Origin of the sequence: Streptomyces muensis (assembly GCF_021474425.1) — a bacterium.
Classification (GTDB): Bacteria; Actinomycetota; Actinomycetes; order Streptomycetales; family Streptomycetaceae; genus Streptomyces; species Streptomyces muensis.
This window is the reverse complement of the sequence record NZ_JAKEIP010000002.1, coordinates 1-56,230: the sequence shown is the minus strand read 5'-3', so window position 1 is coordinate 56,230 and position 56,230 is coordinate 1. Positions and strand designations below refer to the sequence as shown.

General features: G+C 70.8%; 49 protein-coding genes and 6 pseudogenes. 24 read left to right on the top strand and 31 right to left on the bottom strand.

Annotated elements, in window-relative coordinates:
* Nucleotides 1–126 precede the first annotated feature (126 nt).
* From L0P92_RS00875 to L0P92_RS00860, 4 genes are read left to right on the top strand one after another with little or no spacing between them, the layout of a single operon-like run.
* Entirely contained in the window at nt 127–1,473 is a 1,347-nt protein-coding gene (locus L0P92_RS00875; protein ID WP_234760415.1) for an MFS transporter, read from the top strand.
* Between the two features lie 16 nt (nt 1,474–1,489).
* Complete coding sequence (locus tag L0P92_RS00870) at nt 1,490–2,173, top strand: response regulator transcription factor (protein WP_234760414.1); 684 nt, start codon at nt 1,490–1,492, stop codon at nt 2,171–2,173.
* A gap of 18 nt (nt 2,174–2,191) precedes the next feature.
* Nucleotides 2,192–3,610: a sensor histidine kinase gene (locus L0P92_RS00865; protein WP_234760413.1), complete on the top strand. Its 1,419-nt coding sequence runs from the start codon at nt 2,192–2,194 to the stop codon at nt 3,608–3,610.
* Entirely contained in the window at nt 3,607–4,599 is a 993-nt protein-coding gene (locus tag L0P92_RS00860; RefSeq protein WP_234760412.1) for a TAXI family TRAP transporter solute-binding subunit, read from the top strand. Before L0P92_RS00865 ends, L0P92_RS00860 begins: the two co-directional genes overlap by 4 nt.
* Before the next feature lie 2 nt (nt 4,600–4,601).
* On the opposite strand, the gene L0P92_RS00855 is transcribed toward L0P92_RS00860, so the two are convergent.
* The 5 genes from L0P92_RS00855 to L0P92_RS00835 all read right to left on the bottom strand — a co-directional run bounded on the left by L0P92_RS00855 (nt 4,602) and on the right by L0P92_RS00835 (nt 10,045).
* Nucleotides 4,602–5,822, bottom strand: coding sequence for an MFS transporter (locus L0P92_RS00855; RefSeq protein ID WP_234760411.1), 1,221 nt, complete (start codon nt 5,820–5,822; stop codon nt 4,602–4,604).
* A 164-nt stretch (nt 5,823–5,986) separates the two neighbouring features.
* Nucleotides 5,987–7,345 carry an ABC transporter substrate-binding protein gene (locus L0P92_RS00850; RefSeq protein WP_234760410.1) on the bottom strand — a complete coding sequence of 453 codons (1,359 nt, stop codon included), beginning with the start codon at nt 7,343–7,345 and terminating at the stop codon, nt 5,987–5,989.
* A gap of 17 nt (nt 7,346–7,362) precedes the next feature.
* Nucleotides 7,363–8,316 carry a bestrophin-like domain gene (locus L0P92_RS00845; protein ID WP_443732570.1) on the bottom strand — a complete coding sequence of 318 codons (954 nt, stop codon included), beginning with the start codon at nt 8,314–8,316 and terminating at the stop codon, nt 7,363–7,365.
* 119 nt (nt 8,317–8,435) lie between these two features.
* Complete coding sequence (locus L0P92_RS00840) at nt 8,436–9,362, bottom strand: carbohydrate kinase family protein (RefSeq protein WP_234760408.1); 927 nt, start codon at nt 9,360–9,362, stop codon at nt 8,436–8,438.
* Nucleotides 9,359–10,045 carry a class II aldolase/adducin family protein gene (locus L0P92_RS00835; RefSeq protein WP_234760407.1) on the bottom strand — a complete coding sequence of 229 codons (687 nt, stop codon included), beginning with the start codon at nt 10,043–10,045 and terminating at the stop codon, nt 9,359–9,361. The genes L0P92_RS00840 and L0P92_RS00835 overlap by 4 nt, the downstream gene beginning before the upstream one ends.
* A 57-nt stretch (nt 10,046–10,102) precedes the next feature.
* On the opposite strand from L0P92_RS00835, the gene L0P92_RS00830 reads away from it, so the two are divergent.
* From L0P92_RS00830 to L0P92_RS00820, 3 genes are all read left to right on the top strand, one after another.
* A complete protein-coding gene (locus tag L0P92_RS00830; RefSeq protein ID WP_234760406.1) occupies nt 10,103–10,768 on the top strand; it encodes a TetR/AcrR family transcriptional regulator in 666 nt (221 codons plus the stop codon).
* 52 nt (nt 10,769–10,820) lie between these two features.
* Nucleotides 10,821–11,534 (top strand): YqjF family protein, encoded by a 714-nt coding sequence (locus L0P92_RS00825; protein ID WP_237695100.1) that lies wholly within the window; start codon nt 10,821–10,823, stop codon nt 11,532–11,534.
* 115 nt (nt 11,535–11,649) lie between these two features.
* On the top strand, nt 11,650–12,399 hold the full coding sequence (locus L0P92_RS00820) for an SDR family NAD(P)-dependent oxidoreductase (RefSeq protein WP_234760404.1): 750 nt from the start codon (nt 11,650–11,652) through the stop codon (nt 12,397–12,399).
* A gap of 71 nt (nt 12,400–12,470) precedes the next feature.
* Here L0P92_RS00820 and L0P92_RS00815 read toward each other — a convergent pair whose 3' ends face one another.
* The 3 genes from L0P92_RS00815 to L0P92_RS00805 form a co-directional block, all read right to left on the bottom strand.
* Entirely contained in the window at nt 12,471–14,501 is a 2,031-nt protein-coding gene (locus L0P92_RS00815) for a DUF1996 domain-containing protein (RefSeq protein WP_234760403.1), read from the bottom strand.
* Between the two features lie 156 nt (nt 14,502–14,657).
* Nucleotides 14,658–15,110: a flavodoxin family protein gene (locus L0P92_RS00810; RefSeq protein WP_234760402.1), complete on the bottom strand. Its 453-nt coding sequence runs from the start codon at nt 15,108–15,110 to the stop codon at nt 14,658–14,660.
* A gap of 59 nt (nt 15,111–15,169) precedes the next feature.
* Nucleotides 15,170–15,838, bottom strand: a complete 669-nt coding sequence (locus L0P92_RS00805) for an ANTAR domain-containing protein (protein WP_234760401.1) — start codon at nt 15,836–15,838, stop codon at nt 15,170–15,172.
* 133 nt (nt 15,839–15,971) lie between these two features.
* On the opposite strand from L0P92_RS00805, the gene L0P92_RS00800 reads away from it, so the two are divergent.
* A complete protein-coding gene (locus L0P92_RS00800) occupies nt 15,972–16,295 on the top strand; it encodes a helix-turn-helix transcriptional regulator (protein WP_234760400.1) in 324 nt (107 codons plus the stop codon).
* A 42-nt stretch (nt 16,296–16,337) separates the two neighbouring features.
* On the opposite strand, the gene L0P92_RS00795 is transcribed toward L0P92_RS00800, so the two are convergent.
* Both L0P92_RS00795 and L0P92_RS00790 read right to left on the bottom strand, forming a co-directional pair.
* A complete protein-coding gene (locus L0P92_RS00795; protein ID WP_234760399.1) occupies nt 16,338–17,219 on the bottom strand; it encodes a YegS/Rv2252/BmrU family lipid kinase in 882 nt (293 codons plus the stop codon).
* 30 nt (nt 17,220–17,249) lie between these two features.
* Complete coding sequence (locus L0P92_RS00790) at nt 17,250–18,842, bottom strand: FAD-binding oxidoreductase (protein WP_234760398.1); 1,593 nt, start codon at nt 18,840–18,842, stop codon at nt 17,250–17,252.
* Between the two features lie 73 nt (nt 18,843–18,915).
* Between L0P92_RS00790 and L0P92_RS00785 the strand changes: the two genes are divergently transcribed.
* Both L0P92_RS00785 and L0P92_RS00780 read left to right on the top strand, forming a co-directional pair.
* Entirely contained in the window at nt 18,916–19,515 is a 600-nt protein-coding gene (locus L0P92_RS00785) for a TetR/AcrR family transcriptional regulator (RefSeq protein WP_234760397.1), read from the top strand.
* Nucleotides 19,512–21,125 (top strand): glycerol-3-phosphate dehydrogenase/oxidase, encoded by a 1,614-nt coding sequence (locus tag L0P92_RS00780; RefSeq protein ID WP_234760396.1) that lies wholly within the window; start codon nt 19,512–19,514, stop codon nt 21,123–21,125. The genes L0P92_RS00785 and L0P92_RS00780 overlap by 4 nt, the downstream gene beginning before the upstream one ends.
* 18 nt (nt 21,126–21,143) lie before the next feature.
* Here the strand turns inward: L0P92_RS00780 and L0P92_RS00775 are convergent, their stop codons facing one another.
* Nucleotides 21,144–21,785: a class I SAM-dependent methyltransferase gene (locus L0P92_RS00775; protein WP_234760395.1), complete on the bottom strand. Its 642-nt coding sequence runs from the start codon at nt 21,783–21,785 to the stop codon at nt 21,144–21,146.
* Between the two features lie 206 nt (nt 21,786–21,991).
* Here L0P92_RS00775 and L0P92_RS00770 point away from each other — a divergent pair, with 206 nt between their 5' ends.
* On the top strand, nt 21,992–22,618 hold the full coding sequence (locus L0P92_RS00770) for an NADPH-dependent F420 reductase (RefSeq protein ID WP_234760394.1): 627 nt from the start codon (nt 21,992–21,994) through the stop codon (nt 22,616–22,618).
* 1 nt (nt 22,619) lies between these two features.
* On the opposite strand, the gene L0P92_RS00765 is transcribed toward L0P92_RS00770, so the two are convergent.
* The gene (locus L0P92_RS00765) at nt 22,620–23,411 is read right to left on the bottom strand and encodes a maleylpyruvate isomerase family mycothiol-dependent enzyme (RefSeq protein WP_234760393.1); all 792 of its coding nucleotides are present in this window, start codon (nt 23,409–23,411) and stop codon (nt 22,620–22,622) included.
* 127 nt (nt 23,412–23,538) lie between these two features.
* Here L0P92_RS00765 and L0P92_RS00760 point away from each other — a divergent pair, with 127 nt between their 5' ends.
* A complete protein-coding gene (locus L0P92_RS00760) occupies nt 23,539–24,273 on the top strand; it encodes a lipoprotein (RefSeq protein WP_234760392.1) in 735 nt (244 codons plus the stop codon).
* A 72-nt stretch (nt 24,274–24,345) separates the two neighbouring features.
* Here L0P92_RS00760 and L0P92_RS00755 read toward each other — a convergent pair whose 3' ends face one another.
* Nucleotides 24,346–24,564, bottom strand: a complete 219-nt coding sequence (locus L0P92_RS00755) for a cellulose binding domain-containing protein (protein ID WP_308289587.1) — start codon at nt 24,562–24,564, stop codon at nt 24,346–24,348.
* Nucleotides 24,565–24,864: 300 nt separating this feature from the next.
* Complete coding sequence (locus L0P92_RS00750; protein WP_234760391.1) at nt 24,865–25,695, bottom strand: hypothetical protein; 831 nt, start codon at nt 25,693–25,695, stop codon at nt 24,865–24,867.
* 192 nt (nt 25,696–25,887) lie between these two features.
* Between L0P92_RS00750 and L0P92_RS00745 the strand changes: the two are divergent.
* Nucleotides 25,888–26,331: pseudogene (locus L0P92_RS00745) on the top strand (transposase); the annotation flags it as partial.
* A 51-nt stretch (nt 26,332–26,382) separates the two neighbouring features.
* Here the strand turns inward: L0P92_RS00745 and L0P92_RS00740 are convergent.
* A pseudogene (locus L0P92_RS00740) lies at nt 26,383–26,534 on the bottom strand (IS5-like element IS4811 family transposase); the annotation flags it as partial.
* An 87-nt stretch (nt 26,535–26,621) separates the two neighbouring features.
* Here L0P92_RS00740 and L0P92_RS00735 point away from each other — a divergent pair.
* Nucleotides 26,622–26,957, top strand: a complete 336-nt coding sequence (locus L0P92_RS00735; protein ID WP_234760470.1) for a dienelactone hydrolase family protein — start codon at nt 26,622–26,624, stop codon at nt 26,955–26,957.
* Here L0P92_RS00735 and L0P92_RS45595 read toward each other — a convergent pair.
* Nucleotides 26,940–27,623, bottom strand: coding sequence for an aldo/keto reductase (locus tag L0P92_RS45595; protein WP_372497188.1), 684 nt, complete (start codon nt 27,621–27,623; stop codon nt 26,940–26,942). The genes L0P92_RS00735 and L0P92_RS45595 overlap by 18 nt on opposite strands.
* Nucleotides 27,611–27,964: pseudogene (locus L0P92_RS45590) on the bottom strand (aldo/keto reductase); the annotation flags it as partial. The pseudogene L0P92_RS45590 and the gene L0P92_RS45595, both read right to left, overlap by 13 nt.
* A 278-nt stretch (nt 27,965–28,242) precedes the next feature.
* Here L0P92_RS45590 and L0P92_RS00725 point away from each other — a divergent pair.
* Nucleotides 28,243–28,536 (top strand): annotated as a pseudogene (locus L0P92_RS00725) (DEAD/DEAH box helicase family protein); the annotation flags it as partial.
* A 339-nt stretch (nt 28,537–28,875) separates the two neighbouring features.
* Here the strand turns inward: L0P92_RS00725 and L0P92_RS00720 are convergent.
* The 10 genes from L0P92_RS00720 to L0P92_RS00675 form a co-directional block, all read right to left on the bottom strand.
* A complete protein-coding gene (locus L0P92_RS00720; protein WP_234760390.1) occupies nt 28,876–30,414 on the bottom strand; it encodes a sensor histidine kinase in 1,539 nt (512 codons plus the stop codon).
* Nucleotides 30,411–31,154: a response regulator transcription factor gene (locus tag L0P92_RS00715; protein WP_234760389.1), complete on the bottom strand. Its 744-nt coding sequence runs from the start codon at nt 31,152–31,154 to the stop codon at nt 30,411–30,413. The genes L0P92_RS00720 and L0P92_RS00715 overlap by 4 nt, the downstream gene beginning before the upstream one ends.
* Before the next feature lie 51 nt (nt 31,155–31,205).
* A complete protein-coding gene (locus L0P92_RS00710; protein WP_234760388.1) occupies nt 31,206–33,464 on the bottom strand; it encodes an ArnT family glycosyltransferase in 2,259 nt (752 codons plus the stop codon).
* Between the two features lie 17 nt (nt 33,465–33,481).
* Nucleotides 33,482–34,771: a bifunctional glycosyltransferase family 2/GtrA family protein gene (locus tag L0P92_RS00705; protein WP_234760387.1), complete on the bottom strand. Its 1,290-nt coding sequence runs from the start codon at nt 34,769–34,771 to the stop codon at nt 33,482–33,484.
* 152 nt (nt 34,772–34,923) lie between these two features.
* On the bottom strand, nt 34,924–35,760 hold the full coding sequence (locus L0P92_RS00700; protein WP_234760386.1) for a fumarylacetoacetate hydrolase family protein: 837 nt from the start codon (nt 35,758–35,760) through the stop codon (nt 34,924–34,926).
* 31 nt (nt 35,761–35,791) lie between these two features.
* On the bottom strand, nt 35,792–37,351 hold the full coding sequence (locus tag L0P92_RS00695) for a sensor histidine kinase (protein ID WP_234760385.1): 1,560 nt from the start codon (nt 37,349–37,351) through the stop codon (nt 35,792–35,794).
* Between the two features lie 8 nt (nt 37,352–37,359).
* The gene (locus tag L0P92_RS00690; RefSeq protein ID WP_234760384.1) at nt 37,360–38,106 is read right to left on the bottom strand and encodes a response regulator transcription factor; all 747 of its coding nucleotides are present in this window, start codon (nt 38,104–38,106) and stop codon (nt 37,360–37,362) included.
* 86 nt (nt 38,107–38,192) lie between these two features.
* On the bottom strand, nt 38,193–39,962 hold the full coding sequence (locus tag L0P92_RS00685) for a CotH kinase family protein (protein WP_234760383.1): 1,770 nt from the start codon (nt 39,960–39,962) through the stop codon (nt 38,193–38,195).
* Nucleotides 39,962–40,639 (bottom strand): DUF4956 domain-containing protein, encoded by a 678-nt coding sequence (locus L0P92_RS00680; protein ID WP_234760382.1) that lies wholly within the window; start codon nt 40,637–40,639, stop codon nt 39,962–39,964. Before L0P92_RS00680 ends, L0P92_RS00685 begins: the two co-directional genes overlap by 1 nt.
* A complete protein-coding gene (locus L0P92_RS00675; protein WP_234760467.1) occupies nt 40,636–41,457 on the bottom strand; it encodes a polyphosphate polymerase domain-containing protein in 822 nt (273 codons plus the stop codon). The genes L0P92_RS00680 and L0P92_RS00675 overlap by 4 nt, the downstream gene beginning before the upstream one ends.
* Nucleotides 41,458–41,906: 449 nt before the next feature.
* On the opposite strand from L0P92_RS00675, the pseudogene L0P92_RS45585 reads away from it, so the two are divergent.
* The 3 genes and pseudogenes from L0P92_RS45585 to L0P92_RS00665 all read left to right on the top strand — a co-directional run.
* Nucleotides 41,907–42,254 (top strand): annotated as a pseudogene (locus tag L0P92_RS45585) (transposase); the annotation flags it as partial.
* A 13-nt stretch (nt 42,255–42,267) separates the two neighbouring features.
* Nucleotides 42,268–42,657, top strand: coding sequence for a hypothetical protein (locus L0P92_RS00670; protein ID WP_234760381.1), 390 nt, complete (start codon nt 42,268–42,270; stop codon nt 42,655–42,657).
* A gap of 147 nt (nt 42,658–42,804) precedes the next feature.
* Entirely contained in the window at nt 42,805–43,200 is a 396-nt protein-coding gene (locus L0P92_RS00665; RefSeq protein WP_234760380.1) for a molybdopterin cofactor-binding domain-containing protein, read from the top strand.
* Nucleotides 43,201–43,490: 290 nt separating this feature from the next.
* Here L0P92_RS00665 and L0P92_RS00660 read toward each other — a convergent pair whose 3' ends face one another.
* Nucleotides 43,491–45,689 carry an MMPL family transporter gene (locus tag L0P92_RS00660; RefSeq protein WP_234760379.1) on the bottom strand — a complete coding sequence of 733 codons (2,199 nt, stop codon included), beginning with the start codon at nt 45,687–45,689 and terminating at the stop codon, nt 43,491–43,493.
* Between the two features lie 357 nt (nt 45,690–46,046).
* Here L0P92_RS00660 and L0P92_RS00655 point away from each other — a divergent pair, with 357 nt between their 5' ends.
* The 3 genes from L0P92_RS00655 to L0P92_RS00645 all read left to right on the top strand — a co-directional run bounded on the left by L0P92_RS00655 (nt 46,047) and on the right by L0P92_RS00645 (nt 48,710).
* The gene (locus L0P92_RS00655) at nt 46,047–47,459 is read left to right on the top strand and encodes a flavin monoamine oxidase family protein (RefSeq protein WP_234760378.1); all 1,413 of its coding nucleotides are present in this window, start codon (nt 46,047–46,049) and stop codon (nt 47,457–47,459) included.
* Nucleotides 47,460–47,494: 35 nt separating this feature from the next.
* Nucleotides 47,495–47,980 (top strand): SRPBCC family protein, encoded by a 486-nt coding sequence (locus L0P92_RS00650; protein ID WP_234760377.1) that lies wholly within the window; start codon nt 47,495–47,497, stop codon nt 47,978–47,980.
* A 142-nt stretch (nt 47,981–48,122) separates the two neighbouring features.
* Nucleotides 48,123–48,710 carry a TetR/AcrR family transcriptional regulator gene (locus L0P92_RS00645; RefSeq protein ID WP_234760376.1) on the top strand — a complete coding sequence of 196 codons (588 nt, stop codon included), beginning with the start codon at nt 48,123–48,125 and terminating at the stop codon, nt 48,708–48,710.
* A gap of 86 nt (nt 48,711–48,796) precedes the next feature.
* Here the strand turns inward: L0P92_RS00645 and L0P92_RS00640 are convergent, their stop codons facing one another.
* Genes L0P92_RS00640 through L0P92_RS00630 form a run of 3 tightly spaced genes read right to left on the bottom strand, consistent with a single transcriptional unit; the run spans nt 48,797 to nt 53,513 of the window.
* A complete protein-coding gene (locus L0P92_RS00640) occupies nt 48,797–50,317 on the bottom strand; it encodes a carotenoid oxygenase family protein (protein WP_234760375.1) in 1,521 nt (506 codons plus the stop codon).
* 34 nt (nt 50,318–50,351) lie between these two features.
* Nucleotides 50,352–51,815, bottom strand: a complete 1,464-nt coding sequence (locus L0P92_RS00635) for a benzaldehyde dehydrogenase (protein ID WP_234760374.1) — start codon at nt 51,813–51,815, stop codon at nt 50,352–50,354.
* 54 nt (nt 51,816–51,869) lie between these two features.
* Nucleotides 51,870–53,513, bottom strand: a complete 1,644-nt coding sequence (locus tag L0P92_RS00630) for an MFS transporter (RefSeq protein WP_234760373.1) — start codon at nt 53,511–53,513, stop codon at nt 51,870–51,872.
* 220 nt (nt 53,514–53,733) lie between these two features.
* On the opposite strand from L0P92_RS00630, the gene L0P92_RS00625 reads away from it, so the two are divergent.
* The 3 genes and pseudogenes from L0P92_RS00625 to L0P92_RS00615 all read left to right on the top strand — a co-directional run.
* The gene (locus tag L0P92_RS00625; protein ID WP_031480864.1) at nt 53,734–54,228 is read left to right on the top strand and encodes a VOC family protein; all 495 of its coding nucleotides are present in this window, start codon (nt 53,734–53,736) and stop codon (nt 54,226–54,228) included.
* A 5-nt stretch (nt 54,229–54,233) separates the two neighbouring features.
* Entirely contained in the window at nt 54,234–55,910 is a 1,677-nt protein-coding gene (locus L0P92_RS00620) for a bifunctional 3-(3-hydroxy-phenyl)propionate/3-hydroxycinnamic acid hydroxylase (RefSeq protein ID WP_234760372.1), read from the top strand.
* Nucleotides 55,907–56,230, top strand: a pseudogene (locus L0P92_RS00615) (fumarylacetoacetate hydrolase family protein); the annotation flags it as partial. The gene L0P92_RS00620 and the pseudogene L0P92_RS00615, both read left to right, overlap by 4 nt.

The window sequence follows — 56,230 nt, the reverse complement described above, 5'->3', positions numbered from 1 at the left end:
CTCCCCCGCCTGCGCCCCGCCGTGTGTCAGTCCTAAGGGACTGTTAGGACTTCGTTCGCCCTGTTGAACGGCCCTGTCGTGCCGTCGACTCTGTGTGCTCCCGGGCCGCAGACAAGGGAGTTCTCGATGGCCACACAGACCACGCCCGCGAGCGCGCAGCAGTCGCGCCGCGGTGAGCGCAGGGTCGTCAGCAATATCGTGCGCGGATCGATCGGCAACTTGATCGAGTGGTACGACTGGTACGCGTACACCGCGTTCAGCGTGTACTTCGCCGCCGCGTTCTTTCCGTCCGGCGACCAGACCGCCCAGCTGCTGAACACCGCCGCGGTGTTCGCCGTCGGCTTCCTGATGCGGCCGATCGGCGGCTGGGTGCTCGGCCGCTACGCCGACCGCCGAGGGCGGCGTGCGGCGCTGACGCTGTCGGTGACGCTCATGGCGGCGGGTTCGCTGATCGTGGCGCTGACCCCGTCGTACGGGGCGATCGGGGTGGCGGCGCCGGTCCTGCTGGTGACGGCGCGGCTGTTGCAGGGCCTGTCGGTCGGCGGTGAGTACTCGACGTCGGCCACCTATATGTCGGAGGTGGCCTCGCCCGGCCGGCGCGGTTACTACTCCAGTTTCCAGTACGTCACGCTCATCGCCGGCCAGCTGACCGCGCTCGGTCTGCAGATCGTGCTCCAGCAGGTGCTCAGCGCGGCGCAGATGGAGGCGTGGGGCTGGCGGGTCGCGTTCGTCGTGGGGGCGGCGGGTGCGATCGTCGTGCTGTGGCTGCGGCGCGGCATGGACGAGTCGGAGAGCTTCGAGCGCGCGGCGGCCGAGGGGGGCGACGGCAAGGACGGCGGGCCCGCGCGCGGCAGCCTGCGGATGCTGCTGTCGTATCCGCGGCAGTGCCTGGTCGTGGTCGGGCTGACCATGGGCGGCACGCTGTTCTTCTACACGTACACCACGTATCTGCAGAAGTTCATGGTCAACACCAGCGGCATCGCCAAGCCGACGGCGGCCTGGATCAACTTCTTCGCGCTGCTGGTGTTCGTGGTGCTCCAGCCGGTGATGGGGCTGCTGTCCGATCGGGTGGGCCGGCGTCCGATGCTGATCGCGTTCGGCGTGCTGGGCGCCGTGGTCGTGGTGCCGTCGCTGACGCTGCTGTCGCACACCAGCGATCCCGTGTACGCCTTCCTCCTCATGGTCGGGCCGCTGGCGGTCAGCTCCCTGTACACCTCGATCAGCGCGGTGGTGAAGGCGGAGCTGTTCCCGACGTCGATCCGGGCGCTGGGTGTCGGTCTGCCGTACGCGCTGACGGTGGCCGTGTTCGGCGGGACGGCCGAGTACGTGGCCCTGTGGTTCAAGAACGCCGGGCACGAGAGCTGGTACTTCTACTACGTCACCGCCTGTGTCCTGATTTCGCTGCTCGTCTACATTCGGATGCGCGAGACGTCCGACGGATCGCCGCTGGAGACCGAGTCCCGCGATCACTGACGGAAGGGAGGCGACCGTGCGTGTGCTGCTGGCCGAGGACGACGACGGGGTGGCCGACGCCCTCACCGAGGCCCTGTACGAGCACGGTCATCTGCCCGCCCGGGTGCGGCGTGGCGAGGAGGTCCTCGTCCGCCACCGGCAGGCCGATCTGCTGCTGCTCGACCTGGGCCTGCCCGATCTCGACGGCCTGGAGGTGCTGCGCAAGCTGCGTGCCGTGAGCGGTCTTCCGGTGGTGGTGCTCACGGCGCGGGGCGACGAGCGGTCGGTGGTGCGCGGCCTGCGGCTGGGCGCCGACGACTACCTGGTCAAGCCGGTACGGCTGGCCGAGTTGCTGGCCCGGATCGAGGCCGTCACCCGCCGCGCCAAGTCGGCCGCCACGACCGCCGCCGCGGCAGCCGGCGCCCCGGCGCCGCGTACGGTCCGGGCGGAGGACGTCGAGGTCGACCTCGACGCGCGCCGGGTGACGGTCGGCGGGGCCGAGGTGCGGCTGACGACCAAGGAGTTCGCGGTGCTCGCCGCGCTGGCGGCCAGGGCCGGTACGGCGGTCAGCCGCCAGCAGCTGATGGACGAGGTGTGGGGCGACGCCTACCTGGCGGTGTCCCGTTCGCTCGACGTCCATCTCACCCAGCTGCGGGCCAAGATCGGCCGCCCCGAGGTGCTGACCACGATCCGCGGCTTCGGCTACCGGTTCGGCGGCTGAGCAGGCCGGGGCCCTCGCATGCGTACCCGGGTACTGACCGTCGTCCTGGCCTTCGCCGTGCTCGCGGTGGCCGGCTTCGCCGTCCCGCTGCTCGGCGTCACCGCCACCCAGCGCACCGAGCAGCTCGTCGCGGCCCGCACCGCCGACCTCGACCGCTTCGCGGGGCTGGCCGAGCAGGCCGCCGTCAGCGGCGACACCGGCGCGCTGACCGCCGAGGTCACCCGGTACACCGAGCTGTACGGCGAGGCGGTCGTGGTCGTCGACGCCCGCCGTGCCCCGGTGGCGCAGACCGGCGGCATGCGCGCCGCCGACCCGGCCGTCGCGCGCCTGCTGGACGCGGCGCTGCGCAACCAGCGCGTCTCGCCCGGCGGCACGCTGCGCCCCTGGTCGCGCGACGCCAAGCTGCTCGCCCGCCCGGTGGGTACCGGCACACGGGTGTCCGGTGCCGTGGTGCTGCGGGCGTCGGTGCGGGCCGCGGCCGACGACATCACCCTGCGCTGGGCGCTGGTCCTGGCCGGCGCGAGTCTGTTCGCCGTGGCCTGTCTGCTGCTGGCCCGCGCCGCCACACGGTGGGTCGTACGGCCCTTGCACCGCCTGGACCACGCCGTCGGGGCGCTCGCGGCCGGGCTGCCGGCCGAGCACGCCCGGGAGGGCGGTCCGCCCGAGCTGCGCAAGCTCGCCACCGGCTTCAACCGCATGGCCGACGCCGTGTCCACCGCGCTGGAGCAGCAGCGCCGCCTGGTCGCCGACACCTCGCACCAGCTGCGCAACCCGCTCGCCGCCCTGCGCCTGCGCATCGACTCGCTCCAGCCCCGCCTGCCCGAGGCCGCCACCCGCACCTACACCGGAGTGACCGCCGAACTCGAACGCATGGAGCACCTCCTGGACGACCTGCTCGCCCTCGCCCACGCCGAACACCGCGCCGGCGAACTCGCCGTGACGGACGAGCGGGAGCCGTGGTGCGACGCGACGGCGGTCGCCGAGACCCAGACCCGGCTGTGGCACCCCGTGGCCGAACAGGCCGGAATCCACCTGGAGTTCTCCCCCGGCCCCGCCGTCCGCACGATCTGCACGGAGGGCGAGCTGGCCCAGCTGGCCGACATCCTGCTCGACAACGCGATCAAGTACGCCGGGAGCGGCGCCCACGTCCGCACGCGCTGTTTCGCCGAGGGTACGGAGGCGGTGTTCGAGGTGCGGGACGACGGGCCGGGCCTCGCCGAGGGGGAACTTCCGCAGGCGGGTGTCCGTTTCTGGCGTTCGGAGCGCCACCGCGAGGTGCGGGGCAGCGGGCTCGGTCTGGCCATCGCCGAGCAGCTGGTGGCCGGCCGGGGCGGCCGTGTCGAGTTCGCGGCGGCCGAGCCGCACGGGCTGCGGGTCCGGGTCCTGCTTCCGCGTGCCGAGCACGGGGCGCCCGCGTCCAAGGGGCGTACGACGTGACCGGCCCCGCCCGCCGCACCGCGCTGCGCGCCGCCCTCGGCACGGCGTGCGCCACCCTGCTCGCCGGAGCCGGGACGGCCGACGCCCGGCACACGGACCGTGGCCCCGAGGGGACGCTGCGGATCGCGACCGGCGAGTCCGACGGCTTCTACGCGGCCTTCGGTCAACTCCTCGCCGACCAGGTGACGCAGGTCTACCCCCGGCTGTCCTGCGAGGTGCTGCGCAGCGAGGGCAGCGTGGCCAACGTACGGCTGGTCGAGGAGCGTCGGGCCGACGTGGCGCTGGCCCTGGCCGACATCGCGTGGGCGGCGTACGCCGGTTCCGCGCCGTTCGGCCGACGGGTCCCGTTGCGTGCGATCGGCCGGGTCTACGAGAACTACGTCCAGCTGGCCGTCCGCGCCGACGCGCCGATCCGTGCCGTCTCCGACCTGGCGGGGCGCACCGTGTCGCTGGGGGCGCCCGCGTCCGGCGGTGCCGTGCTCGGCGACCGTCTGCTGCGGGCGGCAGGTCTGACGCCGGGCACCGATGTCCGCGTCCGGCATCTGCTGATGCCCCAGGCAGCGCGGGCGGTGGCGGACGGCTCCGTCGACGCCCTGCTGGTCGCGGGCGGCGTACCGCTGCCGGTGCTGTCCGGCCTCGACGTCCGGCCCGGCATCCGGCTGCTGCCGCTGGCCGGCCTGCTGCCCCGGCTGCGTGCCGGTACGGAACGCTCGGGATCGGGGCTGGAGGCGGTGACGGTGCCGGCCGCGGCGTACCGGGGCACGCCCGAGGTGGCCACCATCGGTGTCGCCAATCTGCTCCTGTGCCGCCCCGACCTGCCCGCACCGGTCGCCGCCGCGCTCACCCACGTGCTGGTACGCCGGGCCGGCCGCCTCGTCCCCACCACGGCTCTCGGCACACAGTTCCTCGACGCCCGCAGCCTGATCTCCACGGGGGTGGTGCCTCTGCACTCCGGGGCGGTCGCCGCCTACCGCGAGCTGCACGGTTAGTGTCAGCGCCGCGACGCCTCGGGCGCCGGAACGCTGTCGATGATCCAGACCTCGCGGCCTCGATCGGCCAGGGCGGCCGCGACCGCCAGGAGCAGCGCACCGGCCGCGCCGGCGAGCGCGACCAGCAGGGCGCCGTACGTCCCATGGGCATCCGCCAGAGCTCCGGACACGCCCTGCCCGGCCGCCACCCCTAGAGGGCCGCCGCCGCACAGGACGGTCATGGCGACCGCGGCGCGCTCGGGTGGCGCGAGGCGTTCGGTCAGGGCGTAGAGGTTGATCATGTACGGCGCGACGGTGCAGCCGGCCACCCCGACGGCGGCGGGCAGGGAGACCAGCTGTGCGCCGGCGAACAGCACCAGCGTGCCGACGAAGAGCAGCGCGGCGAACGTGACGTAGCGGGCGCGCAGCGAGAACCGCGTCGGCAGCCAGACGCAGGCGGCTCCGGCCAGGGCGCTGCCGATCCCGAACTCGGCGTACACGAGCCCGGACGCGCCGGGCTGCCCGATGCGGTCGGCGTACACGGTGACGGCCGTCTGGACCGCGCCGAAGACCACGCCCATCGCCGTCATGGCCAGGAACATGACGGCCAGGGGGCGCCGGGGCAGATGCGGCCCGCGGTGGTCCGGCGTGGGCTGTCGGGGAAGGTCGTGGTCGCCGCAGAGCAGGGCGAAGGGCAGGGTGGCAGCCGCGATCACGACCATCGTCAGCAGGGCGGGTGCGACGGGGTCGGCCGCGGCCAACAGCCCGACGACGGCCGGTCCGGCGACGAAGCTCACCTCGTCGGCGGACGACTCGTAGGACAGGGCGGCGGACAGCAGATGCCGTTCGTCGCGCGCGCGGACGAGGCGTGACCAGTGCACGCGCACGAGCGGGCCGACCTGCGGCTGGGTGAGTCCCACCGCGGTGGCCGCGAGCAGCATGCCCGGCCGGGGACCGTGGCTCGCCGCCAGCAGTGCCGCCCAGGCGGTGAAGTTGGCGACGGCGGCGAGGACGCCGACGGTCCGGTGGCCGTGGCGGTCGGCCAGGGCTCCGACCACGGGGCCGCCCACGGCGATGGCGATGCTCTGCGCGGCACTGGCGAGGCCGGCGAAGGCGTAGCTGTGGGTCGCCGCCTGAAGCAGGATCAGTGTGGAGAGGGCGGAGGACGCGTAGGGCAGGCGGGCCAGGAATCCCAGCGGGAAGAAGCCGGCGCCTGCGACGCGCAGCAGGGAGCGGTAGGACACTCGGTCTCCATCGGGCATGTCGAGGAGACGCGCTACCCAGCCACCAGCGCGCTGACGGACCCGATTCTGGCCGCAAGGTTATGCACGCGGCGGAACGCTGTACAGAGGCTGTCGCCCCAACGCCCGGTCGCCGGGCGGCGGCCACTCAGGTCCCGCGGAGCGTCCTACTCCCGGTATCCGCCGCCGTCGACGACGTCCCGGGCGAAGATCTGGGACTTGGCCAGCGCGTCGTCGACGGACTGGCGGCCGGCGATGGCCGCGGAGATCTCGGCGGACACGCGGTTTCCGAGGCCCGCGTACTCCGGGATGCCGACGTAGGACATGCCGACCCAGGGCTGTTCGTGCAGGCCGGGGTGGATCAGGTCCACGGCGTCGAGCGCGTCGAGTACCGGTCGGACGAACGCCTTGGTGGCCTTCTGGTACTGGGGCAGTTCGTACGTGGACAGCCGGCCGCCGGGTGGCACTCGGACCCAGCCGAGTCTCTGTCCGTACAGCTTCGGATAGCTCTTGGACGTCGCCCAGGAGACGAACTCCCAGGCCGCCCGGGGGTTCTTCGCGGTGACCGGGATCGCCAGGGACCAGGCCCACAGCCACCCCGAGCTGGCGGTGTTGACCACCGGGGCGGGTGCGTAGCCGAGTTCGCCGGCGACCTCGCTGCTGTGGGGGTCCTCCAGGCTGCCGGCGAGGGCTGTGCTGTCGTACCACATCGCCGCCTCGCCCCGCCGCATCGTCGTCAGGCACTCGGCGGGCCCGGACTCGGCGGCCCGGGGCTGGCCGTACCTGCGGACCAGGTCGACGTAGAAACGCACCGCCGCCTTGGTCTCGGGGGAGGTGAGCCGAGGGTTCCAGTGCTCGTCGTACCAGCGGCCTCCGAAGGTCAGGATCACCGTGTTCAGCGGCATCAGGAGGTTGCCCCAGCCGGGGCCGCCGCGCAGGCAGATTCCGACGACGCCGTGCTCGGGGTCGTGCAGCCGCGCCGCCAGTTCGGCGACCTCCGGCCAGGTCGGTCGCTTCGGCATGGTGAGGCCGGCCTTCGTGAAGAGGTCCTTGCGGTACATCAGGAAGGACGACTCGCCGTAGTAGGGCACCGCGTACTGGCCGCCGTTGTACGACAGCGACTCGCGTACGGTGGGGATGAAGTCCCGCATGTCGTAGTCGCCCTGGCGGGCGTAGCCGTCGAGGCGGGTCAGCCATCCCCGCGACGCCCAGATCGGTGCCTCGTAGGGGCCGATGGCGACGACGTCGTAGTGGCCGGCCTCGGAGGCGATGTCCTTCGGCACCCTGTCCCGCAGTGTGTTCTCGGGCAGGAACACGAAGTTGACGTGGGTGTCGGGGTGTTCCCGCTCGAAGTCGTCGACGAGTTCGTCGACGTCGCGCATGAAGTCGACCGCCGCCACCGTGACCGTCGTGCGTTCCTGGTCCGTGGACCTGTCCGCGCAGCCGGCCGGACCGAGGGCGAGGAGAGCGAGCAGGGACGCCGACACGGCGGTACGGGTCGGTCGTGCACGGCGTTCGCCCGGCATCGGGGGTTCCGGATTCCTCACTCGGGGAGTTGCTCGGAGCTCGCGAACGAGACGTAGTCGGAGACGTTCAGCAGGCAGCCCGGGACGCGGTCGGCCGTCGACGCGCCGAAGTAGGTGCCGACCTGCTTCTCGCCGTCGGCGGGGACGCCCATTCCCTTGGTGAGGGCGACCGTCCAGGGTTTGGGCGGGATCGAGTTGCTGTCCTGGAGGGGGAAGTCCAGCGCGACGATCAGGGACAGGAAGACGCCGATGAAGAGGGACAGCAGGCCGGTGATGGCCAAGTGGTCGACCAGTCTGACGCCGACGAGCGCCCAGGTCGCCGCGATGGTCACGGTCGCGCCGAGGAACAGCACCACGTACAGCACGGGGAGCAGCCCGATCTCCACTTCTCCCTGCCGTTCACGGCGGAGGTTGTTGTAGTCGTTGAAGGCTTCGAGGGTGACCGACTGGGCATTGGACTCCTGGGCATTGCGCGGCTCGTAGAACATGAGCGACTCGAACACGGCGTCCAGCCTTCCCTGGTCCTCCTCGATCTCGCCCTGCTTCTGCTTCGGCCAGACGTCGTCGATGACGTTCTCGGCGTAATTGCGCATCTGCGACTGGAGCCTGCATCGGCGGCTGTTGGGAAAGGACTGCGCGGCGCGATAGACGGTGGTGAGCTGTGACGCCTCCTGGTTCACCAGCCGTTTCACCTCGACGTAGTGGTCGTAGGCACCGACCGCGACCAGTCCCACCAGCAACGCGTAGAAGACCCCCACGACCTCCACCAGAAAGGTGACACGGTCGTTGTGTTCGGGATCGTCCTCGAATCTCCGGCGAATCCAGGGCCGTGCGAGCAGACCGCTCACCCCGAATGCGAGAAATCCTCCGGCCAATGCCACGGCCTGGGCCCAGGTCGGTACATGCAAGAATCCCGATGCCACGACACAGAGATGCCCTGGCTCCGCTGCGGCTACGCCGGAACGCCCCATGTCGACGGGTACGGCGGCGGCCGGCCCCGGCCCGGACGCCGAATTCCACGAACGGATTCACGAGACCCGAACGGCGACGCTGACGGATCAGCGGCGCGCACGAGCGCGGCTCGTCATCGTCAGCGAGGTTTGTGGGCCGCGGCGAAGGTGTCGGCGGTGGTGAGGTCGAAGTCGCCGTGGTCGCTGCCGAGGCCCTGGGCCACCAGGGCCGCCGCGGCGGAGCCGAGGACGGCGGCTTCGTACGGGGTGCGGCCCAGGCCCATGCCGCGGACGAAGCCGGCCGAGAACGCGTCGCCGCAGCCGGTGGTGTCGACGACGTCGATCGCGAAGGCGGGGACCTTCTCGGTGCCTTCCGGGGTGACGAGCAGGGCGCCGTCGGCGCCACGGGTGACCGCGGCGAGGCCGGCTCCGGCGGCGAGGAGTTTCCGCGCGCCCTTGAGCAGGTCGTCCTCGCCGGTGAAGCCGAGGACCTGGTCCTCGTTGGGCAGCATGTGGTCGACGAACGGCAGCAGGGACTCGATCTGCTCGAAGCTGCCGAGCGCGCCGGGCGCGAGAAGGTCCACCGAGGTGGTCGTGCCGTGTTCCTTGGCGTACGACAGGATGCGCGTGGCGGTGTCGGCGCCGATCAGTTCGGGGCCGCCGAGGTGGAGGTGGGTCGCTTCGGCGAGCGCGTCCCAGGGGACGTCGTCGGGGCCGTAGGTGATGTTGGCGCCGAGGAGGTGGAGTGAGGGCCGGTCGCCGTTCGGGCGGATGGGGAGGACGCTCGCGGAGGTGGGCGTGTCCGTGCGGCGGACGAGGAAGCGGGTGTCGATGCCGGCCGCGCCCAGGAGCTGGACCAGCATGTCGCCGGTCGGGTCGGATCCGATCGCGCCGGCGCTGCTGACGGAGGCGCCGAGTTTGGCGAGGGTGAGGGCGGTGCCGCCGGCCGTCCCGGCGGCGGTCATCCTGATGTCCTCGACCAGGGTGGCGCCCTGGCCCTCGGGTATGGCCTCGACCGGCCGCACCAGCACGTCCAGCACATGCACGCCCAGCGTGACGACCTTCATCGGTTTCCCTCCTGCACGGGTGGTACGGGGTGGGTGGTGCCGTAGTTCCGGGCAAGCGCGGCCTCGATCACCGCGAGTTGCTGCTTCTCGTCGAGGACGCGGGGCTCTCCGAGTGCGGCCGCGTGCCGGTACACCCGGCAGGCCCATTCCAGGAGCAGTGCGTGCTCGACGGCCTTGTCCAGCGTCGGGGCGTGGGTGAGGGCGCCGTGGTTGGCCATCAGCGCGGCGCTGCGGCCCTCCAGCGCGGTCAGTACGGACTCGGCGAGCGCCGGGGTGCCGAACGTGGCGTACGGCGCGACGCGCACCGAGCCGCCCAGGGTGAGCAACTGGTAATGGATGCAGGGAAGTTCGTCGAGGACGCAGGACAGTGCGGTCGCCATCGGCGCGTGGGTGTGGACGACCGCGCCGGAGCCGTAACGGCGGTAGACGCCGAGGTGCAGGTCGAGTTCCGAGGTGGGTTCGAGCGTCCCGGCGACGACGTTTCCGTCGAGGTCCACGACGGTCACCTGGTCGGCCGTCAGTTCGGCGAGGACCGCGCCGGTCGCCGTGATCGCGACCCGGTCGTCGACCCGCACGCTGACGTTGCCGGCCGTGCCGATGAGCAGCCCCTCGGCCCCGAGTCGACGGCTCGCCGCGGCCACGGCGGCGCGTTCCTGACCCAGCGCCGAGCTTGAGTCGGTCATGTACGCGACGGTAACGTAAACCTGAAACAAAGTCACGTTCAGGTTCGGAGGCCGCACATGGGCGATCCCGCCGCACGGTCCGGCGGCGGTGCCTGGCAGGTTCCCCTGCGTCGCACGCCCCAGCAGGCGCGCAGCAAGGCACGGCTGGCCCGTGTCCTGGAGGCCGCCGAGCGTGTCCTGGTCGGCGAGGGCGTCCAGGCACTGACGACGACGCGGATCGCGGCGGAGGCGCAGGTCTCGGTCGGTTCGCTGTACCAGTACCTGCCCGACCGGGACGCGATCGTCGACGCCCTCGCGGCCGGCTACTTCGCCCGGCTGGAGTCCGCCATGGACGACCTGGTCGACGCGGCGTCGGCCGAGCGGTGGGAGGACCCGGTCGGTGTGCTCATCGACGCGTACGCCGCGATCTACCGCACCGAACACGGCTTCAGGGCCCTGTGGTTCGGCAGCGGCCTGACCGAGCAGACCCGCGCCGCCGACCGTGCGCACAAGCGCCGTATGGCGGACGGCGTCCGGCGCGTCCTGCTCGCCCTCGGTCTCGCCCGGGACGACGAGGCCCTGGCCCGCGCCTGCCGTGCCGCGGTCCTCGCCGCCGACGCGCTCTCCCAGGAGGCGTTCCGTCGGGATCCCGAGGGCGATCCGGGCCTGCTCGACGAGGCCAAGCTCATGCTGCGCGGCTATCTGACCGGGGTCGCCGCCCGCTATCCGGGGCTGCCATCCTGACGTGGTGCCGAATCCCGCTCCCGTCACCCCTGACGCCCCCGCCGCCATACGCATGCCCCTGCTGACCCAGCAGTGGCTCGACCTCGCCTTCATCCACTGGGCCGTCGAACCGGGGGTCGTGGCGGGGCTGTTGCCGAGGGGCACCGTTCCGGACACGCACGACGGGGTCACCTACGTCGGGCTGGTCGCGTTCCGGATGCATCGGGTCGGGTGGCTGCGGCTGCCCGGGGTGCCGTATCTCGGGACGTTTCCCGAGACCAACGTGCGCCTGTACTCGGTGGACGCGCACGGGCGGCGGGGCGTGGTGTTCCGGTCGATGGACGCCTCGCGGCTGATCCCGGTGGTGATGGGGCGGGTCGGCTTCCGGCTGCCGTACCTGTGGTCCCGGATGGCCGTCCGCACCGACGGCGACACCGTCACGTACACGAGCTCGCGGCGCTGGCCCGGTCCGCGCGGCGCCGGCAGCCGCGTCACCGTGCGCACCGGTGAACGCATCGAGGAACCCACCGAGTTGGAGCACTTCCTCACCGCCCGCTGGGGCATGCACAACGCCTTCTTCGGCGGACCCGAGCCGCTCGCCTACCTGCCCAACCACCACCCTCGCTGGCCACTGCACCGCGCCGAGCTGGTCACCTGCGAGGAGACCCTCGTGACGGCGGCCGGGCTGCCCGCCCCGAGCGACGCCCCCGTCAGCGTCCTGTACTCCCCCGGCGTCCCGGTCCGCCTCGGCCGCCCGGCCCGCCCGGCGGGCATCCTCACACCGTGATCCGCTGATTCGGTGGCGCGTGTCGAATTCCGGAGTTCGGCGCCGACGTATCCGATGAGAGCCGGGCCGCGCGGCGGTACGGCCGGCGGACAGGCCATCGGAACGGAGACCGATCATGTTGCTGCAGGACAAGGTCGCAGTGGTGTACGGCGCGGGCGGCGCCATCGGCGGGGCGGCGGCGCGCGCCTTCGCGGGTGAGGGGGCGCGGGTCTTCCTCGCCGGGCGCACCGCGGCGCCGCTCGACGAACTCGCCGAGGACGTCCGCGCCGCGGGCGGCGCGGCGGAGACCGCCGTGGTCGACGCGCTGGACGAGGCGGCCGTGGACGCCTTCGTCGACGAGGTCGTCGCACGGGCGGGGCGTGTCGACGTCTCGTTCAACGCCATCGGGTACGGGGACGTCCAGCAGCCGCTGATGGAGATCTCGGCGGGGGACTTTCTGCAGCCCATCGCGACGGCGATGCGCTCGCAGTTCCTGACCACCCGGGCGGCCGCCCGGCACATGACCGCGCGCGGTTCCGGAGTGATCCTGGCCTTCGGCGGGGGTGGCCCGCAGACGCTGCCCGGCCTCGGCGGCTTCAAGATCGCGCTGGACGCGCTGGAGGGGCTGCGCCGCCAGTGGGCCCTCGAACTGGGCCCGCACGGCATCCGCGTCGTGACCCTGAAGTCCGGCGGCGTCCCGGAGAGCATCCCCGACGGCTTCCCGGGCAAGAAGGCGATCAGCGACAGCCTGGTCGAGGCCACCCAGCTCGGCCGTACCGCGACCCTCGGGGACGTCGGCCACGTCGCCGCCTTCGTCGCCTCGGACCTGGCCCGAACGCTCACGGCGACGGACGTGAACATCTCCTGTGGCGCCATCGTGGACTAGGGCCTCCGCGACGCCGGCGTGATCCCGCCGGACCGGCCCGGGAGCCGGTCCGGCGGGTCTCCGCTCTCCGGTCAGCCGGCGCGGCGCCTCGTCCGCATCAGCAGCAGGAAGCCGGCCATGAGAAGCACGGCTCCGGCTGCCGCCGGCCACAGGGTGGTGCCGGTCTCGGCGAGGTCGCCGACCGCCTGCGGCTCCGTGCCCGAACCGCCGCCGGACTGCTCGCCGCCCGCGGCGGGCTGCGTCTGCGCGGGAGTGCTGCCCGCGTCGGCGCCGTCGTCCTTCGAGCCGTCCTGTGCGTCGGCGTCCGCGGTGGCCGACGGGGTGCCGTAGGCCTTGGGCGCCACCGTGCTCGACACGGTGGGCTTGTCGTCCTTCGCCGGGTCGGTCGCGGGTGTCCCGGCCTCGGGCTCGTCGGCCTTGGGGTCCTCGGCCGCGGGCGCCTCGGTGGCGGGGTCCTGCGTGGCGGGCGTTTCGGTCGCCGGGGCCTCGGTCGGCTTGTCGCCTCCGTCGCCGGGCTCCGGGTCGTCGTTGCCGGCCGGCGGGGTGGTGGGCGCCTCGGTCGGCGGCTGGGTCGGCTCCTCCTGGCCCGGGTCACCGCCGTCGTCGGCGCCGACACCGCACTTGCGGCCCTCGTTGATGCAGTCGACCATCTCGCCCATCAGGTCCTCGTCGAAGACGTTGATGAAGTCGCCGTGGTCGGTGACCGGCTTGTGCAGGTTCTCGGGGAAGGAGTCCACCGCGAACAGCGGGGTGGTCCGGCCGCCGTCCTTCAGGCTCGGCGCGTCGATGTCGTACACGATCCGCTGCACCAGCTGCGGAATGGCCTCGAAGCCGCTCGGGCAGCTGCCGTCGGCCGCCGCGAACGCCACGTGGGTGCGGTGGTTGGCGCTGTCGATGTTCTGGCCGTCCCAGCAGCTCTGGAACTTGAAGGTGCGCACCACGTCGCTGCCCTGCGGGCACAGCGGGTACTTGTCCTTCAGCTGCCGGTCCTCGAAGCCGGTGCAGCTCCAGGACGCGTTGGCGTTGGCGGTGCCGTTGACGAACGCCTTGGCGTCGCCGGTGATGATGCGCAGCAGCCGCGGCATCTCGGTGACCTTGCCGCGCGGGTTGCCGACGAAGGTCAGCGTCACTTCCTTCGGGGTGACGATCTCGCCGGCGTTGCCCTCGATGCCGCCGCCGGGCGAGTTGGCGTCCTGTTCCTGGGTGCCGTTCTGCAGCCGGATCACGGGCCAGTAGTACGTCGACTTGTCGCCCTGGTCGACGCAGGTCGTCTTGGCGTTGGCGAGGTCCTCGTCGCTGGCGAAGGCGGTGTTGGACTGGTTGCCGATGTAGTCGTGGAAGTGGTGGGCGCCGTTGGAGACACCGGGGGCGGCGATGATGTTGTCGGAGTTGAACAGGCCGTTCTCGTTGACTCCGCAGCTCGTGGCGAAGGTGCCGCGGGAGGCGCCCTTCTGGAGGGCCGGGGCTGCCGCGTTCGGCTGTACGGACTTGATGTCCGCGTAGTCCGCGGCGACCGGGCCGTTGCCCGCCTGTCCGCCGTTGCCGGGCTGTTGCCCGCCCTGGTCGGCGCCGTCGCCGTCGCCCTGCTGGTTGTCGCCGCCGTCCTGGCCGTCGCCGTTGCCGTCCTCACCGCCGCCGTCGTCGGCGGCGCGCAGGGTGCACGGGGCGAGGGCCTCCAGGCCCTGCGGCCGGTCTCCGGCACGGTCGACGGAGATGGCGATCCGCTCGATCGTCGCGGCGCGCTTCTCCTTGAGCGGATTCATGATCGCGTTGTCGGCGAAGCCGGCGTCCTGCTGGATGGCCTGGGCCGACTCCTGCAGGCGCTGGTAGGCGTCGGCGATCTGCTGGTCCAGGAGCGCGAGTTCCTTGGCGACGTCCTCCTTCGCCGTGTCGGGTACGGCCGTCAGTTCGCTGCCCACGTCGGGGCAGTCGATCGTGCCGGCCGGTGTGGACAGCGTCCGGGCCGGGTCCGTGCCGCCGTCTTCGGTCGCCGAGGCGTAGACGTTGGCCGCAACCAGGCCGCCGCCGCCCAACATCAGCGCGACCGCTGCAAAGGTCGCGCGCCGTGCGCCCGTGGGGCGTCTTCGCGTGCTGCGTCCCAAGGAAGTACTCCTACGCCTCGTGGTCGGTCAGGGCATGAAAATCCCCCGGCCTTATACGGAGACGGCCCGCACGGTGTTCAAACGCCTCACGGATTCACAGAAATTTCTCACAGGGTCGGTAAACACGCTGGTGGGGAGGGGGTGTTGCGTCCCAGGTCAGTCCATCAGGCCGGCGGCGAGCGTCGCTCCCAGCTCCCAGCACGCCTCGGTGTCGGTCTTGGCGGGCTCGCCCGTGACGGTCACCGGTTTCGCCGTACGGCGCCAGCCGAGGCCCGTCGTGATCGAGTCGATCGCCCGTACCGCGCCGGTGACGTCGCTGCCGCCGTGCACGTAGTAGCCGAAGGGCCGGCCCTGTGTGGCGTCCAGGCAGGGGTAGTAGACCTGGTCGAAGAAATGCTTGAGGGCTCCGGAGATGTAGCCGAGGTTCGCCGGAGTGCCGAGGAGGTAGGCGTCGGCGGCGAGGACGTCGGAGGCCGTGGCCGACAGCGCCGGCCGCCGGACGACCTCGACGTTCTCGATCTCCGGCGCCGTCGCACCGGAGATGACGGCTTCGAGCAGGGCCTGGCAGTTGGGTGACGGCGTGTGATGCACGATCAGCAAGGTGGGCACATCCGAACCCTGCCGGTGTGCCGCCGCGCGACGCAACCCTGCCGTCCGGGGTGTCGCGCTCACTGCCCGGGGGCCGCGGAGCCGATCCTGGCGACCGCGGCCGACAGGTGTTCCTGCACCTCGTCGGGCAGGGCGTCGCCCTTGACCGCGGTGACCAGGTCGTCGGCGAGGGAGTGCAGTTTGGTGTTGGTGTTCTGGGAGGCCGTGACCAGGACCGTCCAGGCCTCCTCGGAGCTGAGGCTGAAGGAGGCCATGAGGATGCCGCGGGCCAGGTCGATGGTCGGGCGGGTCTGCATGGCCCGGCGCAGCTGGGCGACTTCGATCCGCAGGTCGTGCTGGGCGTCCTCGGAGGTCTCGTCCGGGGCCGTGGTGCCGAACAGCGGGCCGGTGCCGGTCAGGGTGAGCAGGCGGTCGACCGCCGCGCCGGCGGAGTCGATGACGACTGTCTTGGAGCTCTCCAGGGCACGGTGGCGCAGGTGGAGCAGGATGTTGAGGGCGGAGCAGTCGCAGAAGGAGACGCCCTCCAGATCCAGGTCGACGCCGCGGACCGAGCGGTTGAGGGCTTCACGCAGGACGCCTCGCAGGCGCTCGCTGGCGTCCAGGTCGAGTTCCCCGGAGATCGTCACCCGCACCCTGTCACCGTCCGCGCGTACGGTGGCGGCCGACGCGTACGGCGGGCTCACCGCCGGCGTGCCTTCGGTGTTCTCGGAGGACGCGAGCTCCGGCATGACCGCCTCTCCCTCAGGTGCTGCTCCCCGTCGTCCGTACCAGAGTGAACCCGAACAGCCGAACACGTCAACCGATACATGAAATGCAGTGCGTGTTTTTGTATACGTGAACGCTCAGTCGTAGGGTTGGTCCATGGACGGAGTCCCTGAGCCGCACACCGGATGGACGTTCCTCACCAACCATGCCCGGGTGTTGGCCGCCATCGCCGACAACCCGAACGTGCGCATCCGGAATATCGCGGCGCACTGCCGCCTCACGGAGCGCGCGGTTCAGAAGATCATTTCCGATCTGGAGCGGGACGGCTATCTCTCGCACACCCGTGAGGGGCGCACCAACACCTACCGGATCGACCCTGCCAAGGTGCTGCGGCACCCCGCCGAGGCCCGGCTGAAGGTGGCGGAGCTGCTCTCCCTCCTCGTCCAGGCCGAGGCCGATCGCAGCACCGCCGCCCCATAGCGGCCGGGAGGCGGTGACCGCCCAGTCACCTGGTGGCCGGGGTCAGCACAGGACGCGCAGTGCTCCCGGCAGGACCCTGACCGTGACCGGGAGGGTCGCCTCGACCTCGCCGTCCGCGCCGTAGGGCACCGCGCGGTCGGCCGCGATACGGATCTCCTTGCCGCGCAGGATCCGGACCTGGGGGCGGTGGACGTGGGCGCCCGTCTTGAGGTCGTTCATCAGGGCGAAGAACAGCCGGCGCGGCGCCTCACGGATCAGCACGATGTCGAGCAGACCGTCGTCCACGCGGGCGTCGGGGGCGATGTGGCGACCGGAGCCGTAGTAGCCGGAGTTGGCGGCCACGACCGTGTAGCCGGTGTGCAGGTGTTCCTGGCCGTCGACGGTGACCCGGTAGCGGGCGGCGCGCCAGGTGGTGACGGCGCGCAGGCCGCCCGCGTAGTAGGAGGCGGCGCCGCGCAGCAGGGTGGCGTTGTTGGCGTGGCGGTTGGCCAGGGCGTCGACGCCGGCGTAGACGCTGCCGAGGACCACCGTGCGGTGGTGGACGGCCGATTCGACCTCGATGGTGTCGACCCGACGGGGTTCGTGGTGGAGCAGCACCTGTGCGAGGGCCGCCGGGTCGGTGGGCAGGTCCAGCGCCCGGGCGAAGTCGTTGCCGCGGCCGGCCGGGACGAGACCGAGCAGGGCGTCCGTGCCGCTGAGGGCGCCGCCGATGCCGCCGGCGATGCCGTCGCCGCCGACGGCGAGCACCACCCGGCCGCGCTGTCCGGCGTCCCGGGCGAGTTCCCTGGCGTGTTCCAGGCTGCGGCTGTACTCGGTCTCCAGGTCGGCCCCGGCCTCCCGCAGCGGCCGGGCCACGTGCAGCAGTGCGGCAGCTGAGGCGGATCCCCCGGCCGTGGGGTTGACGATGGCGGTGAACTGTCGCATCGATGTGCCTTTCGGGCCCGTGGGGTGGGGTCAGTCGAGGGGCAGCAGGACGCCGGGGTTGAGCACGCCCGCCGGGTCCAGCCGTCGTTTCACGGCAGCCAGCGCCTCGATGCCCAGGGGGCCCGCCTCGCGGACGTACCAGTCGCGGTGGTCGGTGCCCACGCCGTGGTGGTGGGTGATCGTGCCGCCCGCGCCGAGGATGGCCTCGTTGGCGGCGTGCTTGGCCCGCTCCCAGTGCGCCACCGGCTTCTCGCCCTGCGCCGAGACCACCGTGAAGTACAGCGAGGCGCCGTTCTCGTAGACGTGGGAGATGTGGCACATGATCAGCGGCGGGGTGCCGGCCTCGGTGAGCGTGGTGGTGAGGGCGTCGCGGACGGACGCGTACAGCTCGGGGACGCGTGACCAGAACGTCGCCGTCTCCAGTGTCTCCGCGAAAGCCCCCGCGTCCAACAGGGCGTCCCGGAGGTAGGGCGCCGAGTAACGGCCGTGCGCCCAGCGCTGTCCCGGTTCCTCGCCGAGCGGGGTGCCGCCGCAGTCGCGCAGGACGGCCGCGGCGCGTTCCCTCCGGTACGAGGTGTCCTCGTCCGTGCCTTCGTACCCGGTGATCGCCATGCATCCGGCCGCGGACTCCAGGCCGGCGCCGATCGCGTCGGGCTGGGCGAGGCCTACGAGGGTCTCGGTCTCGTCGGACAGCCGCAGCACCGTGGGGCGTGGGCCGTCCTGGGCGAGGCGGCGCAGTGCGGCGGCGCCCTCCTCGAAGGAGGCGAAGCGCCAGCCCTCATACACGCGGGTCTGCGGGACCGGGCGGATCCGGACCGTGACGGACGTGATGACCCCGAACGCCCCTTCGGAGCCGAGCAGGAGCTGGCGCAGGTCGGGTCCGGCCGCCGAGCGCGGGGCGCGGCCGGTGTCGAGGGTGCCCTCAGGGGTGGCGAGGGTCAGGCCGAGGACCATCTCGTCGAAGCGGCCGTAGCCGGCGGAGGCCTGGCCGCTGGAGCGGGTGGCGGCGAATCCGCCGATGCTGGCCCACTCGTAGGACTGGGGGAAGTGGCCGAGGGTGAAGCCGTGTTCGGCCAGCAGCGCCTCGGCCTCGGGGGCGCGCAGTCCGGGTGCCAGGGTGGCGGTGCGTGAGACCGGGTCGAGGGCGAGCAGTTGGTTCATGCGCCGCAGGTCCAGTGCGACGAAGGGGGTACGGCGGCCGGGGGCGAGACCGCCGACGACGGAGGTGCCGCCGCCGAACGGGACCACGGGCAGGCCGTGTTCGGCGCAGGCGCGCAGTACGGCGAGCACCTCGTCGTGGTCGGCGGGCAGGACGACGGCGGCGGGGAGGTCGTCGACCTCGCCGTCGCGGATCCGCAGCAGGTCGGGGGTGGACTTGCCGCGCGTGTGCCGGATGCGGGTCTCCGCGTCGGTAAGGACGTGCTCCTCGCCGCCGACGGCGGTGAACAGGGCCTGGCGGGCGGCGGGTTCGAGCCGCGGCTCGGGCACGGCGATGTCCTCGAGGGCGATCGGCGCGGCGGTGCGCGGCTTGACGCCGAGCAGGTCGCGCAGCAGCCCGGTCACGGTCTCGGGCAGCGGCGCCGCCTCGGCCGGATCGCCCCAGCCGCTCCACAGCATGTCCATGGCTCTCGTCCTCACCCGTCGATTCGAGCGATGCCGTGTCCCGGACGGCCTCGCAGGCGTTACACTGTGACACATGACGCCTATTCGTCACAACCACTCGGACAGCGACGCGGTGCTCGACGCGGTGCGGGACTGCGTCCTGGCCGTCGGAGTCCGCCGTACGACGCTGACCGACGTGGCCCGCCGCGCCGGGGTCTCCCGGATGACGCTGTACCGCCGGTGGCCCGATGTGCGCTCCCTGGTGGGTGACCTGATGACCCGGGAATGGGTCGCGGTGGCCACCGGGGCCATGCCCGAGCGGCGGCCGGGGGCGGAGGCGCGCGAACTGATCGTCGACGGCCTTGTGGCCGGGGTGGCGGCCTTCCGCGCCCATCCGCTCTTCCGGAAGATCGTCGACGTCGACCCGGAGCTGCTCCTTCCGTACGTCCTCGACCGCCGCGGCGCGAGCCAGGAGGCGCTCATCGCGCTGCTCGCCGACGCCGTGCGCGAGGGCCATGCCGACGGTTCGGTGCGCGCCGGCCATGCCGAGCGGCAGGCGCGGGCCCTGCTGCTGATCGTCCAGTCCTTCACGCTGTCGCTGCGGACCATGACCGACGAGGACGACGCCGACCTGAGCAGCGAGGCCTTCCTGGCGGAGCTGCGCAGCATCCTGGAAAGGACCCTCACGCCATGAGCCCCGCCACTCCCCTGGTTCCCGGACCGACTCCTGGACCGCTTCCCGGTTCGTCGCTCTCCGCCGCCCGGCGCTCGCGTGAACTCGGCGAGACCATCGGCGGTCCCGTCGTGGACGTCCTGGTCGTCGGGCTGGGCGCGACCGGCGCCGGGGTCGCGCTGGACGCCGCGGCCCGTGGGCTGACGGTGGCCGCCGTGGACGCCCACGACCTGGCTTTCGGCACCTCACGGTTCAGCAGCAAGCTCATCCACGGCGGGCTGCGCTATCTCGCCTCGGCCCAGCTCGACGTGGCGCACGAGAGTGCGGTCGAGCGGGGCGTGCTGATGGAGCGCACGGCACCGCATCTGGTCCGCGCCCAGCCCTTCGTGCTGCCGCTGACTCCCCTGGTCTCGCGCGGCCAGTCGGCGCTGGCCTGGGCCGGGTTCCGGGCCGGTGACACCCTGCGTCTGGCGGCTCGCACGGCCCGTGCCACCCTGCCCGCCCCGCGCCGGCTCTCCGCCGTGGAGACCCGGCACCTAGCCCCCGCCCTGCGCGCCCCGGGTCTGCGCGGGGGCCTGCTGTCCTGGGACGGCCGGCTCACCGACGACGCCCGCCTGGTGACCGCCGTCGCCCGCACCGCGGCCGCCCACGGCGCGCGGATCCTGACCCGGCTCAGGGCGCTGGAGCTCACCGCCTCCGGCGCCCGTGTGCGGGACGAACTCACCGGCGAGGAGGGCGAGATCAGGGCCCGCGCGGTGATCAACGCGTCCGGTGTCTGGGCGGGCGACCTGGTCGAGGGCATCCGGATCCGCCCCTCCCGCGGCACCCACCTCGTCCTGCGCTCCGACCGTCTCGGTCCGCTGCCTGCGGGCCTGCACGTGCCGGTCCCCGGCGAGACCAACCGCTTCGTCCTCGTGCTGCCCCAGGGCGACGGCCGGGTCTACGTCGGGCTCACCGACGAGCCCGTAGAGGGCGACATCCCCGACGTTCCCGAAGCACCCGAGTCGGACATCGGTTTCCTCCTCGACGTCCTGGGCTCCGTCCTGGACATTCCGGTCCAACGCGAGGACGTCGTAGGCGCGTTCGCCGGCCTGCGCCCCCTGCTCGACACCGCCCCGGAGGCACGCTCCGGCGGTGCCCCGCGCACCTCCGACATCTCCCGTCGGCACGCGGTCCTCACCTCGCCGGGCGGTGTGATCACCGTGGTCGGCGGCAAGCTCACCACCTACCGGCGCATGGCCGAGGACGCCGTCGACGCCGCCGTCACCACCCGTCGGCTCACCGCCGGGCCCTCCCCGACCGCCACTCTCCCGCTCGTCGGCGCCGCGTCCCCCGCCACGCTCGGCTCTCTCCGGGCGCCGCGCCGCCTGGTCCAGCGCTACGGCACCGAAGCACCGGCCGTCCACGCCCTCGGCGCGCGCGATCCCCGGCTGGGCCGACCCGTACTGCCCGGGCATCCCGTCACCGGCGCCGAACTGCTGTGGGCCGTACGCCACGAAGGCGCGCTGGACGAGGCCGATCTGCTGGACCGACGGACCCGGATCGGACTGGTGCCGGCCGATCGCGGCTCAGCGCTGGACGCCGTACGCGAGGTGCTGGGCGAGGTGTCGGCGCAGGTGGGCGAAGGGTAGGCGCGGAGGCGGGGTGCGTCAGGCGTCGCCGCCGCGCCTGATGCGCCACACGTGGTTGTCGCGGAAGCCCTCCACGCCCTCGGGCGACACGCTCGCACTGCGCACCGTGTCCAGTGTCTCCAAGGTCCAGTGGGTCTGCGGCAGGGCGAGTTCGTCGAGGACGCCGCGCAGTGTGGGGAACTCGGCCTCGAAGGGCGGTTCGGTCTGCCAGGACGGCCAGTTGGCGTGCATGACGAGCAGCAGGGTGCCGCCCGCTGTGACGGCCTCGGCGGCCTGACGCAGGATCAGCCGCTGGTCGAGAGCGACCGGCGACTGGAGGAACTGGGCGTTGACCAGGTCGAAGGATCCCTTCGGGAACGTCTCTCCCAACTCGTGGCGTTCCCAGGCCGTACGGTCGCTCACACCGGCCTCGGCGGCGTGCCCGGCGGCGCGCTCCAGCGCGGTGTGCGAGATGTCGACGCCGGTGACCTGCCAGCCGCGCGAGGCGAGCCACACCGCGTCGGCGCCTTCGCCGCAGCCGAGGTCGAGTGCGGTGCCCGGCACGAGGTCGGAGGCCTCGCGGACGAGAAGCGCGTTGGGGCGGCCGCTCCAGAGCCGGCCGCCGTCGCGGTAGCGGGCCTCCCAGAACTCGGCGGCCTTCAGGGCAGGGGTCTCGGTCATGGCGTCTCCCGGTGCGCAGGTGTGGTGGTGTTCACGCTGAAGAAGCCTGCGGCAGGCTCCGGGCGACGACAAACAGCCTTGCCGGTTCGGCAAAACCGGCGCCGGACCGGGACCTGCCCGGGGCCACAGGACTACGACCTTGGTGCCGGCCCCTCTGAGCCCGCGGCCCGATTCGCCGGAGCCGTCGCCCCGCCTAGCGTCGAGCCATGCGTATAGGACTATTCGGCACCGGCAACGTCGCACGAGCGCTCGCGCAGGGCTGGCGAGCCGCAGGACACGACGCCCTGCTCGGTTCCCGTTCACCGAAGGAACGAACGGATCTGGGTCTCCCCGTGGCTGACCTGAGCGAGACGACGGCGCACGCCGAGGTACTCGTGAACGCGACCCCGGGGAACGTGTCCGTGGACCTGCTGCGCTCCATCGGGGCGTCGGCCCTGGCCGACAAGGTGCTCATCGACGTCGGCGTCGGCCTCACCGACGACTACACCGAGCTCTCGCACCCCAACAGCAGCCTGGCGGAACAGATCCAGCGGGCTTTCCCGCTGACACCCGTCGTCAAGACGCTGTGCACGATGGACTCGACCGCGATGATCGCCCCGGACAGTCTCGAAGGGCCGAGCACCGTCTTCCTCTCGGGCGACGACGCCGCGGCCAAACAGCTCACCGGCCGGCTGCTCACCGACCTGGGCTGGCCGCCGTCGTCCCAGCTGGACATCGGGGGCATCACCAGCGCACGCGGGCAGGAGCACTTCGCGTTGCTGTTCATGGGCATCGCGGGCGGGCTGGGCGCCCATACGTTCAACATCAAGGTGGTGCCCCGGGCCGTCGGCTAGGTCAGTCCTGCGGCGCCTCCAGCCAGAAGCCGGAGCGGGTGCGCCAGAGGTCGAGAAGGGCGGTGTCGCCCTTGGTCTCGACGGCGCTCGTCGGCCGCTTGTAGAAGTACAGGAGGAGCTCGGTCACCGGGCCCCGCGCGACAGCGGTGGCGCCGTCCGCGCCCGGCCGCCAGCGGGGGCGCTCGCCGGTGAGGTCGACGAGCCACTCCCCGGCGTCGGTCGCGCCGAAGTGGAGCGTGCGGTCCGGGCCGAGGAGGTCGGGCAGGTCCGGCCGGGGCTCGAACGCCTCGGGGAAGGTCGAGAACTCCAGCCATTCCTGGACCGCGTCGACGGCGAGGTCGCCGTCCAGCGCGAAGTCCGATCCGGCCGTGAGGGCCGCGTCGGCGCGGTGCACGGCGGTCTCGTAGGTCATGCGACGCGCCCAGAACACCACCGGCGCCGACCGGTCGGCGGACGGGTTCCACGCCAGTGCCTCGGCACCGGCGGCACGGAGGGTGGAGCTCAGCCGGGCCGCGCCCTCGACCAGCCACGGGATCAGGGAAGCCGCGTCCTCGTGGGCGTACGCGGTCGGGTCGTTCACCAGGTCGTCGGCGATCGGGCCGGCCGCGCGGGTCCGTACGACCTCCTCCGCCCACCGGTGGTCGCCGCCCACGTGCCGCAGCAGGTGGCCCAGGTTCCAGCCGGGGCAGGAGGCAACCGGGGCGGTCATGTCCGCGCCGCGCACCTGGGCGGTGAGCAGTTCGGTCTGGGAGACGATCTCGTCGCAGTAGCGCTCGAAGCTCAGCGAGGTCATCGGTTCATGATGCCCGAGGGCCGGGATCCGTCCGACGGAGATATGGGATCCGCCTTGTCGGTGGTCTCGGATACTGTGTGCCGCCTGAACAAGATCAGTGTGCGGTACAGGGTGGGGAGAGAACACCATGTCGGTGGGGGCAGGACGGGCACGGCGTCGGCTGGCCCAGGTGGCGGTGCTGGCCGGAGTGCTGGCGGGCTGTGCGGGGGCGTCCGAGGACGACACGAAGGCGTCGGCGGGTTCGGCGTCGACTTCCGCCACGGCGTCGGCGGAGGCGGCCGGTGACGGTGACACAGCGGTGAAGAGCGGGGGGACGATCGGCGCCGCCGGATCGGCCTGCGAACTCCCCGTCACCTTCGACATCGCCCAGGACTGGAAGGCGGAGGCCGTCGACGCCGGCACGGGCAAGGACGAGTCGGCCGGCAGCGGTGACGGCTCCGCCGACGCCGGGGATGACGAGCTGTCCCAGGAGATCGCCGACGCGCTCCTCCACCAGGGGCCGGTCACGGCAGCCTGCGAGGTGGACGCCAAGCCGGCCGGGAACATCGGCTTCCTGCGCATCTGGACGGGCGAGCCGGGCTCCGACGACGCGCGCGGCGTGCTGGAGGCCTTCCTGGCGGACGAGACCGGCGTGAGCGAGGCGAAGTACAGCGCGTTCAAGGCGGGCGGCGGCACCACCGGAGCCGAGGTGAAGTACCTCGTCACCAGCGAACTCCTGGAGGAGACCAAGGAGGAGACCGCGCTCGCCGTCACCACCGGGAAGGGCCCGGTCGTCATCCACCTCGGCGGGATGGACACCGACGAGCACCGGGCGATGCTGCCGGCGTACGAACTGGCCAAGAAGACCCTGCGGGTCGGCTGAGCAGCGGCTGGGCGACGGGTGTGTCCGGCGCGGGCGGACCGTGCGCCGCGCCGGACATCGACCCGGAGCCGGTCAGGACGCGGTGCGGGCGCCGATCGCCGGGGTGGTGCTGGCGCCGTTCTTCATGACCGTGAAGCCGAAGCTCGTCGACGCTCCAACAACCAAGCCGCCGTTGCCGTTCGGCTTCATCGTCATGACGTTTCCGCTGCTGTCCCAGCCGGGGGTGCCGTTCCAGGTCGCGGAGATCTTCTGCGGGGAGGTCACGGTGACGGTCGCGGTCCAGTTGCTGATCGTCGAACTCCCCGCGGTGATGGTGACCTTGCCGTTGAAGCGGTCGCTCCCTTCCTACATGGCGCCGGCCCATCGCTGAGTCGACTGTCGGACGGCTTCTGGCATCAGGAGGGATCTTGGTCGCCCGCGCCGGGTGCTGGCCGACCGCGTACCGCGAAACCAGACTCCACCAGCCGCCATGGACCCGGACCATCCGCCGCGGTGGCCAGGACTCGTACACCGCCACCGCGTTCACTGCAGATGGGTCTCCCCGAGGGGCTGTGTCCCGCGACCCTCTCGAGCGGAGGATGCCGCCGGGGGTCAGCCAACGCCGGTTCCGTTGAACCACTTCCCGTACTTGGGCTTTTCATGGACGCCCTTGACGACGATCCGCAGGCGGTCGTGGTCGTTGTAGAGGATGCCCGTGTACCCGACCCAGGTGTGTTCGCCGACCTGCTCTCCGGGCTTGCGCCACTCGCCCTTGCCGTACTTGTCGCTGTCCAGCCGCACCTTGACGTTCTTGCTCCTGGACGTGAACGCCGCGTACGTCATCCCGTAGGAGCCGTTCAGCATCAGGTCGGCACGCGTGCCGTGGTTGTAGGAGACGCCGTACTTGTGCGGGCGTATCCTGCCGCCCTCGGAATCCTCGTGGTCGTCGTAGCTGACCGTCGCGTTCGGATCGATGTTCCGGTCCAGCCGCTCCAGGCCGTCGAAGTCCCACTGCCGGTGCCCTCCGGCATCCTCTCGGTTCCACTCCCCGCACTTGGACGCCCTGCCCGGCTCCTTGATGCACGCCTGGATCGACGTGTTGCGGTTGTCGAGGTACCCGGTCAGAAGAGGAAACCGCCACCCGTCCGGCAGCGGGTTGACCAGACTCCTGCAGACCTGGTTGCTCTTCATGTCGTACAGGTAGACATAGGTTCCCTTCTTGTAGGTGGTTGCCCTGAGGCCGGTGTCCTCGCGCAGGACGTGCTTCTGCCGCATCTGCGTCCAGGTGTTCTTCGTCTTCGGATTCCACCGCGTGTCACCCGGAGCGATATCGGCCTCGTCCCAGTCGGACCCGGTCTCGTCACAGCCCTCCGGCGCCGCCGCTGGCCGGGCCGTGGCCTCCTGCCCGGTCGCAGGCGTACTCGACACAGTCAGTCCGGCCACGGCCACCATTAACGCCGCCAGACCTGTCCGAGTAGCTCTCTCCCTACGCATAGCCTGCCTCCCGTTGGGTTCCTGCGTACGGCACAGACGGTGGCGCCCCGCGACCGGCCGGCGATAGGTGTTTCGCCCGAGCCCGAAACACGGCGAAACACCGGCCGAAGGCACCCGCTCCTCCGACTGGCTGGATTGCGGGACGAGCATGGGCATCACCTCGTAGTCCGCAACGGCCATCACCGGCCCAGGACCGTGGTCACTGCGGCCGGCTCGGTCGAGGTCACCGCGCCGCGGGGCAACGATCGCCGCGTGGACGACGAGACCGGTGAGCGCAAGCGGTTCTCCTCCAAGATCCTGGCGCCGTGGTGTCGAAAGTCCCCGAAGATCTCCGAAGTCCTGCCGCTCCTCTACCTGCACGGCCTGTCCTCCGGGGATTTCGTGCCCGCACTGGAGCCGTTCCTCGGCTCCGCGGCTGGCCTGTCGCCCGCGACAGTGACTCGGCTGACGACGCAGTGCAGCGACGACCACACGGCCTTCCAGCAGTGAGACCCGTCGGACCGGGACTACGTCTTCGTGTGGGCGTACGGCGTCCACCCCAAGGTCCGACTCGGGCAGGCGCACTCTTGCGTCCTGGTCGTCCTCCTCGGGGTGCTGCGGCGGGCCCTGGCTGAGGTGATCGAGGGTTCCGCCCTAGGCAGAGTCCGCCCAGGCCGCGTTGAGTTCGGGATGTGTGAGGCGGAGGCGGAAGAGCTGGTCGCGTGCGGAGTTGCTGTCGCGCGGCCAGGCCTTGTGACCATGAGGGCGAGCGGCATGCCGCGCATGTCCACGGCCAAGTGCCGCTTCCGGTTACCGCCTCAAAGTGTCGTTTGGCTGTGGGAATGGCCGCTTTGACGGCGACTACCTGCGGGGCGAGGTTAATAAGGCGCATCGGTGTGCTGGTCATGGGCGGTCTGGGGGCGCCTGCGCGGGCCGACGTCGAGGACTTCCACGCAGGCGTCGACTACCTCGGCACCCGTGAGTTCGTGGACGGCGAGCGCGTCCGCGTGCTCGGCATGTGCGGCAGCGCCAGCTTCGCGCTCAGCGCCGCCCAGGTCGACACGCGTATCAAGGCGGCCGAGACCAGTCGCGACGGTTCCGGCATCTTTGCCCGCAGGGAAGCGCCTGAGCCGAGTGTTCGAGTACGAAGCCGCCCAAGGTCCTCCACGACCTCGGCAATGCGCCGGTCCAGGTTCTCCAACGAAGCCCGCAGCTCATTGCGCAGTTTCTGACCGGTGCCGTTCTCGTAAACCTCGACGAAGTCGTAGAAGTTGAGGCTGTCGCCGGCGACCGCAAGGACACGACCGGTCGGCTTCTCGTTGAGGACCGCCTCGACGGCGTACCGAGCGTTGTCGTCTCAGGCGGTGTAGTCCACGTGAGCCTCGCCGTTGCCCCAGAGGTACGCGGTTTGCGGGCGAACAGTCGGCGCCAGTCGGAGGCCATGATCTGTCCGGCCGGGAGCGTGAAGTCCGGCAGGCGACCAGGGCTCGGACCGTGCTGCCGTACCCGACTCGGGCAAGCGGTCGGCGTCGGCGAGCGGCCGGTTCCAGGGCGGGGTCGGTGAAGCTCATGTCGGCCGGGTTGATGACCGTGCCTGGCGTGACGATGGCGTCGATCCGATCCAGAACATCCGGGTTCAGGGCCACTTCGGCCGCCGACAACTCTGTCTCCAGATGGCCCAGGGTGCGTGGTCCGATCAGAACCGCGCTGACCGCGGGGTGGTTGAGGGCGAACGCGACGGCCATCTCGATGAGCGTCGTCCCGTTGTCCTTGGCGACACGGGCGAGGGCTTCGCGGCCTCCAGCTTTCGCTGGTTGACGGGCAGGGACATGTCGAAGCGGTCGACGAAGCGCTCGCGGACCGCGGACTGGGTGGGCAGGGGGGCGTTCTGGCGCCAGCGGCCGGAGAGCCAGCCGCTGGCGAGCGGACTGTAGGTGATCACTCCCATGCCGTGCCGGGCCGCGGTGGGCAGTACGTCGGCCTCGATACCGCGCACGAGGATGGAGTACGGGGCCTGCTCGCACACGAACCGTTCCAGACGACGGTCGTGGGCGGCCCATTGGGCTTCGACGATCTGACTGCCGGGAAAGGTGGAGGAACCGATGTAGCGCACTTTGCCTTGGCGCACCAGGTCAGTCAGGGCGCCCAGGGTCTCCTCGATGTCGGTGTCGGGTGAGGGCCGGTGCACCTGGTAGAGGTCGATGTGGTCGGTCTGGAGCCGGCGCAGCGAGGCCGTCATACCCACCGTCAGAACGGGCGGACGTGTGGGGTGGATTGGCGACAGCGCGCTTCGCTCACCGCAGGCGGTGCTGGACTCGTTCGTTGACCGTATCGGGTTCCGCGACCACGCCGAACCGCACGCGCTGCGACGTCCGCAGATCGGCGCCCTGCACTCGGAGATCGGCTACTGGGCCTCCGGGGTGACTGCACCGGGGATCGTGGTGATGCCTACGGGGACGGGTAAAACGGAGACGATGCTCGCGCTGCTCGTGGGCCACCCGCCCCGAGCGTCTGCTGGTGCTGGTGCCGACCGCCGCGCTGCGTGACCAGATCGCGGCGAAATTCGAGTCGCTCGGCATCCTGCACACCCACCAGATTGTCACTCCGAGCGTGATGCGGCCGGTGGTGGGCAAACTCCTGCACGGTTTCCATGACGCTGCCGAGGCGGCGGCATTCGCTGCTGCCTGCAATGTGGTGGTCGCGACGCCGCACGCCCTGCAGGCCTGCGAGCCGGAGGCTCGCGAGGTACTGCTGGCTGCATTCAGCCACCTCATGGTCGACGAGGCCCATCATGCACCGGCGCCCAGCTGGTCACGCGTTGTCGAGGCGTTCTCCGACCGGCATGTCCTGCTGTTCACCGCCACTCAGCCCGGTCGATTCCGCAGGTCACGTACAACGCGCTCTCCTGCTGATCTTCCTGCTGCCGCGCTACCCGCGCGTCGATCAGGCCGCGACCAAGGACGAGAGCTCTGCACCAGCCCCGGCGGCAGGAGCCCAGCCGACGGCGGACCCGCCCGGAGCCACCCGCCGCCGGCGCCTGACAACCCTCGGCGCAGCCATGACGCGGCGCGGCCGACGGTCTGTCGGAACGTCGGACGCCCGTACCGACGCGAGCAGCGCGCATCGCCTCTGGCAGCCGAAGACACAGACTCATCGACGGCCCTGCCCGAAGTCGGCTGCGGGGAGGACCAGGCGGAAGGTGCAGCCCTCGCCGGGGACGGTGTCGAGTTCGAGACGGCCGCCGTGGCCCTGGGCGATGGCCGAGGCGATGGCGAGGCCGAGGCCGCTCCCGCCGTGGCTGCGGGAACGGGCGGGGTCGGCCCGGTAGAAGCGCTCGAAGACGTGCTCGGCGTCGACGGGGGCGAGGCCCGGTCCTTCGTCCGCCACCTCGATCACGCTGACTGGGAGGCGCTCCGGGAGCGGCGGCGAGGCGGAGGTGCGTCCCGGCCGGTCGGTGCCGCCCGTTCCGGGTCCGGTCTCTGTCGTGCCCACCCGTACGTGGACCCGGGTGCCCGGCGGGGTGTGGATGCGGGCGTTGGACAGCAGGTTCTCCAGGATCTGCCCCAGTCGGCGCGGGTCGCCGACGGTCTCGGCCACGTCGAGTTCCTCGATGCCGCCCGGATCTGCCGGAGTGGGCAGCGGGCCCAGGTCGACGGGATGGGACTGACTGTGGACGGCGGCCGCGCTCACCGCGTCCGCCGCGAGCGAGAGCAGGTCGACCCGTTCTTTGCGGTAGGAGGGTTCGCGATCCAGGGTGGCGAGCAGTTGGAGGTCGTCGACGAGTAGGCTCATGCGCTCCGCGTTCTGCGCGATGAACCGGTTGGCCTCCCGCAGCTCACGCTCCGGGCGCCGCTCCGGACGCAGCGCGAGCTGGGCGTAGCCCTGGATGGCGGTGAGCGGAGTGCGCAGTTCGTGCCCGGCGTCCGCGACAAACCGGCGCAGCCGTGCCTCGGAGGCCTCGCGGGCCAGCAGGGCGGTCTGCAGTTTGTCGAGCATGGAGTTCAACACCCGGCCGAGCCGTCCGATCTCGGTGCGCGGGTCGGTGTCCGGCAGCCGCAGGTCGAGCCGGCCCGCGGTGATGTCCTGGGCAGTTCGCTCCGTCCTGGTCAGTGGCAGCAGCCCCAGCCTGACCACCCACCGGCCCAGGGCGAGCAGGCCGGCGATCGTGACAGCGAGCAGCACGGCGTTCAGCCACAACAGCTTCGAGGTGGCGCCGTCGACGGTGTCGAGCGGCAGGGCAACCACCGCGCTCATGCCGTCCGGGCCCGGATTGAGCAACACCCGCCAGCGGCCGTCACCGCTGATGGCGGACACGGTTTCCGGGTGCCCGTCCCTCAGGTCGAGGTCCTGCGCCTGATCGGTCAGCCGAGGCCCCGGCTTTGCCTCCGTGCCGAGGGAGTTGTTCAGGCGATGCCCGGAAGAGTCGTAGAAATAGACGTGGAAATCCGACGGCAGTACGTCCAGACGCTCGTCCGACGCGGGGAAAGCGCCACGGAGGGCGTCGTAGAAGGCCGGGGTCGGAGGGTGGAACTCCACCAGCTGCTGGTCGACGCGATCGAGCAACCAGGAGCGGAGCACCACGTAGCCGATGGCCTGGGAGGTCAGAACCGCCGCCGTGGCGAGGACGGTGACGCCGAGGATCAGTCGTTGTCGCAGTGAGCCGGGTGGCCTGGGCAGGCGGGGGATCACTGCTCCGGCGTCCCCTCGTGGTCGCGGGGCAGCCGCAGGCAGTAGCCGACGCCGCGCACGGTCTGGATGAGCGGCGGCTCGAAGCAGTCGATCTTCCTGCGCAGGTAGCGGACGTACGTCTCGATGATCCTGGCGTCACCGGCGAAGTCGTAGCTCCAGACGTGGTCGAGGATCTGGACCTTGCTCACCACCTGGCCGGCGTTGGACAGGAGGTAGGCCAGGAGCTTGAACTCGGTCGGGGACAGGGCGATGTACTGTCCCGCGCGGTGCACTTCGTGAGCGCCCTCGTCGAGTTCGAGGTCGGCGTAGCGCAGGACGCTCGGTGGTGGGAGTGCCGCGTCCACCGGTGCCGTGCGGCGCAGGATGGCCTCGATACGCAGCAACACCTCCTCGATGCTGAACGGTTTCGAGACGTAGTCGTCCCCGCCGGCGCTCAGGCCCTGGATACGTTCGTCGGTGCCGGTGCGGGCGGTCAGGAACAGGATCGGACAGTCGTCACCTGCCGCCCGCAGCCTGCGGGTCACCTCGAAGCCGTCCAGGTCGGGCAGCATCACGTCGAGCAGCACCAGGTGCGGTCGCAGGCGTTCGACCTCGACAAGGGCGGACTGTCCGGTGTCGGTGCTGCTCACCTCGTATCCGGTCAGGCGGAGCGTCGCCTCCAGCAGGGTGCGGATGCTGGGCTCGTCCTCGACCACGAGAAGCCGATGTCGCGGACGAGCCGTTGCGGACTGCTCGGTCATGACGTGATGCTGGTCCGTTCTCCCCGGTGGTCCCCGTTGCTCCGGCGTCGCCTACTTGGCGGCGCAGTCGTAGAGCACGTCGGCTCCTGCTCCGAAGCCCATCGCGCTACCGCTGCTCTTGTTCGACGACGTGCCGCCGTACGCCGAAGCCGGAACCTTGGTGCAGTTGTCAGCGATCCAGTCGGAACGCTCCTTGCTGTAGTTGCGGGACCCGGTCATGCCCGGCCTGCCGCCGCTGTTCGTGTCGGAGCCCAGGACGTAGCGTAGTTCCCCGCTCTTCGTCCACTCCTCCAACTGGTCCACCGACGGCGCGTTGTCGCCGCTGGTGAAACCGCCCATGCCGATGACAGTCTCGTCCGAGCCCAGGATGAAGGAGCTGGTGGCCATGGCACCGCCTTCGACGGCGAGCTTGATGCGGGCGTGAGGTGCGTGCTCCACGGCGTAGTCGAGAATCTTGCGCTGCTCGCTGGTGAGTTCCGCGCCACCGCCGAAGCCGCCGCGTCCGCTCGGGGCCTTCCCGGAACCGCCGCCGGGAAATGACGGCATGTCGCTGTCTCCCGAGGTCGAGCCTCCGGGCATGCCGGGCATGCCCGGCATGCCGTTCGCTCCCCCTGTGGGCATACCGGACGGCATGCCTGACGGCATTCCCGAAGGAGCATCGCCGGAGGAGGGCTGACCGGGCTGTCCCGAAGGGGTGTCACCACCCGGGAAGCCCGACGGCATCCCCGACGACGGAAGGTCACCGTCGTTCCCGCTCTGCCGGGGCATGCGGCCGCCCCCGCCGAAGCCGAACGTCGTCGGACCGGCCGTCGGGTTGGAGCCGCCCATCGCGGATGTCGAGCCCGGTACGCTGACCGCCCACGCTCCCGGGGCCACCAGGACCGACGCGACGGCGGCACCCACGGCGACCGTCAGCAGCCGACCACGCCGGCGCGCGAGGAGCAGCAGGACGACCGCGGCGCAGCCGAGCAGCAGGACCGGCCACACCAGCCAGCCGTTCCAGTCGGAGTCACGGCGGACCAGTGCCACGGCCCAGACCGCGCTGACCACGACCGCGGCCACGCCCACCAGGGGCGCCCAGCGCACGCCGGCACGGTGGACACGGACCAGGGCGGCGGTCAGTCCGCCACACAGGGCGGCTATCGCCGGAGCGAGCTGAGTGGTGTAGTAGGGGTGGAAGATGCCCTTCTGTGTCGAGTACACGGCCGCGCAGACCACCAGCCAGGTCCCCCACAGCAGCCAGCCGGAGGCCGGCAGCAGGGCGTCGGCGGACAGCATGCCGCGTCGGCGCATCACCACGCCGACCAGGGCGACGGCCAAGGCCAGTGCGCTGACCGGCAGCAGCCAGCTGATCTGGCCGCCCACCTGCGCGTTGAACAACCGGCCCAGGCTGGCCGCGCCACCGAACCCGCCGCCGAACCCGCCCATGTTCTGGGACATTCCGTCGCTCGAGCCGAAGACCCGGCCCAGCCCGTTGTAGCCGACCACGAGATCCCAGGCCGAACCGTCCTTGCTGCCGCCGATGTAGGGGCGGTCGCCCGGCCACAGGGCGACCATGGCGACCCACCACAAGGAGGACGCCGCCAGGATGGCCCCCGCGCCCAGCAGACGCCGCACTCGCGGTATCCAGGGGCCGCTTCCTCCCACGAGCCAGGCGAGGGTGAACGCGGGAATGACCATCCAGGCGGCGAGCATTTTGGTGAGGAATCCGCACCCGATCAGGAAGCCGCTCGCACACAGCCACCAGGTCGCTGCCCTGCCCTCGGCCTGCAACGCGCGGGTGAGCGCGTACGCCGCGGACACCAGCAGCAGGACGAGCAGCGTGTCGGGATTGTTGTCCCGGTTGATGGCCACGGTGATGGGCGTGAGAGTGAGCACCAGCGCGGCGACCAGCGCCGCCCCCTCCCCAGCCCAGCGCCGCACGGTGCGGTGCAGGACGAGGACCGCGGCCACGCCCTCGACCGTCTGCGGCAGGACCAGCGCCCAGCCGTGCAGCCCGAAGATCTTGCTGCTGATCACCTGCGGCCACAGCGCGGCCGGCGGCTTGTCGACCGTGATCACCCCGGCCGGGTCGAAGGAGCCGAAGAGGAAGTTGGTCCAGCTCTTCCCCATCGACTTCACGGCCGCGGAGTAGTAGCTGTTGGCCCATCCCAGAGAGCCCAGTGCCCAGCCGTACAGGACGGCCGCGAGCACGAGGATCGCTCCGAGTGCGGCCGGAGCCGCCCAGGCGGGCAGCGAGCGGACGGACGCAGGCGAATCGTCGGGGGTCGAGGCGGCCGGTACAGGCTTGAGGTGCGTGGGATTGCTCATGTCGGAAGTCGCTCTCGTCAACGGGTACGGCGGGGGGCGCTGGTGAAGACGGCCAGCCGCAGCACGGCGAAGCGCACGCAGGTGACCGCGACGGATGCCGTGGCGAGGATCGCGGTCTCCGCGGCTGTCGAGGCCCCGGGGGCGATCGACTTGAACCACAGCACCGCGCCGGAGGTGACCAGGTACCCCAGGACGAACAGGCCCCCGGCGCCCAGGTGCGTCCGCACGGGCGGAGCGGTGGAGTACCGGAAGGTGAGGCGTCGGTTCGCCTCCGTGTTGAGGACGGTGAGGACGAACAGCGAGACCAGGTTGGCGACAGCCGGGCTCCACCAACCGCGCAGCAGCCAGTACAGCAGCGCCTGCCCGACCGTGGAGACGACACCGATCGCCAGGAAACAGCCGACCTCCCAGGACAACGCGCCACGTCGGGCAGCGGGTGCGAGGACCGCGTCGGGGTGCTCGGCGGCCGGTGCGGGGCGAGACGGTACGTCGACCCGGGCGCCGCCGGATGCCTTGAACCGCGCCATCCGCCACAGGCCCCGCAGGTCGTCGGTGGCGGTGTTCACCACGTCCACCCGGGTGTCGACGTCCTCGACCCAGTCGACGGGGACCTCGTGGACACGCAGTCCGTTGTGCTCGGCGAGCAGCAGCAGCTCGGTGTCGAAGAACCACGCGTCGTCGCGGGTCACCTGCAGCAGCGGCTTCAGCACCTCGGTGCGGGCCGCCTTGAATCCGCACTGGGCGTCGGTGAACCGGACGCCGTGCGTGAGCCGGATGATGCCGTTGTAGCAGCGGGAGATGAACTCGCGGCGCGGGCCGCGCACCGTGCGCGACCCAGGTGCCAGCCGGGAACCGATGGCGAGGTCCGAGTGACCGCTGGCCAGGGGCGCGACCAGCGGAAGCAGCCCGTCGAGGCCGGTGGACAGGTCCACATCCATGTACGCGACGATGTCCGCGTCGCTGGCGCCCCAGACGGTGCGCAGGGCGAGCCCGCGGCCCTTGCGGTCGAGGTGGACCACGCCGACGCCCGGCAGTTCGTCGGCGAGGCGACGGGCGGTGGCGAGGGTCTCGTCGGTGCTGGCGTTGTCGGCGACCGTGATCCGCCACGGAAAGGGGAAGTCCGCCGCCAGTCGGGCGTGGAGTGTGCGCAGGCAGCCGGGCAGGGCGCGTTCCTCGTTGTAGACCGGCACGACGATGTCGACCGTCGCGGTACCGGCCTGTGGATGAAGGGACCGCTCGACCTGCTGGAACGGCGCCAAGCGCTCCGGGCGGGCGGTGGTCTCGGTGAGGTGGGGGGTGGGAGTCATGGCTTCCTCAGGCGTGAGGGGACGGCAGACTGCGGCTCTGAGGCCCTGGTCCGGGCCGCGGCCTCACTGTTGCCGCCCTGCCTGTGGAGGCGGGGAAAGAACGCTGGGAACTGACAGGGAGTCAGATCTATGGCCGAAAGCTCTCCCACGGTTCACTGCGGACCCGACCGCACCACGGAGTTCCTGAGTTCCCCGACACCCTTGATCTCGGTGACCATGTCCACACCGGGGTACAGAAGGACCTCGGGTTCGCGTCCGGTGCCTGATCCGGCCGGTCTGCCCGTCGTGATCAGGTCTCCGGGCAGCAGCGTGGTCACGGTGCTGACATGGGCGATGACGGTGGCGACGTCGAAGATCAGCTGCGAGGTGTTCGCCCTCTGGCGGACCCGTCCGTCGATGACACAGCTCATCGTCAGACCGCGGCCGCCCATCGGCACGTCGTCGGTGGTGACCATGGCGGGGCCCACCAGGGTGACGTCAGTGGACAGTCCCGACGCGGGGGCGCTTCCCGAGTCGCTCCGCGCGGTGACGCCATTGACGACGGTGTAGCCCGCGACATGGCGCAGCGCCGTCCGGGCCGGGACCCCACGGGTCCGGCACCCGATCACCAGGCCCAACTCCACGCCCCAGTCCACGTTCCGTCCCTCGGCCGGCAGGCAGATGGCGTCGCGGGCACCGGCAACGCCTTGGCCGCCTTGCCCCACGGAGAACACCGGAACGGTGGGGAAGGAGGTGCCCGTCTCTCGTACCCGTGCCGCGTAGTTGGGTCCAACACGAACGATCTTGCTCGGCCGGGTGATGAGGGGCGCGTAGGAGATGTCGTCCATCCTGTGGCGTTCATCGGTTTCAGCAGCGGCCCGTTCCCGCCAGTCGGCGCCGGAGGCGATCAGCGCCCCGACGTCCGGGTAGGGCAGCACCACGCAGTGCTTCTTCTGCAGACGTGCGGCGGCTGTACGGCCTTGTCCCAGTCGTACGGTGCTGAGCTTCACCGGTGGCACTCCTTTTGGTAGAGATGCGGCCCTATACGCAGGTGTGGGGAGCCGGGGCAGCCGTGGCTGCAGCGGCGGGCTGATACGGCAGGAGCAGGCGGAATGTGCAGCCTTCGCCTGGCCTGGCCTCGAGTTCCAGACGGCCGCCGTTGGCCTCCGCGGCGCCGGCGGCGATCGCAAGCCCCAGGCCGGACCCCGCTGCCGCGGCCCGCTCGGCCGAATCGGCGCGGTAGAACCGCTCGAACACCCGCCGCGCGTGCGACTCGGCAAGGCCGGCCCCGTCATCGGCGACCTCGACGGCACAGACCCGAGTGCCGGGTATGAGCGGCGCGTTGGCGCTGGTACGGCCCGGTCCAGTCGTGCCCGGCCCGTGTGGGCGGACTCGGAGGGTGCCGACGCGCACCTGGATGTGTGTCCCGGTCGGAGTGTGGACGCACGCGTTGGTGAGCAGATTCGACAGGATCTGCGCCAGCTGATGCGGGTCGCCGACGGCGTCGACGACGTCCAGCTCGTCCACGCGGGCGTCGTCCTCGGGGTCGGCGAGAGTGCCGAGGCCGATGCTGCGCCCGGGGTGTCGCACGGCGACGGCAGCGATACCGTCGGCCGCTAGAGAGAGGAGGTCGACCGGTTGCCACCGCGTCGCGGGTACCTCACCGAGCCTGGCCAGTTGGGACAGGCTCTCGATGAGACGGCTCATCCGGTCGGCGTTCCGCACGATCAGCTGCTGCGCCTCCTGGCGTCGTTCCAGGCTCATCTCCGGCTCCTGCACCAGGAGTTCGGCGAAGCCCTGCAAAGACGTGAGGGGAGTTCGCAGTTCATGGCCGGCGTCCGCCAGGAAGTGGCGCAGCCGTTGCTCCGACGCCTCGGTGCGACGCAGCGCGGTGCGCAGCCGGTCGAGCATCGTGTTCAGGGCACGGCTGAGGTGGCCGACCTCGGTGACCGCATGCCGGTCCGGAACGCTCAGTTCCAACTCACCTTCGGCGATGCGCCTGGCAGTGCGCTCGACTCCGACCAGCGGCCGCAGTCCCAGCCGCACAGCGAGGGTGCCGAAGAGGACGACCCCCGTTGCGACGGCCACTCCGACAGCGACGCTGAACCACAGCATCCGGGAGGTCGCCTCGTCCACCTCCTCCAGAGGCAGCGCCACCACGACCCGGGTGCCGTCGGTGCCGGACCGGGCGATCACCCGCCAGGTGCTGCCGCCGTCGGTCGCGGCGACCGTGGAGGGGCGGCCGTTCTTGAGGCCGAGTTCCGCCTCCGACTTCGGGAGTCGCGGCCCGGCACCGCCCCCGTCGCCGCTCAGCGACATGGCAATCCGGTGGCCACCTCTGTCGTAGAAGTACACCCGGTAGTCCGAAGGGAGGCCGCCCGTCCTGCCGGGCGCCCCTGACGCAGTCCGGCCGTCGGCCACGTCCTTGTAAAGCTGGGGCACTGGCTGGAAACGGGTCAGTCGCCCGTCGACCTGGTCCGTCAGCCAGGAGTGGAGCAGGGCGAGCCCTGCCGCCTGACAGAGCAGAACCGCCGAGGTGGCCAGCAGCGTGACGCCGAGCACCAGACGGGCTCGCAGCGAGCGCGGTTTCAGCCGGCGCACCCACCGCCTCACAGCGCCGCCGCCCCCGGTCCGGGGCGCGCGGCCCGCAGGCAGTAGCCGACACCGCGGACCGTCTGGATGAGCTGGGGCTCGAACCGGTCTATCTTGCGCCGCAGGTTGCGTACGTAGGTGTCGACGATGCGGGCGTCACCGGCGAAGTCGTAGTGCCAGACCTCGGACAGGATCTCCTTCTTGCCCACCACGCGTTCCGGCTGCGCAAGCAGGCAGACCAGGAGCCGGAACTCGGTGGGCGACAGCTGGATGGGCAGCCCGGCCCGGCGCACCTCGTGGGTCTGCTGGTCCAGCACCAGATCCGCGTACCGCAGCGGCGGCCTCCTGGTCCCTCCGCCCGGTGGCATGTCACTGCGCCGCAGGATGGCACGGATGCGCAGCAGCACCTCCTGCACGTGGAACGGCTTGGTGACGTAGTCGTCGCCGCCGGAGCTGAGGCCGATGATGCGGTCCTCGACGTCCGTACGCGCCGTCAGGAACAGCACCGGCGTATAGACGCCCTCAGCCCGCAGATGACGGGTCACCGCGAAGCCGTCGATGTCCGGAAGGCCGACGTCCAGCACGATCAGGTCGGGTTGGCCGCGACCGGCCTCGAACATGGCGGTCTGGCCTGTGTCGGCGGTGCTCACGGAGTAGCCGGCGGCGTGCAGGGCGGAAGTGAGCAAGGTGCGGATGCTGGGGTCGTCCTCGACGACGAGCACATTGTGTGGGGGTGGCGCGGGCGCCGACGACGCGACGGGCATGGACCTTCCTTCGCTGGTGAGGCGTTCGCGGTGCGCCGAACGCCCGGACGGCGCCCCACGGGGGACTGCCGTCCGGGCGCCGGTGATCAGCCGGTCACTTCCTTGTTCTTGGCCAGTGCCGCGGTACGCTCGGTGACCGTCTTGCGCAGCTTCTCGACGGCGGAGTCCAGCTCCTTGCCGTCGGCACCGGCCTTCCCCGCCTGTTCGGCGATGGCGTTCAGCGCCTTCAGGGCGGTCCCGGAGCCGTAGAACTTCTCGTACAGCTCGTTGTACGCCTTCTTGTAGACGGGATCGAAGGTGTCCGAGTCCAGGAAGCGCTCCTTCAGCGGGTGGCCGATCATGCCGGCGAACCCACCGCCTTCGCCCTCACCGCCCTGACCGCCTTGGCCGTTCTGACCGCCCGGCAGACCGGAAGGCATTCCGGACGGCATGCCTTCCGGCAGATTCTCGGGCATCCCCGAAGGCATTCCTTCGGGCATTCCTTCGGGCATTCCTGACGGCATCCCGGAGGGCATGTTCTGCGCGGCTTGGCCACCTGTGCCCTGGCCGCCCTGGCTGCTCTGCCCGGTGGCACCTCCAGCGCCACCACCGAAGGCACCGCCCATGCCCGTGTCGTCGTCCGGGCCCGAGGTCGCATCGCCGGTGAAGGTGAGGTTGTAGTCCCATCCCAGGACCGAGAACTTCTTGGTGTCCAGGTCGTACCACAGCAGATAGTTCTTGCCGGGTCCGGCCATGTCGTCGAAGTTCATGAGCAGGTTCTGCGCGGCGAGGTACGTCGCCAGGGACTCGACGTCCAGGTACTGGTCGAGTTCCTTCTCGAACTCCTCGTCCGACGCCTCGTTCGCCCACTTGATGAGCTTCATGACCGGCTCCAGGTCCTGACTGCCCACCTTGTTGAGCTGCTCGAACGACTCCTCGTAGTCGGTCGGGTCGTCGCCCTTGTACTCGAAGCTGCCGCCGGCCCGCGCCTTGTAGAGCACGCCGTTGCCGTCAGCGATGGACTCCGCGTACTCCGTGTCCGGGCTCTCGACCATCAACCGGGCGGCGACCGGGCGGGTGTTGACCTGTACCGAAGTGAAGGCGTACCGCTCGTTCTTCTGACCGGTGGTGTCCGTCAGGCTCAGCGCGAGGGCCTCGTTCACCGGAACCTGGCCGTTGCTGCCGGGGCGCAGCGAGATCTCACGCTCGCCCTGATAGGCGCGGCCCTCGATGAACTCGTCGATCTTGATGAGCCACGGCAGTTCCTCGGGCTTCTTCTCGGACAGGTCGTACTGCGTGATCCCGCCCCCGATGCCACCGGCCCCGCCGGGACCGCGGCCATTGGCCTGGCCGCGGTCCCGGCCCCCGGTTGCGCCGTCCTGCTGCGCCTCCGGGGCGCCCTGCTCGGCGCCTTCGGGCATGGTCCGGCCGCCACCGGGCCTGCCCTGGCCGCTTCCGCGCAGGGACGCCAGTGTGGAGTTGCCCTTGAGGCGGATTCCGACGTCCTCGAGGTAGACGCCGTCGATGGTGAGGTCGGCCTCGATGTAGTCCTTGGTCCCGTCCTCGCGGAACTCCTTCATCATCTTGGTGAAGTCGGTCTGGTCGTACTCCAGTTGGATGGAGTGGGAGACCGAGGTGTCGTACAGGTCGACCGTGCCCTCGACGTTCTCCGTGATGGCGTCCGCCTCCACGCGGGAGGAGGAGGTGACGTACGGCGAGACTCGGGCGTCGCCGAAGAAATAGACCATCACCACCAGTCCCGCGCAGAGGGCGCCGGCCGGCTTCCAGTGGTGCCGCAGCCGTACGCGTACCCGGTCCCGCATCCGCCGCGGCCTGCGCACAGCGGCCGTGGGGGCCGCCTCGCTGCCGCCGGCCATCACAGGTCGGTCGAGTCGTAACCGGTCAACACGGTCACCCGCTGGCCCGATGTCCGCTCTTGCAGCGCGGCCACCAGGTCGCCGGGCTCGGTGCCCTTCTTCATGCGCACCGTGTAGAACACCTCGGTCAGCGCGCCGCCGCGGATCGTCTCGGTGCTCACCAGCTCGAACTCCGTGGTGTACCGGATGAGGACGTCACGGATGGCCGAGGTGTAGTCCTCGCCCGCGGGGATCTGGACCTTGACGACCTGGCGCTGGACGCTCAGGGCGAACCAGTTGAACTTGAACATCACGACGACGACCACGGAGATCACCACGGCCGCGACGGCGGCGAGGGTGTAGAAGCGGGCACCGCAGGCCATGCCGATGGCCATGGCCAAGAAGACGAAGCCGACGTCCCTGGTCTCCTTGATGGCATTCCGGAACCGGATCAGCGACAACGCGCCGACCAACGAGAAGGCCCGGGCCAGGTTCGATCCGACCACCAGCATGATCAGGGCGACAACCATCCCGACGATGATGAGCGTCTGGACGTAGGACTGGCTGTAGGAGACGTTGCGGTGCGTGTACCGGTACACGTGGCCGATCATCGTGCTCAGAATGAACGACAGCGCCATGGCGACGACCACGTCGGTAACGCTGAACGTACCGCTGAGTTCCTGCAGATCGAAGTTCACTGTGCTCCTGCTTTCAAGGGCGCTTCGTGCGCCGAGTACGTGGGGGTGTGCGGCGGCTGGTGGTCCGCCTCGTGGATGTGGAACACGGACCGGGGTGCCAGGCCGAACGCCTCGATGGACTGCACGTACTTGGAGACCCGGATCAGGTTGAGGTTCCGACGCGCCGCAAGGTCCGTGATCCAGTACGGCGTGCGCTCGTTGACCTTGATCTCCATCACCGACAGGTGCGGCGGGATGGTGAACCGGTGCTCGGGGGTCGGTGTCCCGAAGTGGAAGTCCCGGTCCCGGCCACGGATGCGCCGGTCGAAGGTCACCCGCAGTCCGGTGTCCGCGTCTCGGCCGACCAGGGCCTCACGCTGGTAGCCGGTGATCGCGGTGGGTTGGAGATTCAGCCGTACGACAAGTTCGAGCACCTCCTGGATGAAGGCGCTCTCCTTGGCGGAGTGCTCCACCATCTCCCGGCCGTCGCACAACTGGCGGGCGACGCCGTACGGGAGGGTGATGCGGCGCTTCTGTGTGACCCGGTTGACGCGCTGCTTGATCTCCACGCACACAGGGGCCTCGTCGGTGACCCCGTCCAGGTTGCCGTAGTGGCGGATGCGCAGCTTTCGCCGGAACTTCAGGCCCTCGATCTTCTCCCAGTAGAACCGCAGCTGCGGGGTGTCGTAGTACAGGCTCCACACGCCGTACCCGCCGACCGGGCTGTTCAGATCGCGGTCCATCCGCTCGGCCAGCTCGTCCCGGATCTCGGCCGCCTCCTCGACCGGTACGAGGTACTTGAGCTCGAACCGGTTGAACGAGTGCAGCCTGCTGGCCACGTGCAACGGCTGTTCCTCTGCCGGGCGCTGCTCCTCCTCCCGGCTCTCGGGTTTCCGCCACGTGGTCACCGGTAGTGCCACCATGCGCCTCCTTCGTCGTACGGCCCGATCGGGCGACGCAGGACACAAAACCGGTGGGATGTGAGAAGCAGCTGAGAATTGCGAGGTAATTCCAGGAGTACTCAAGATGACCAATGGATGAACTGCGCGCGTTGACGCGGCGTCCTCACGGTCCGGGACAGCTCTGGTCGGTTTTGGTGGATGGCCCGTAGGCCGGCGGCGCTGACCGCCTGCAGTGCGGCGGGCCGACCCAGCGACGGCCGGTATCGATCTCGGGTGCCCAGGGGGTCGATGCCGGCAGGCAGTTCGGGGCGGGCTTCGGTCACGTCCCTCTCAGGACACCGTTGGCGAATTCGGTGGTGGTCGCCAAATGACCTTGCGGTGGCGGGATGATGGCCGGATCGGCGTGGGGGCGCGAGCGTGAGGTGATCGAGATGTCGCTGCGTCCACGTCTGCCGGGCGAGGTTCCGACCCAGACCGCCGAGATGGCCCGGCTGGCCTTTCCCAAGGGCTGTCTGTGCATGCGGATCCCGGAGGCGCTCGGGCCGCTGTTCGCCGACGAGGACTTCGTGGAGCTGTTCCCACAACGTGGTCAACCCGCCTGGCCGCCACATCAGTTGGCGCTCGTGTCGGTGCTGCAGTTCGTGGAGGGCCTGTCGGATCGCCAGGCGACCGCTGCCGTGCGCGGGCGCATCGACTGGAAGTTTCTTCTGGGGCTGGAGTTAACCGATCCCGGGTTCGACCATTCCCGTGCTGAGCGAGTTCCGCGACCGTCTGGTGGCCGACCGGGCGCCGCGGCGGTTGCAGGAGGCCGGCCTGCTGGTGAGGCCCGGCGGTCAGCGCACCGATTCCACGCATGTCCTGGCCGCGGTGCGCCGGCTGAACCGGGTGGAGAACACCGCGGAACACCTGCGCAGTGCCCTGAACGCGCTGGCCGCCGCGGCCGGCGACTGGCTGCGGCGAACGGTGCCGGCCGACTGGTTCGACCGCTACCAGCGGCGCATCGAGACTACCGACTGCCACGTGGTGAGGGCCCGCGCAGGCAGTACATGCAGCAGACCGGCGAGGACGCATCCGGCTGCTGACCGCGATCAACGATCCTCACGCCCCGTCATGATTGCCGCAAATTCCGGCCGTTGAGGCCCTTCGCCTGTGCTGGATCCAGGAGTTCGTCATCGTCGAGGACCGGGTGCGGATGCGGGAGCCGAAGGACATGCCACCCTCCCGCGACCGCATCGAATCCCCCTACGACGGCGAGGCCCGCTACTGCATCAAAAACGCCACCGAGTGGAGCGGCTACAAGGTCCACCTGACCGAGACCTGCGACGCACACCACCCGCACCTGATAACGCATGTCGTCACGACCGAGGCGGCGCGTACGCCCGCTACGAGCCGCTCGGCGGAGCCATCTGGACCCAGGTCGCCAACGCCTGCTACCAGCTCAAGCACCTGAAGGTCCGCTATCGCACCGTCTACACCAACAAGGGCCCCGTCCACCCCAACCGCGGCTACTCCCGGCTCCAGCACATGTGGGTCGTGGAGCGGATGATGGACATCGCCGCCCACAAACTCGGCCTCGACCCGGTCGAGTTCCGGTCAAGCGCCCTTCACAGCTATCTCAGCAAAGGACCGGACGTCTCCGTCTCCCTCAGCGACTGGCACGCTGTTTCACCTGCTCCTTGAACTCTCCGAGGAACCCCCAGCCGAAATCCCTCAAGGCCCTCTCGCGTCCCGGCCAGACCCTGCCCGGATTCGGCCCACGCAGTGACACTCCATCCCGTCTCTAGGTGAGGGAGCGCCCCGTGCTGCTCGCCATGGTGGGGGCGGTGTTCCAGCCAGCCTGGTTGTGTCCCCGTGATCGGGGCGCCTTGGGAGACGGCACCCCCAGCAAAGGTGAGGCCCCGCCCCGGAGGTGGTGGTTCTTCCGGGGCAGGGCTCCTTTCGGCGGCGAGTCCGCTGGGGGCGCAGGCGGTTCAGCGGGCTGGCTCGGGCTCCTTGTGCTGCGTCTGCGGGGTCTTCTGGAGGCGTGTGCCTTCTACGTCGAGGTCGGGCAGGGCGCGGGCGAGCCAGGCGGGGAGCCACCAGGCGTGGCGTCCGGCGAGGGCGAGGACTGCCGGGACGAGGGTCAGGCGGACGGCGAAGGCGTCGATGGCGACGCCGACGGCGAGCGCGAAGGCGATGGGCTTGATCAGGGCGTCGTCGAGCGGGAAGAACCCGGCGAACACGGTGAACATGATCAGGGCGGCCGCGGTGACAACTCGGACGCTGTGTCGCGCGCCGTCGGTCACCGACCTGCGGGCCATGCCGGTGTGGACCCATTCCTCGCGCATCCCCGAGACGAGGAACACCTCGTAGTCCATGGCGAGTCCGAAGAGTACGCCGGTCAGGATGATCGGCAGGAAGCTGACGACGGGGCCGGTGTGGGCGAGGCCGAGGGTGTCTGCCAGCCAGCCCCACTGGAACAGGGCGACGACCAGGCCGAGCGAGGCCGCCACCGACAGCAGGAATCCGACGGCGGCCTTGAGCGGGACGACCAGCGAGCGGAACACCATGGTCAGCAGGATCAGGCTCAGGCCGACGACGATCACGATGAACGGCAGCAGGGAGTCGCTGAGGCGGTTGGAGACGTCGATGTTGACGGCGGTGGTGCCGGTGACCGCGATCGTCGCTCCGGTTGTCTCGCGGATGTCCGGGGCGGCGGCGCGGATGTCGCGGACGAGCTGGCCGGTGCGGGTGCTGTCCGGGCCGGTCTTCGGGATGACCTGGATGACGGTCTGCGAGGGGTCGTGTGTGGGGGCGGGGGGCAGGACGGTCATGACCCCGTTGAGGTTACGGAGCTTCTGCGCGGCTTGAGCGCCCGCGTGCGCGCCCGCGCCCTTGTCGGTCTCGGTCAGCACCAGGAGTGGGCCGTTGAAGCCGGGGCCGAACTTGTCGTTGACCGTGTCGTACGCCTTGCGTTCGGTGGAGGTGACCGGGGCCGAGCCGTTGTCCGGGAGAGCGAGGCGCAGGTCCGTCGCGGGGAGCGCCAGTGCGACGAGGATGCCGGCGACGGCGAGGACGGTGAGCAGGGGCTTGGCGACGACGGTCATCACCCAGCGAGCGCCCAGGGTCGTCCGGCCGGCGGATCCGTCGGGGTCGGTGGCCCGCTGGGCCTCCTTGCTGCCGGGCTGCGGGGTCAGCCGCGTGCCGGCGAATCCGGCGAGGGCCGGGAGCAGGGTGATCGCGGCCAGGACCGCGACAAGGACGGCTCCGGCGGCACCGAGGCCCATCACGGTCAGGAACGGGATGCCGATGACGCTGAGTGCGGCCAGAGCGATGATCACGGTGCTGCCGGCGAAGACGACCGCGCTGCCTGCGGTGCCGTTGGCCAGTGCGATGGACTCCTGCGGGTCGGTTCCGCGGGCGAGTTGCTGACGGTGGCGGGTCAGGATGAACAGGCTGTAGTCGATGCCCACGGCCAGCCCCAGCATCAGCGCGAGCGTGATGGCGGTGGAGGAGATGCTGAACGCCGGGGTGAGGGCGAGCAGCCCGGCGAGTCCCACGGCCACGCCGAGCAGGGCGGGCAGCAGTGACATGCCCGCGGCGAGCAGGGAGCCGAAGGTGACGACGAGGACGAGCACGGCGACGGCGACGCCGATGATCTCGGACGGGCCTATGTGCACGCCGTTGCTGCCGTAGGCACTGCCGCCGACCGAGGTCGTGAGCCCGCTCTTCTCGGCCTTCTCAGCCGCCCGTTCGATCACGTCCAGGGACGAAGGGCGCACCTCGGCCCGCTGTACGGAGTACTGCACCTGCACGATCGCTGTGCTCCGGTCGGCAGAGACGGCCCCGGACTGGCTCGGGCCCATGACGGCTTTGACCTGAGGTGCCTTCGTGGCCGCCGCCTCGGTTTTGGCTATGGCCGCGGTGTAGCGGGCCTCGGTGAGGTGGTGGCCCTCGGGTGCGGTGAAGACGATCTGGGCGCCCGCTCCGGAGGCTTCGGGCAGCGTCTTGCCGAGCGTGTCCAGCGCGCGCTGCGACTCGGTGCCCGGCACGGTGAAGCGGTCGTCGAGCTTGCCGCCGAACACGCCCGCGCACGTGATGAGCGCGGCCAGGATCACGAGCCAGATACCGAGCACCAGCTTGCGATGGCGGTAGGCGCTGCGGCCCAGCCGATGGAGCAGGACTGCCATGGCGAACTCCCAAGGTCGGTAAGGAATTTTCCGGACGCCGCGTTGCGGACGCGGCACGAACGGTGGAGCGGGTGGGCCCGTGCCGCCGAGCGGCTAGGGCATGAGGCATACCGGTGCCGTGGGTGGCATCTGGCGCGCTTCGCGGACCGACTTTATCAGCTGCTCAAGTCGAACGACCAAATCATGCGACTAAATCACTCAACTTGAACTTGCGACATTGTCAGTCGACCATGTCGTCTGTATGGTGATGGCCACCGGAGCACACCGCCCCCGGGAAGAGCCAGGTCATGGGCCTGCACCGCTCTCCCCGCGGAGCGCGTCCGCAGCGCCGGGACCACCCCAAGACAAGGAGTGATCATGAGCAGCACGCAGAACACGGACACGGACGTCGCCGCGGCGCGCCACGCCCACAGGGCGGATGTAGTGGTGATCGGTGCGGGGCTGGCCGGTCTGACCGCGGCACGGGAGCTCGTCGCGGCGGGCAAGTCCGTGGCCGTACTGGAGGCTCGTGACCGGGTCGGCGGTCGGCTGCTCAACCACGACCTCGGCGACGGTCAAGTGACCGAGATCGGCGGGCAGTTCGTGGGCCCCACCCAGGCCCACATCCTGGCGCTGGCCAAGGAGGTCGGCGTGGCCACCTACCAGGCCGCCGTCCCCGGCGAGACGGTCTACGTCAACGACGGCAAGGCCAAGCGGTTCACGGGGCACACCCCTCCGGACCTGTTCGCGCTGCCGGACATGGGTATCGCCCTGGCCCGCATCGGCCAGGCCGCGGCCAAGGTGGACCCGGCCGCCCCGTGGAAGGCCTCGAACGCCCGTGAACTGGACGGCATGACCTACGAGACCTGGCTGCGCAAGGCAGAGATCACCGGCGACGCCGTCGACATGATCAACCTGTTCCTGAACTCCGCTTACGGCGGCGAGGCCCGCGACGCCTCCGCCCTGTTCAGCCTCTGGTACGTCTCCACCTTCGGCAACGAGACCCACCCCGGCACCATGGAACGCGGCACCGGTACCACCGGAGGCGCCCAGGACAGCCGCTTCGTCGGCGGCTCACAGCTCGTCGCCCAGCGCCTCGCCGAAGAACTCGACGGCCGCGTCCACCTGTCGGCGCCGGTGCGACGCGTCAGCCAGGACTCCACCGGTGTCACCGTGGTCTCCGACGCCGGTGACTGGCGGGCCGACCGAGTGATCGTGGCCGTACCGCCGCTGGTGGCCTCGCGGATCGTGTGGGACCCGCTGCTGCCGGCCCAACAGGACCAGCTCTTCCAGCGGCTGCCGTTCGGCACCCTCATGAAGTGTGTCGCCGTCTACGACAAGCCGTTCTGGCGGGAGGACGGGCTCTCCGGCATGGGCCTGCTGCGCGGCGGCTCCCCCATCCGCGAGATGTTCGACAACACCCCGCCCGACGGCGGACCGGGCGTCCTGATGGGCTTCCTCGGCGGCAAGGAATGGCGCAAGTGGGCCCACCGCCCGGCCGCCGAGCGCCGAGGCGCCGTCCTGCGCTGCTTCGCCCAAGCCGTCGGGGACCGCGCCTTCGACACCGCCGACTACGTCGAGCAGGACTGGACCGCCGAGCAGTGGACCCAGGGCGGCCCCACCTCCGTCGCCGCCCCCGGCGTGCTCACCGACTTCGGCCCATGGATGGGCCGCCCCCACGGCCGCGTGCACTGGGCGGGCGCCGAGTTCTCCCCGTACTGGAACGGCTACATGGACGGCGCGGTCCGCTCCGGCCGCCACACCGCCACCGAACTCCTCCACCAGAACTGAGCGCAAGAAGTACCGACAAGCAAGGGAACCCTGCCATGAACCGTTTCGTCGTCGCCGAGACCGCCGTCATCGACGCCCCCCTCGGGCGGGTCTGGGACGTCATCTCCCGCACCGACCGGTACGCCGAGTGGGTCGCCGGGGCCATCGAGGTCACCGACCACCACGGCGTCGCCACCGTCGGCAAGACCTACTCCGAGCGCAACCGCACCCTCGGCCCGCTCAAGACCGACTCGGTCTGGACGGTCAAGGAGATCGAGCCCTTCAAGCGCCGCGTCGACACCGGCACCGGATTCGCCCCACTCCAGGACGTCACCAACATCTTCGAGTTCCGCCCGGTCCAGAGCGCCGACGGCCGGGAGGCGACGGAGATGCTCTACCAGGTCGAGTACACCATCGGCCTCGGCCCGCTGGGCCTGCTCCTCGACTCCATACAGCAGCCCGCGATGCGCGCCGGCATGCGCACCTCCATGGCCAACCTCAGCACCCTGCTCCGTTCCGAGGCGTCGAGGACCGCTCTCTGACAGGCGGCGAATGCTCCTGGGCCGGCGGCCGGTAGGACGGGCGGGCCGTCCGACCGGCCGCCGGCCCAGGAGCGGCCGTCATCATGTACCGCTGATTTGTCGAGCGACCTGTTCGACAGACTGAGTCGAATAGGATCACGTCATGGCTCATGTATCCGCGGCAGAGCGCCGCCCGCAACTGATCAAGGCGGCCATCGGCCTCATGGCCAGGGAGGGCGTCGCCGCCGGCAGCACCCGCGCCATCGCCGCCGAGCTCGGCGTCGCGCAGGCGACCGTGCACTACACCTTCGGCACGAAGGAGGAGCTGTACCGGGCCGTCATGGAACAGCTCACGCACGACCTCCTCGACCAGGTGACACAGGCCGCGCCCACGGACGCGAGCTTCGAGGAAACCGTCGTCACGCTCGCCGAAGCACTCTGGCGTACCGTGCTCGAACAGCCGGCCTCGCACCAGCTGCTCACCGAGCTGAGCATGTTCGCCTTGCGTACGCCACACCTGAAGGAAGCTCTTCAGAACCACTACAGCGAGGTCCTGGCGGTGACGACGAAGCTGGTCGAGCAGGCCGCCGAACGCACCGGTCACCGGCTCGGCCAGCCCGCTGAGACGATCGCGAGGTTCTTCCTGGCCGGCTTCGACGGACTGACGATGCAGCACCTCTCCCTGCCGGACGAGGAAGCCGAGAGCGCCTGCCTGCGGTCCTTGGTCTCGGCTGTCCTGGCCATGGCCTGAGGTCACCCGGTCTTCCGGACCAGGACACCCACGCCATCGCAGTCCGTTGACGCCCAGAACCGAGGACCGGATCCGAAGCCACGCCGCTACCTGTCGTCGCCTTTCGCTGCGATGGCACGGTCCAGAACGTCGTGGTCGGCCCAGCTTCCGTGGAAGCCGAACGGCACCCGGCTGGGAAGCTTGACCCGGGCCAGCGGGGTGCGGCGCAGGTCGGCCGCGTCATGGACGAGGAGCTCGCTCAGGTCGGTGGCGCGGTTCCACCACAGCGAGAGCAGGTAGCCGTCGTCCTCGCCGCGGGCGTTCTCACGGGCCACGAAGACCGGTTCGCTCGGGCTGGTCAGGCCGTCAGGTCCGTCAACGACGGTGGTGCGGTCGAGAAGGTAGTCGTGACGGGCGAGGCCGTCGGACATGGTGTCGTCGGCCAGGCTGCGCGTGGTGACGAAGTAGCCGTAGCGGTGCGGCCGACCCGTGTAGGCGTCGTTGATCTTGGGGAACTCGCCGAAGACGCCGCTGATCATCTCCTCCGTGGCCCGTCCGGTCGCCAGGTCGACGCGCCAGCGGTAGGGCAGGGCCGGCGGGAACCACTCGTGGGAGCCCACGGGCGTTGAGAGACGGTCGACCGGGCTGCCGAGGCGGCTGATCCGGTGCCCGTCGACGATCAGCTCACCGTCCTGCTCATAGGCGTTGTAGAAGTGGGTGTTGGCCCAGTGGCCGCCGAGCTCGTGCCAGGTGATCTCATGGGTGTGGCGGTTCATCAGGACGATCTGGACGCCATGTTCAAGGGAGCTCTCGTCCCAGACCACGCCGGGCCTGCTCTGGGCCACCAGGTCGAGGCGGAACTGGGCGGGCGTGACAAAGAAGACCGCGTACGTGTCGCTCACCGCGAAGTCGTGCATGAGGACCGGCACGCCGATGTCGAAGGAGTGCGAGTCCTTGATCTCGGCCGTCTTCACGTCGGCGCGGTACCAGGTGATGGTGGGTCCGACTGCGGCAAAGAACAGCATGTCGCCGGTGTCCGGGGCGGTCTTGTAGTGGCCGGTGCACAGGACATCGACGCCGCCGTGGAAGTCGTGCGTGCCGAGGGTGCGCAGCGTCTCGGGGTCCAGCGCGTGCGGCAGTCCGCCGTCGAAGTAGACAAGCAGATGGTCGTCGAAGAGGCCGGCGTTGATGTTGGCCACGTTCTTGGCGCGCGGGGCGCCCTCGGGCAGCCGGCCCGGGGTGCCGCCGTTGACAAAGCCGCTGTAGATCGCCTCCCCGGCCTCCACCTCGACCCTCATCGAGTCGGTCTGGACCCAGCGGGTGCGGTAGGCGGCTTTGCCCTCGCGGAGATAGACACCGCACACCATGCCGTCGCCCTCCCACCAGTGGTAGCGGTCGGTGTTGCGGGGCTGGAAACGGGGATTGGAGGAGACGCGGAACAGCGCACCCGCGAGGTCGGACGGTATCTCGCCGTCCACCTCCAGGTCGTACGCCTCGTTCTCCTCCGTCCAGGGCGCGAAGGGGCCGTTGAGGAACCTGTTGCCGGTGTGCCAGTCGGCTCCGGCACCGACGAGGGCGGGGCTCTCTCCGGTCCCACGGGGAACGACGGTCATGGGGTTCGCGGGCATGGGGCTCTCCGTGCGGGTTGGTGTGTCGGGGCGGTCAGAACGGGTAGCGCGGGAGTTCGTCGCGTACGGTGACCCACTGCTGTTCAGTGAAGGCCTCGAGGTTGGCGACGGCGCCGCCGTGACGGGCGCCGGTGCCGGAGTCGCCGACGCCGCCGAAGGGGATGTTCGGTTCGTCGTTGACCGTCTGGTCGTTGATGTGGACCAGTCCGGTGGGCACGCGCTCCGCCAGGGCGAGGCCCTTCGCGACGTCCCGGGTGAGGATGCCGAGGGACAGTCCGTACTCGGTGCCGGCGGCGAGCCCGGCCGCCTCGTCCAGGTCCCGGAAGGGGACGACGGGCGCGACGGGGCCGAAGATCTCCTCGGCGTACGCGGGCGCGGTGAGCGGTACGCCGGTGAGCACGGTGGGCCGGTAGAACAGGCCCTCGTAGGTGCCACCCGCGGCGAGCCGGGCGCCGGCCTCGACCGTGTCCGTGACGATGCGGTGGACGTTGTCGCGCTGACCGCTGTCGATGAGCGGTCCGACGGCGACGTCCTCGGTGGCCGGGTCGCCCACCCTGAGCGCGTCGGCGTGCTGGGCGAGCAGAGCGGTGTAGTCGTCGGCGACCGACGCGTGGACGAGGTGACGGCTGCTGGCCATGCAGATCTGGCCGGCGTGGACGAAGGACCCCCAGGCTCCCACCGAGGCAGCCTGCTCCAGGTCGACGTCGTCCATCACGACGAGCGCGGAGTTCCCGCCCAGTTCCAGGTGGACCCGCTTGAGGTGCCGGGCCGCGGCGATACCGATGGCGCGCCCGGCCCGAGTGGAACCCGTGAACGCGATGACAGGAACCTGCGGATGCTCCACGACGGCTGCCCCGACGTCCGCTCCGCCGGGCAGGACATGCAGCAGACCGGCAGGCAGGCCCGCCTCTTCGAAGACACGGGCGAAGACGACACCACCGCTGATCGCGGTGCGGGGGTCCGGCTTGAGGACGACCGCGTTGCCGAGGGCGAGCGCCGGGGCCACGGCCCGCATGGCCAGGATGATCGGCACGTTGAACGGGGCGATGACGCCGACGACCCCGACGGGGGTGCGGCGGGAGAAGGACAGCCGCTGCTGCCCGGAACGCAGCAGCTCACCGTAGGGCGCCCCGGCCAGGGCGGCGGCCTCGAAGCACTCCTCCGCACCACCGCTGCTGACCTGCAGAGCGGCGAACGGCCGAGTCGCACCGGACTCCCGTACCAGCCAGGTCTCGATCTCCTGCTGGTGCTCCTCGAAGAGACGCGCGGCGCGACGCAGGACAGCGGCACGGTCCGAATACGGCCGCGCGGCCCACTCCCGCTGGGCCGGTACCGCCCGCTTCACCGCCTTGTCCACGTCGGCCGGTGTGGCGGTGCCGAGGCGGCCCAGTGTCTTGCCGGTGGCGGGCTCGACGGCGTCGTACTCCTCGCCCGATCCGCTGATCCAGTCACCGGAGAAGATCCGGCCTTCCCAGGTGCTGCTGGACAGAAGAGTCATGGTGTCCCGTTCCATGTCAGGGGTTGTCACGGCTGTGCCCTAGGGGGCTGACGGTCAGGCGCTGGGGAGCGGCTTGACGGAGTCCGGGGCGTCGGCCGGTGCGGTGGCCGCCTCCTGGGCGGACGTGCCGACGGCCATGGCATCAGCGGCTCCACTGTGCCGCAGGGCGAGAGCAGCGATCACCGCGCCCGCCAGGGCGGCGCCGGCGCAGACGTACATGCTGAGGTCGAGGCCCGATTCGAGGGCCTCGCGGGCGAGCGGGGCCACGGTGCCCGACAGGCTGCCGAGGTCGGCGTTGGCGACTGCGAGTGCGCCTCCTTCGGTGTTGACGGCCTCGGCCACGCCCAGAGCCTGTGGCGGAAGGCCGGAGGAGGCGAGCTTGTCGGCCAGGCCGCTGCTCGCCGTGCCGAGTGCGACGGCGCCGACGACCGCGGGGCCGAGGGCCTGCCCGGTCTCCCGGACGAGGCTGGTGACCGCGCTGGCCATGCCGGCGTACCGGATGTCGACCGTGCCGACCGCGACGGCCGTCAGTGACGAGAACATCGTGATGAAGCCGACTCCCATCAGCAGGATCGGTCCGGTCATGGACGCGAGGCCCGTCGCGTCGCCCGGCAGCAGTGCCATCCAGAACTCTCCGGCGGCGAGCGACAGCAGCCCGCCGACCAGCAGGGTGCGGGGGTGCACGTGCTGCAGCAGTTTCGGCAGGAACGGGGTGAGCAGCAGCGGGACCGCCTGAACGAGCGCGAAGGGGAGAGCAGCCTGGAACGGGGAGACGTGGTGGACTGCCTCCAACTTGATGCTGAGCGCATAGGCCGTGCCGATCAAGCCGAACAGGGCGAGCAGTCCGATGGCGGCGGCCGCGGCGAAGGCGGGGGTGCGGAACAGGTCCAGGCGCAGCATCGGCGCCCGTGATCTGCGCTCCACGGCGAGGAACGCCGTGAAGGAGGCGGCGGCGAGGACGAAGGCGAGCACGATGTGGGGCTCGGAGTAGCCGTCGCTCGCGCCCTCGATGACGGCGTAGAGCAGCGCCAGCAGGGACACGGCGATGGTGAGCTGGCCGGGCCGGTCGAGGCCGCGGTCGGCGGTGGCCTGGCGGGAGTCGACGATCCAGCGGCCGCTGACGGCGGAGGTGATCAGGCCGAGCACCGCGAGCGGAACGAAGGCCCAGCCCCAGTGGGCGTGCTCGGCGATGAAGCCGCTGATCAGCGGGGCGATCATCGCGCCGAAGGCGAGGCTGAGTGCCCAGTACGACAGGGCCCTGGCGCGGGCGACGGGCTCCCGGGTGCCCGCGACGATCACCGCCAGCGAGGAGGGGAAGATCGCCGCGGCACCCAGGCCGGCCGTCGCCTGGCCGGCGATCAGCTGGGTCATCGAGCCCGCGGTGGCGACGACCAGGCAGCCGGCCGTGATCAGCAGCCCGCCGAGGACCAGCAGGCGCTTTCGTCCGAACAGGTCGCCGAGGACGCCGAAGTTCAGCTCCAGGATGGCCGTCGGGAGGATGAACGCGGCCGGGATCCAGGCCAGGGCGGCGGCCGACGCCCCGAGGTCCTGCTGTATCTCACCGATGAGCGGCGAGGCCAGGGGAATGCCGATCTGAGCCACGCAGATGGCGAAGCAGGCCGCCACCAGCGTGGCGCGGCCCAGCGGAGCGGGCGTGTTCGGAGAGGGAGCGGGGCCCTCGGCAGCGGGATCGGTCATGAGGGATGCCTCCGGCGGTGCTCCGTGGACGCCGTTGACTGAGCGACGCACCGGACACCATGTCTCGAAACCCCGGACTTGGGTTTCATTAAGCAGGACCGTGCACTGTGGACTTGTCTCCAGTCAAGGGGCATGAAGGCGGAAATTTGCGATTGACGACCGTAGATCCGACCGTTAGCGTCCTATAAATCAGCTACTCAGTCCTGATATTGGAGACAGTATGAGCATCACTGGGCTCGGGCACACCGGCTTCTGGGTCGACGACCTCGAAAAGATGCGCGACTTCTACAGCCGGGTCCTGGGGCTGACGGTGACCGATGAGGACGAGGAGCGGCGCATCGTGTTCTTCTCGTCCCGCCCGGACGAGGAGCACCACGAGTTCGTGCTCCAGGAGGGCCGGACCGCCCCGGCCGGAAGCAAGCTCACGCACCAGGTGTCTTGGCGGGTGGACTCACTGGAGTCGATCATCGACTTCCACCACCGGTTCCGCGCCGAGGGCATCGAGGTCCAGCAGGAGGTCACCCACGGCAACGCGATCGGGATCTACTTCTTCGACCCCGAGGGCAACCGCAACGAGGTCTACCTCCGCCTGGAGCGCGACGTGCGCCAGCCGTTCCGCAAGAGCCTCGATCTGGACCTGCCCCCCGAGGAGATCATGGCCGAGGTCGAGCGGCTGCTGACCGAGGGCGGCCCGGCCTACCAGCCGGTCCAGTAACCGCCGTGCCTACGACATCCGCGCCGCCGTCGGTCCTGGTCGTCGGCGCAGGCCCGACCGGGCTGACGGCCGCCCACCTGCTGGGCTCCCGGGGCGTACGGGTGCTGCTGGTGGAACGCGACGCCACGACCAGCGACGCCGCCAAGGCGATCAGCCTCGACGACGAGTCCCTGCGCACTCTGCAGTCGGCCGGCGGCCTCGACGAGGCCGTCTACCCGATCCTGGTGCCGGGCACCGGAACGAAGTACTTCGGCATCGGCGGACGAACGCTCTTCCACGCTCGCGGCACCGGCGACCAGCGCTACGGGCATCCGTTCAAGAACCCCTTCGCCCAGCCCGACCTGGAGCGGGTGCTGTGTACGCAGCTGCGCCGCCTGCCCTGCGTCGACGTCCGCTTCGACACCCGGCTGACCGCCCTCGCCCAGCACCCCGACCGGGTGCGCGTGTCCCTGCGAACAGGTGGCGAGGACGGGCCGGTCGAGGAGTTGGACGTTCCTTACGTCCTCGGCTGCGACGGCGGCCGCAGCACCGTGCGCGACCTGCTGTCCGTGCCCATGCGGGGACGCAGCTTCCCCGACGTGTGGCTGGTGGCCGACACCCTTGAGGACACGCACGACCAGCGTTACGGCATGCACCACGGCGACCCCGACCGACCCGTCGTCATCGTCCCGGGCCAGGACGGGCGTTGCCGCTACGAGTTCCGCCTCAAGCCGGGCGAGTGCGAGGCCGGTACCTCTCCCCCGTTCGCCCTCGTGCGCGAACTCCTGCGGCCCCACCGGGAGATCACGCCCGACCAGATCGAGCGCGCGGTCGCCTACAGCTTCCACGCGTTGCTGGCCGACCGGCTGCGCGAGGGCCGCTGCTTCCTGCTCGGCGACGCCGCGCACATGATGCCGCCGTTCGCCGGCCAGGGCCTCAACTCCGGGATCCGGGACGCGGCCAACCTGTGCTGGAAAATCGCCGAGGTGTTGGCGGGCCGGGCCGGTGACACCCTGCTCGATACCTACGACACCGAGCGGCGCCCGCACGCCCGCGCCGTGATCGACCTCTCCGTGCGCCTCGGCCGGATCGTCATGACCACCAGCCGCCCGCGTGCCCTGCTGCGCGACGCGCTGGTGCGCACGGCGACGCACATCCCGCCGGCTCGCCGCTACCTCAGCGAGATGCGCTACCGCCCCGACACCCGGCTACGGGCGGGGGCCGTCCTCCCGACGGACGGCGCGGGCAGTGGACTGGTCGGCACGATGCTGCCGCAGCCACGGGTGCTGCACGGACCACACCACCGCCCCGCACGGCTCGACGACATCCTCGGACAGGGCTGGAGCCTGCTGGGGATCGGCGTGAGCGACACCGACTGGGCAACCGTCGCCCGGGCCGGCCTCCCCGACGCCACCGCCGTGGATGTCTTCCTGGACGACCGCACACCGCGTGACCGGGCCGGCCGAACGGGGATCGCCGACTCCGACGGCCGGCTCGACGCCCTCCTCGCCAGGCTGACCGGATCCTTCGTCCTCGTACGTCCTGACCGGTTCGTGGCCGCCGTATTCGCCCCCGATCGGGCCCAGTACGTCGGCGTGACGCTGCGGCGCTTCGCACGCCCCCGCCCGACCACGGGCACCACCACCGCCACCTCCGATCTCGCCCCCGAGATCCCGTACGACTCCCCAGGAGTACCCCGATGAGACTGAGCACCGTCCGTATCGCCGACGACCGCATGACCTCCGCCGCCCGGCAGGAAGCCGACGAACTCGTCCTGCTCCCCTACGCCGACGTGGGCGCGCTGCTTGCAACCGGCGACGACTGGCACGAGCGTGCGGCCTCCGCCGACGGCGAGCGCCTGCCCCTGGCCGAGTCGTCACTCGCCCCACTGGTCCCCCACCCGAACAAGATCGTCTGCCTGGGTCTCAACTACGCCACGCACATCAAGGAGATGTCCAACCCCGAGGCGCCGGGCGGGAGTTCGTCGGGGGTGACAAGCGCGGGCCCGACCGGGGTGGTGGCC

Coding starts and splice junctions, on each gene's coding strand:
- L0P92_RS00705 (WP_234760387.1), bottom strand. CDS start 34,771: ATGACTCCCACCCCCCACCTCACCGAGACCACCGCCCGCCCGGAGCGC.
- L0P92_RS00780 (WP_234760396.1), top strand. CDS start 19,512: ATGAGCCCCGCCACTCCCCTGGTTCCCGGACCGACTCCTGGACCGCTT.
- L0P92_RS00630 (WP_234760373.1), bottom strand. CDS start 53,513: ATGACCGATCCCGCTGCCGAGGGCCCCGCTCCCTCTCCGAACACGCCC.
- L0P92_RS00760 (WP_234760392.1), top strand. CDS start 23,539: ATGTCGGTGGGGGCAGGACGGGCACGGCGTCGGCTGGCCCAGGTGGCG.
- L0P92_RS00840 (WP_234760408.1), bottom strand. CDS start 9,362: ATGAAGGTCGTCACGCTGGGCGTGCATGTGCTGGACGTGCTGGTGCGG.
- L0P92_RS00765 (WP_234760393.1), bottom strand. CDS start 23,411: ATGACCTCGCTGAGCTTCGAGCGCTACTGCGACGAGATCGTCTCCCAG.
- L0P92_RS00635 (WP_234760374.1), bottom strand. CDS start 51,815: ATGACTCTTCTGTCCAGCAGCACCTGGGAAGGCCGGATCTTCTCCGGT.
- L0P92_RS00830 (WP_234760406.1), top strand. CDS start 10,103: ATGGGCGATCCCGCCGCACGGTCCGGCGGCGGTGCCTGGCAGGTTCCC.
- L0P92_RS00865 (WP_234760413.1), top strand. CDS start 2,192: ATGCGTACCCGGGTACTGACCGTCGTCCTGGCCTTCGCCGTGCTCGCG.
- L0P92_RS00685 (WP_234760383.1), bottom strand. CDS start 39,962: ATGGCCGGCGGCAGCGAGGCGGCCCCCACGGCCGCTGTGCGCAGGCCG.
- L0P92_RS00770 (WP_234760394.1), top strand. CDS start 21,992: ATGCGTATAGGACTATTCGGCACCGGCAACGTCGCACGAGCGCTCGCG.
- L0P92_RS00640 (WP_234760375.1), bottom strand. CDS start 50,317: ATGCCCGCGAACCCCATGACCGTCGTTCCCCGTGGGACCGGAGAGAGC.
- L0P92_RS00790 (WP_234760398.1), bottom strand. CDS start 18,842: ATGGACATGCTGTGGAGCGGCTGGGGCGATCCGGCCGAGGCGGCGCCG.
- L0P92_RS00660 (WP_234760379.1), bottom strand. CDS start 45,689: ATGGCAGTCCTGCTCCATCGGCTGGGCCGCAGCGCCTACCGCCATCGC.
- L0P92_RS00650 (WP_234760377.1), top strand. CDS start 47,495: ATGAACCGTTTCGTCGTCGCCGAGACCGCCGTCATCGACGCCCCCCTC.
- L0P92_RS00785 (WP_234760397.1), top strand. CDS start 18,916: ATGACGCCTATTCGTCACAACCACTCGGACAGCGACGCGGTGCTCGAC.
- L0P92_RS00825 (WP_237695100.1), top strand. CDS start 10,821: ATGCCCCTGCTGACCCAGCAGTGGCTCGACCTCGCCTTCATCCACTGG.
- L0P92_RS00875 (WP_234760415.1), top strand. CDS start 127: ATGGCCACACAGACCACGCCCGCGAGCGCGCAGCAGTCGCGCCGCGGT.
- L0P92_RS00850 (WP_234760410.1), bottom strand. CDS start 7,345: ATGCCGGGCGAACGCCGTGCACGACCGACCCGTACCGCCGTGTCGGCG.
- L0P92_RS00715 (WP_234760389.1), bottom strand. CDS start 31,154: ATGACCGAGCAGTCCGCAACGGCTCGTCCGCGACATCGGCTTCTCGTG.
- L0P92_RS00710 (WP_234760388.1), bottom strand. CDS start 33,464: ATGAGCAATCCCACGCACCTCAAGCCTGTACCGGCCGCCTCGACCCCC.
- L0P92_RS00820 (WP_234760404.1), top strand. CDS start 11,650: ATGTTGCTGCAGGACAAGGTCGCAGTGGTGTACGGCGCGGGCGGCGCC.
- L0P92_RS00690 (WP_234760384.1), bottom strand. CDS start 38,106: ATGCCCGTCGCGTCGTCGGCGCCCGCGCCACCCCCACACAATGTGCTC.
- L0P92_RS00800 (WP_234760400.1), top strand. CDS start 15,972: ATGGACGGAGTCCCTGAGCCGCACACCGGATGGACGTTCCTCACCAAC.
- L0P92_RS00775 (WP_234760395.1), bottom strand. CDS start 21,785: ATGACCGAGACCCCTGCCCTGAAGGCCGCCGAGTTCTGGGAGGCCCGC.
- L0P92_RS00655 (WP_234760378.1), top strand. CDS start 46,047: ATGAGCAGCACGCAGAACACGGACACGGACGTCGCCGCGGCGCGCCAC.
- L0P92_RS00625 (WP_031480864.1), top strand. CDS start 53,734: ATGAGCATCACTGGGCTCGGGCACACCGGCTTCTGGGTCGACGACCTC.
- L0P92_RS00845 (WP_443732570.1), bottom strand. CDS start 8,316: ATGGGGCGTTCCGGCGTAGCCGCAGCGGAGCCAGGGCATCTCTGTGTC.
- L0P92_RS00835 (WP_234760407.1), bottom strand. CDS start 10,045: ATGACCGACTCAAGCTCGGCGCTGGGTCAGGAACGCGCCGCCGTGGCC.
- L0P92_RS00795 (WP_234760399.1), bottom strand. CDS start 17,219: ATGCGACAGTTCACCGCCATCGTCAACCCCACGGCCGGGGGATCCGCC.
- L0P92_RS00805 (WP_234760401.1), bottom strand. CDS start 15,838: ATGCCGGAGCTCGCGTCCTCCGAGAACACCGAAGGCACGCCGGCGGTG.
- L0P92_RS00645 (WP_234760376.1), top strand. CDS start 48,123: ATGGCTCATGTATCCGCGGCAGAGCGCCGCCCGCAACTGATCAAGGCG.